This window comes from Microcoleus sp. MON1_C1, from assembly GCF_036701945.1.
Classification (GTDB): Bacteria; Cyanobacteriota; Cyanobacteriia; order Cyanobacteriales; family Microcoleaceae; genus Microcoleus.
The window spans coordinates 1-57,671 of record NZ_JAUBRO010000040.1; the positions used below are offsets into that span (position 1 = coordinate 1).

The 57,671-nt window shown below is 44.7% G+C and carries 38 protein-coding genes, 1 tRNA gene and 1 pseudogene (1 of these 40 running past the window's edge); 19 read left to right on the plus strand and 21 right to left on the minus strand.

Annotated elements, in window-relative coordinates; genetic code table 11:
* Positions 1–130: 130 nt before the first annotated feature.
* Positions 131–1,102: a DUF459 domain-containing protein gene (locus QUA62_RS21095; protein WP_333406423.1), complete on the minus strand. Its 972-nt coding sequence runs from the start codon at positions 1,100–1,102 to the stop codon at positions 131–133.
* A 5-nt stretch (positions 1,103–1,107) separates the two neighbouring features.
* Positions 1,108–2,181, minus strand: a complete 1,074-nt coding sequence (locus QUA62_RS21100) for an MBOAT family O-acyltransferase (RefSeq protein ID WP_333406425.1) — start codon at positions 2,179–2,181, stop codon at positions 1,108–1,110.
* Between the two features lie 617 nt (positions 2,182–2,798).
* On the opposite strand from QUA62_RS21100, the gene QUA62_RS21105 reads away from it, so the two are divergent.
* Entirely contained in the window at positions 2,799–5,720 is a 2,922-nt protein-coding gene (locus QUA62_RS21105; RefSeq protein WP_333406427.1) for an AAA family ATPase, read from the plus strand.
* 103 nt (positions 5,721–5,823) lie between these two features.
* On the opposite strand, the gene QUA62_RS21110 is transcribed toward QUA62_RS21105, so the two are convergent.
* Positions 5,824–6,054 (minus strand): photosystem II protein, Psb35-related, encoded by a 231-nt coding sequence (locus QUA62_RS21110; protein WP_333406429.1) that lies wholly within the window; start codon positions 6,052–6,054, stop codon positions 5,824–5,826.
* Positions 6,055–6,631: 577 nt separating this feature from the next.
* On the opposite strand from QUA62_RS21110, the gene treS reads away from it, so the two are divergent.
* On the plus strand, positions 6,632–10,000 hold the full coding sequence (treS, locus tag QUA62_RS21115; protein WP_333406431.1) for a maltose alpha-D-glucosyltransferase: 3,369 nt from the start codon (positions 6,632–6,634) through the stop codon (positions 9,998–10,000).
* 199 nt (positions 10,001–10,199) lie between these two features.
* On the opposite strand, the gene QUA62_RS21120 is transcribed toward treS, so the two are convergent.
* Positions 10,200–10,520 carry a 2Fe-2S iron-sulfur cluster-binding protein gene (locus QUA62_RS21120; protein WP_333284386.1) on the minus strand — a complete coding sequence of 107 codons (321 nt, stop codon included), beginning with the start codon at positions 10,518–10,520 and terminating at the stop codon, positions 10,200–10,202.
* Between the two features lie 174 nt (positions 10,521–10,694).
* The gene (locus QUA62_RS21125) at positions 10,695–11,342 is read right to left on the minus strand and encodes an RNA polymerase sigma factor (RefSeq protein ID WP_006634336.1); all 648 of its coding nucleotides are present in this window, start codon (positions 11,340–11,342) and stop codon (positions 10,695–10,697) included.
* A gap of 218 nt (positions 11,343–11,560) precedes the next feature.
* Here QUA62_RS21125 and QUA62_RS21130 point away from each other — a divergent pair, with 218 nt between their 5' ends.
* Positions 11,561–12,289, plus strand: a complete 729-nt coding sequence (locus tag QUA62_RS21130) for a phage Gp37/Gp68 family protein (protein ID WP_333406433.1) — start codon at positions 11,561–11,563, stop codon at positions 12,287–12,289.
* A 63-nt stretch (positions 12,290–12,352) separates the two neighbouring features.
* Here the strand turns inward: QUA62_RS21130 and tcmP are convergent, their stop codons facing one another.
* From tcmP to QUA62_RS21145, 3 genes are all read right to left on the minus strand, one after another.
* Positions 12,353–13,651: a three-Cys-motif partner protein TcmP gene (gene tcmP / locus QUA62_RS21135; RefSeq protein WP_333406435.1), complete on the minus strand. Its 1,299-nt coding sequence runs from the start codon at positions 13,649–13,651 to the stop codon at positions 12,353–12,355.
* 101 nt (positions 13,652–13,752) lie between these two features.
* Positions 13,753–17,448, minus strand: coding sequence for a hydantoinase B/oxoprolinase family protein (locus QUA62_RS21140; protein WP_333406437.1), 3,696 nt, complete (start codon positions 17,446–17,448; stop codon positions 13,753–13,755).
* Between the two features lie 145 nt (positions 17,449–17,593).
* A complete protein-coding gene (locus QUA62_RS21145) occupies positions 17,594–18,553 on the minus strand; it encodes a M28 family peptidase (RefSeq protein WP_333406439.1) in 960 nt (319 codons plus the stop codon).
* 47 nt (positions 18,554–18,600) lie between these two features.
* Between QUA62_RS21145 and QUA62_RS21150 the strand changes: the two genes are divergently transcribed.
* Positions 18,601–19,770 (plus strand): AAA family ATPase, encoded by a 1,170-nt coding sequence (locus QUA62_RS21150; protein WP_333406442.1) that lies wholly within the window; start codon positions 18,601–18,603, stop codon positions 19,768–19,770.
* A gap of 1 nt (position 19,771) precedes the next feature.
* Positions 19,772–20,452 carry a phage tail protein gene (locus QUA62_RS21155; RefSeq protein WP_333406444.1) on the plus strand — a complete coding sequence of 227 codons (681 nt, stop codon included), beginning with the start codon at positions 19,772–19,774 and terminating at the stop codon, positions 20,450–20,452.
* A 33-nt stretch (positions 20,453–20,485) separates the two neighbouring features.
* Here QUA62_RS21155 and QUA62_RS21160 read toward each other — a convergent pair whose 3' ends face one another.
* Positions 20,486–21,559: a DMT family transporter gene (locus tag QUA62_RS21160; protein ID WP_333406446.1), complete on the minus strand. Its 1,074-nt coding sequence runs from the start codon at positions 21,557–21,559 to the stop codon at positions 20,486–20,488.
* A gap of 346 nt (positions 21,560–21,905) precedes the next feature.
* Between QUA62_RS21160 and sppA the strand changes: the two genes are divergently transcribed.
* The gene (gene sppA / locus QUA62_RS21165) at positions 21,906–22,724 is read left to right on the plus strand and encodes a signal peptide peptidase SppA (RefSeq protein WP_333406448.1); all 819 of its coding nucleotides are present in this window, start codon (positions 21,906–21,908) and stop codon (positions 22,722–22,724) included.
* 253 nt (positions 22,725–22,977) lie between these two features.
* Positions 22,978–23,403: a chorismate mutase gene (gene aroH / locus QUA62_RS21170; RefSeq protein ID WP_445301696.1), complete on the plus strand. Its 426-nt coding sequence runs from the start codon at positions 22,978–22,980 to the stop codon at positions 23,401–23,403.
* A gap of 158 nt (positions 23,404–23,561) precedes the next feature.
* Here aroH and crtR read toward each other — a convergent pair whose 3' ends face one another.
* The gene (crtR, locus tag QUA62_RS21175) at positions 23,562–24,452 is read right to left on the minus strand and encodes a beta-carotene hydroxylase (RefSeq protein ID WP_333284366.1); all 891 of its coding nucleotides are present in this window, start codon (positions 24,450–24,452) and stop codon (positions 23,562–23,564) included.
* A gap of 458 nt (positions 24,453–24,910) precedes the next feature.
* Between crtR and pyk the strand changes: the two genes are divergently transcribed.
* The 3 genes from pyk (at position 24,911) to QUA62_RS21190 (ending at position 27,303) form a co-directional block, all read left to right on the plus strand.
* Positions 24,911–26,698, plus strand: coding sequence for a pyruvate kinase (pyk, locus tag QUA62_RS21180; RefSeq protein WP_333406450.1), 1,788 nt, complete (start codon positions 24,911–24,913; stop codon positions 26,696–26,698).
* 94 nt (positions 26,699–26,792) lie between these two features.
* Positions 26,793–26,864: transfer RNA gene (locus tag QUA62_RS21185), tRNA-Thr, on the plus strand.
* A gap of 187 nt (positions 26,865–27,051) precedes the next feature.
* Positions 27,052–27,303 carry a hypothetical protein gene (locus QUA62_RS21190; RefSeq protein WP_333406452.1) on the plus strand — a complete coding sequence of 84 codons (252 nt, stop codon included), beginning with the start codon at positions 27,052–27,054 and terminating at the stop codon, positions 27,301–27,303.
* A gap of 18 nt (positions 27,304–27,321) precedes the next feature.
* Here QUA62_RS21190 and QUA62_RS21195 read toward each other — a convergent pair.
* Together QUA62_RS21195 and lipB are read right to left on the minus strand one after the other, a co-directional pair.
* A pseudogene (locus QUA62_RS21195) lies at positions 27,322–27,588 on the minus strand (IS1 family transposase); the annotation flags it as partial.
* A gap of 22 nt (positions 27,589–27,610) precedes the next feature.
* Positions 27,611–28,300 carry a lipoyl(octanoyl) transferase LipB gene (gene lipB / locus QUA62_RS21200; protein WP_333406454.1) on the minus strand — a complete coding sequence of 230 codons (690 nt, stop codon included), beginning with the start codon at positions 28,298–28,300 and terminating at the stop codon, positions 27,611–27,613.
* A 151-nt stretch (positions 28,301–28,451) separates the two neighbouring features.
* Here lipB and hpf point away from each other — a divergent pair, with 151 nt between their 5' ends.
* Positions 28,452–29,105: a ribosome hibernation-promoting factor, HPF/YfiA family gene (hpf, locus tag QUA62_RS21205; protein ID WP_006634350.1), complete on the plus strand. Its 654-nt coding sequence runs from the start codon at positions 28,452–28,454 to the stop codon at positions 29,103–29,105.
* Positions 29,106–29,550: 445 nt separating this feature from the next.
* Positions 29,551–29,991 (plus strand): hypothetical protein, encoded by a 441-nt coding sequence (locus tag QUA62_RS21210; protein ID WP_138921060.1) that lies wholly within the window; start codon positions 29,551–29,553, stop codon positions 29,989–29,991.
* An 843-nt stretch (positions 29,992–30,834) separates the two neighbouring features.
* On the opposite strand, the gene QUA62_RS21215 is transcribed toward QUA62_RS21210, so the two are convergent.
* The 3 genes from QUA62_RS21215 to QUA62_RS21225 all read right to left on the minus strand — a co-directional run bounded on the left by QUA62_RS21215 (position 30,835) and on the right by QUA62_RS21225 (position 33,429).
* Positions 30,835–31,293 carry a peroxiredoxin gene (locus QUA62_RS21215; RefSeq protein ID WP_190663306.1) on the minus strand — a complete coding sequence of 153 codons (459 nt, stop codon included), beginning with the start codon at positions 31,291–31,293 and terminating at the stop codon, positions 30,835–30,837.
* Positions 31,294–31,582: 289 nt separating this feature from the next.
* On the minus strand, positions 31,583–32,479 hold the full coding sequence (locus QUA62_RS21220; RefSeq protein ID WP_333406458.1) for a metal ABC transporter permease: 897 nt from the start codon (positions 32,477–32,479) through the stop codon (positions 31,583–31,585).
* Positions 32,480–32,619: 140 nt separating this feature from the next.
* Positions 32,620–33,429: a metal ABC transporter ATP-binding protein gene (locus QUA62_RS21225; protein WP_333406460.1), complete on the minus strand. Its 810-nt coding sequence runs from the start codon at positions 33,427–33,429 to the stop codon at positions 32,620–32,622.
* 102 nt (positions 33,430–33,531) lie between these two features.
* Between QUA62_RS21225 and QUA62_RS21230 the strand changes: the two genes are divergently transcribed.
* Entirely contained in the window at positions 33,532–34,767 is a 1,236-nt protein-coding gene (locus tag QUA62_RS21230) for a metal ABC transporter substrate-binding protein (RefSeq protein ID WP_445301697.1), read from the plus strand.
* Between the two features lie 178 nt (positions 34,768–34,945).
* On the opposite strand, the gene QUA62_RS21235 is transcribed toward QUA62_RS21230, so the two are convergent.
* The 3 genes from QUA62_RS21235 to QUA62_RS21245 form a co-directional block, all read right to left on the minus strand.
* A complete protein-coding gene (locus tag QUA62_RS21235) occupies positions 34,946–38,584 on the minus strand; it encodes a helicase-related protein (protein ID WP_333406462.1) in 3,639 nt (1,212 codons plus the stop codon).
* Entirely contained in the window at positions 38,581–41,316 is a 2,736-nt protein-coding gene (locus QUA62_RS21240; RefSeq protein WP_333406464.1) for a hypothetical protein, read from the minus strand. The genes QUA62_RS21235 and QUA62_RS21240 overlap by 4 nt, the downstream gene beginning before the upstream one ends.
* A 417-nt stretch (positions 41,317–41,733) precedes the next feature.
* The gene (locus QUA62_RS21245; protein WP_333406466.1) at positions 41,734–42,003 is read right to left on the minus strand and encodes a YciI family protein; all 270 of its coding nucleotides are present in this window, start codon (positions 42,001–42,003) and stop codon (positions 41,734–41,736) included.
* A 159-nt stretch (positions 42,004–42,162) separates the two neighbouring features.
* Between QUA62_RS21245 and QUA62_RS21250 the strand changes: the two genes are divergently transcribed.
* Positions 42,163–42,732 (plus strand): Uma2 family endonuclease, encoded by a 570-nt coding sequence (locus QUA62_RS21250; protein WP_333406468.1) that lies wholly within the window; start codon positions 42,163–42,165, stop codon positions 42,730–42,732.
* 153 nt (positions 42,733–42,885) lie between these two features.
* On the opposite strand, the gene pheT is transcribed toward QUA62_RS21250, so the two are convergent.
* Positions 42,886–45,330, minus strand: a complete 2,445-nt coding sequence (gene pheT / locus QUA62_RS21255; RefSeq protein ID WP_333406470.1) for a phenylalanine--tRNA ligase subunit beta — start codon at positions 45,328–45,330, stop codon at positions 42,886–42,888.
* Between the two features lie 533 nt (positions 45,331–45,863).
* Between pheT and QUA62_RS21260 the strand changes: the two genes are divergently transcribed.
* From QUA62_RS21260 to QUA62_RS21275, 4 genes are all read left to right on the plus strand, one after another.
* Entirely contained in the window at positions 45,864–47,495 is a 1,632-nt protein-coding gene (locus QUA62_RS21260; protein WP_333406472.1) for a serine/threonine-protein kinase, read from the plus strand.
* A gap of 165 nt (positions 47,496–47,660) precedes the next feature.
* Positions 47,661–50,750, plus strand: coding sequence for an MASE1 domain-containing protein (locus QUA62_RS21265; protein ID WP_333406474.1), 3,090 nt, complete (start codon positions 47,661–47,663; stop codon positions 50,748–50,750).
* Positions 50,751–50,770: 20 nt separating this feature from the next.
* Positions 50,771–52,579: a PAS domain-containing sensor histidine kinase gene (locus tag QUA62_RS21270; RefSeq protein ID WP_333406476.1), complete on the plus strand. Its 1,809-nt coding sequence runs from the start codon at positions 50,771–50,773 to the stop codon at positions 52,577–52,579.
* A gap of 313 nt (positions 52,580–52,892) precedes the next feature.
* A complete protein-coding gene (locus QUA62_RS21275; RefSeq protein ID WP_333406477.1) occupies positions 52,893–53,390 on the plus strand; it encodes a hypothetical protein in 498 nt (165 codons plus the stop codon).
* 95 nt (positions 53,391–53,485) lie between these two features.
* On the opposite strand, the gene QUA62_RS21280 is transcribed toward QUA62_RS21275, so the two are convergent.
* The gene (locus tag QUA62_RS21280) at positions 53,486–53,980 is read right to left on the minus strand and encodes a WbuC family cupin fold metalloprotein (protein ID WP_190662213.1); all 495 of its coding nucleotides are present in this window, start codon (positions 53,978–53,980) and stop codon (positions 53,486–53,488) included.
* 76 nt (positions 53,981–54,056) lie between these two features.
* On the opposite strand from QUA62_RS21280, the gene QUA62_RS21285 reads away from it, so the two are divergent.
* Positions 54,057–55,280: a tetratricopeptide repeat protein gene (locus tag QUA62_RS21285; RefSeq protein WP_333406479.1), complete on the plus strand. Its 1,224-nt coding sequence runs from the start codon at positions 54,057–54,059 to the stop codon at positions 55,278–55,280.
* Positions 55,281–55,511: 231 nt separating this feature from the next.
* Here QUA62_RS21285 and QUA62_RS21290 read toward each other — a convergent pair whose 3' ends face one another.
* Positions 55,512–57,671 carry the 3' portion of an AAA family ATPase gene (locus QUA62_RS21290; RefSeq protein ID WP_333406481.1) on the minus strand. It continues 3,255 nt past the right edge of the window, so only the last 2,160 of its 5,415 coding nucleotides appear in the window; its start codon lies beyond the right edge, outside the window; it ends in the stop codon at positions 55,512–55,514.

Sequence of the window (57,671 nt, forward strand, 5' to 3'; positions counted from 1 at the left end):
CATATGTCCTATTTTATGACACTTTGTGTACTCTGCTTACTTTTTTCTTCTGCTACCCCTACTTATTGAGCCGATACATCGGTGAAATGTCAAAATTTTAGGTTGGGTCACGAAACCCAACCTACTATATTTATTTTTTGGTCGGAACTTTTAAGATTTTGTCGCTCACCATTTGGTCAACGATTAAGTCGCTGATAATTTGAGCCCCGTGGGAGGTAAAGTGCAAGCCGTCATTATTTTTTACATAACCTCGCTTACCCGATTTATTAGCAACTACAGGAACAAATCTTCCGCCTTTTCCAAAAGTTTCCCAGGTCGAAATATATTCAATTTTTGATGAAGATTGGCTGGCATTTTTATAAATATCGTTCATAATAGGAAAAGCTTTGATATACGAAGATTTGTTAGGTATAGATTGACCTATCCAATAGACTTTTCTCACCGAGGAGGAATCAAGTAAAGTGGCATATTTTTCAACTCTTTCTTGATAAGCTTTTTGCCATCCTTGGCTCATAACTGCCCAGGCTTTTCCTTGAAAATCAGTAATATTTTGACGGTCATTGGCTCCAAACAAAACTATCACTACATCCGGCTGGTAATTATTAAGAATTTGGCGAGTTCTGGCATACCAGTCATAATAATCTATCCGATTTAACCCCGTCGAGACTTTGTAGTCAATTTTCGTATCGGCGATATTGTATTTTTTCTTAAGAGTGTACTGGAGTTGAATTCCTAAGTCGAACAGTACGGAATCTCCAATAAATAAAAATCTGCGATAAGGTCTGGTCAGTTTAGGTTTAGCTGGGGTTGGTTTTTTAGCATTAGCGGGCATTGGGGGTTCAACGGCCGCTTTTGTTTCGGTTTTGACAGGAGGAATTTCTGCTTCTTTGGCGAGGCTATCGAAGTTAATATCTTTAATTTGGCTCCAAAAAGCTTGTTCGGATTTTCGGAAACCGTCTATTTCGATCCGGCGCGCGGCTTCTTTGATTTCTGGACTGGCGAAAGGAGTTGAAGCAAAGCTTTTGAGAAATAATGATAAGTTTGAAAATATTAAAGTGAGAATGACAGAAGTAACAATTAGCAAAAATTCCCGGTCTTTCATATTTCTTAGAAATTAAAGTAAATAAAAGGCGGAACGGTACTTGGCCCCAACATCAAGATAGTATACACGAGCAGCGAAACTAAGACAACCCGAAAGAAAATGTTTTTTAATGACAATAACGTTTGCAATAGTTTCGCGATGCGATCGCCCCACAAGTTGAGCGCGCCAATGACTGCAATTACTAAATACAATTGCCAAAAGTTAAATTGAAAACTTCCGACGGCAGGATGGACAATTCCTTCAAAAAAACTCACCGCAGTTTCCCAGTTTGGAGTGCCGAAAAATACCCAGCTACAAGTAACAAAACTAAATGTTAACAACCAACTGCAAAATTTAGCCAATCTGGGAAAGGCATAGTCTAATTTAAAGTGGATAGCTTGGGGGATATCTTTACATAAATGGTTGACAACCAATCCTAAACCGTGAATTGCTCCCCAGAAAATAAAGTTTAAACCTGCGCCGTGCCAAAATCCGCCGATCGCCATTGTTAAAAATAGATTTAGGTACTTTCTAAACTTGCCGTATTTGTTGCCGCCCAAGGAAAAGTAAAGGTAATCCCTCAGCCACTCGGAAAGACTGATGTGCCACCTTTTCCAAAATTCTTGCAGGCTCAGCGATCGGTATGGCATATTAAAGTTGGCAATGGGTTGGAAACCCAGCAAACAGGAGATGCCGTTGGCTAAATCTGAATAGCCGCTGAAATCTACGTAAATTAAACAGGAATAGGAAATTGCCGCCAGGATTAAATCGATGCTGCTGTACTGCTGGGGGACTTTGAATGGCAAGTCAGTGAAGTTAAACAAAAAGCTGGCTAAAGTATATTTTTTGAAGAGTCCCGACAAAATCAAAACTATAACTTCTTCAATTTGATAGTCGTATTTTTTCGGGGAATTTAGCTGCAAATAAAATTCGGGAGCTCGCGAGATTGGCCCGGAGGCAATTTGCGGAAAGTAGGTAATGTAGGCGGCATAGTCTATAAATTTTGGACAGGGTATTTTTTGCTGGTAGCAGTCGATTAAATGAGAAATTATTCTAAAAGTGTAGAAAGACACGCCGACGGGGGCGATTATTTGCAACACTGGAAAGCTGGCTGGAATTTGTAGGTGGTTCAGTATCTCAAATAAAGAAGTTACAAAGAAGTTGCAATATTTAAAGATGCCGAGATAGACAATGTTGAAAACTAAGCCGGAGATTAAAGCAAGTTTTTTATACTTACTGTTGCACAGAACCCGAAGAGTGATATAGTTATAGGCTGTAGAGAAAACGAGGAGCAAGAGAAAGTCGAAACTCCAAAAGGAATAAAATAACAAACTGGAAACTAACAAGACAATTTTATACAAATCGACTTGGGGTTTCACAGAGACGATCAGGCTAAAAATAATTAGGAAAAATACTAAAAATTGGTAAGTGGGAAATAGCATAAATCTCAGTCGGTAAAAAATCTTGTTTGTGGCAATATTTTTATAAGTACGGCCAGCCAACCTATCCCGAAGGATATCGCCAGAGTCGGTCTGACCGCACCAAATTTCGGGGTGGATTGCGGACTGTAAGCTTTTGTAAGAGGTCAATTAGGTCACAACTTCCCCCCTAGTTAACCGCACTCATAAATTCACAATCCTGTTTAAAGATTATGATGGTTGTGAGACGATGTATTAACGGATAACAACAGGAATCCCCTTGATTGCGAGGAACTAACGTGCAGCCAACAGACCCTAGCAAATTTACAGATCAAGCCTGGGAAGCCATTGTCAAATCCCAGGATGTAGCCCGCCGCTTTGCCAATCAGCAGCTAGAGGTTGAACATTTAGCCATCGCCCTTCTCGAACAGCAAGGTCAGGCCAACAGCATTCTCAGCAAAGCTGGAGTTGATGCCGCCCGCTTTGCCCAGCAGTTAGATGCTTTTGCCAAACGACAGCCCAGAGTTGCCAACGCTGACCAACTATACCTCGGCCGCGGCTTAGAAGTGATGTTAGATGTTGCCGAGGCCACCAGGGCGACTTGGCAAGATAATTTTATCGCCGTTGAACATTTATTAATTGGTTTAGTTGAAGACGAACGAGTCGGCCGCAGGTTGCTGACAAAAGGCGACGGCCCGCCGGGCCGCCCCGGTTACGATCGCAAACCCCCAGCCGGTACGCTCGATCGACCAAAACTCGAAGAAGCAATCAAATCAGTCCGCGCCACTACTAAAGCCCAAGAAAAAAATTCCGAAACTGGGAAAGCCAGCCGCAGCAGCGCTAAAGCCCAAGAGCAAGATGGCGAAGCTAGCTCCGACGCCCTCAGCAAGTACGGCCGCGATTTGACAGAAGCCGCCAAAGCCGGCAAACTCGACCCAGTAATCGGCCGCGACGAGGAAATCCGCCGCGTGGTACAAGTTCTTTCCCGCCGTCAAAAAAACAATCCGGTGTTAATTGGCGATCCCGGAGTTGGAAAAACTGCGATCGCCGAAGGTTTAGCCCAGCGAATTGTCAACGGCGACGTACCGGAATCTTTGAAAAATCGCCAGCTATTTAGCCTCGACATGGGCAGTTTAATTGCTGGGGCAAAATTCCGGGGCGAATTTGAAGAACGATTGCGGTCTGTTCTGCGGGAAGTCATCGATTCCGACGGGCAAATTGTCCTATTTATTGACGAATTGCACACCGTTGTCGGTACTGGCGGCGGTGGCAGTTCCGGTTCGGGGATGGATGCGGGAAATTTGTTAAAACCAATGTTGGCGAGAGGCGAATTGCGCTGCATCGGCGCTACAACTCTCGACGAATTCCGCAAGAATATTGAAAAAGATCCTGCACTAGAACGCCGCTTTCAACAAGTATTTGTCGGCGAACCCAGCGTTGAAGATACTGTTTCGATTTTGCGCGGATTGAAAGACCGTTACGAACGCCACCACGGGGTAAAAATTACAGATTCGGCCCTGGTAGCTGCTGCAACTCTGTCTTTTCGCTATATTTCCGATCGCTTTTTGCCGGACAAGGCGATCGACCTGGTAGATGAAGCGGCCGCCCACTTGAAAATGGAGATTACCTCTAAACCTGTGGAATTGGAAGGCATCGACCGCCGGGTGATGCAGTTGGAAATGGAAAAATTGTCGATCGAAGGCGAAGGAAAAGGTGCTCTCGCCCCTGGGCTCGGCTTCCGCGTCGAACGCATCACATCTGAGATTGACATTTTAAAAGTCAAGCAGGAAAAATTGTCCTCTCAGTGGTTGGGCGAAAAGCAGTTGTTGGATGCAATCAATAAATTGAAAGCAGAAGAAGACCAACTGCGAGTGCAAATCGAACAAGCAGAAAGGGCTTACGATTTGAATAAAGCCGCACAGTTAAAGTACGGCAAGTTGGAAACTGCGGTGCGCGATCGCGAAGCGAAAGAAGCGGAACTTTTGAAACAGCAAGCTCAAGGTTCTTCCCTGCTGCGCGAAAAAGTTACTGAAGGCGACATTGCGGAAATTGTCGCCAAATGGACGGGCATTCCGGTTAACCGGTTGTTAGAATCCGAACGCCAAAAATTGCTGCAATTGGAAAAACACTTGCACCAAAAAGTCATCGGTCAAGAGGAAGCTGTAACAGCCGTGGCGGCGGCAATTCGGCGCGCTCGGGCGGGCATGAAAGACCCCGGAAGGCCGATCGGCTCTTTCTTGTTTATGGGCCCCACAGGCGTCGGAAAAACTGAGTTAGCGCGGGCGTTGGCGGAGTTTTTGTTTGACAGCGATGATGCGATCGTCCGCATCGATATGTCGGAATACATGGAGAAGCACAGCGTTTCTCGGTTGGTAGGAGCTCCTCCCGGATATGTCGGTTACGATGAAGGGGGACAACTTTCCGAAGCAGTGCGGAGACATCCTTATTCGGTAGTGCTGTTTGACGAAGTGGAAAAAGCGCACCCCGACGTATTTAACATTTTGCTGCAAGTGTTGGATGACGGCAGAATTACCGATTCTCAAGGTCGAGTGGTTGACTTTAGAAATACCGTAATTGTGATGACTAGCAATATCGGCAGCGACCACATTTTAGACGTGTTTACTAAGAAGGAAAAAACCGTCAAAAAACCTGCTACTCGCAAGCAGGAAACGAAAGATTTGTCAAGCCAAAAGACAGATTATAAAGTGGCTGCCGACGGTACTGTTGAGGTGTCGGCCGAGCGAGTCGATACTGCCGAGAAGAGTGAAAATCAAAATTTATTGACTCAAGAACGGGAGACAGACCAAGAGTACGAACAGATGTTAAAACGGGTGATGACAGCCCTGCGATCGCACTTCCGGCCCGAATTTCTCAATCGGGTGGACGAGATAATTTTGTTCCACACTTTGAGCAAGACGGAACTGCGGCAAATAGTCAGTATCCAAGTGAAGCGGATCGAGCGTTTGTTGGCCGAGCAAAAAATTACTTTGGAACTGTCAGATGCGGCGAAAAACCATATCACAGATGTCGGTTACGACCCGGTTTACGGCGCTCGTCCCTTGAAACGCGCCATCCAGCGGGAGCTGGAAAACCCGCTGGCAAACAAGATTCTGGAAAATGCGTTTGTGGAGGGCGATACAATTGCGATCGACTGTGAAAATAACACTTTGCAATTTCGCAAAAAAGATTCTCGCCCAGCGCTGACAGGTAACAGTTTGTAGTTGCCGAACAGCTAGGAACAGGCAAGATGCCTGTTCCACCAACAATCAATTTTTCTTGGGGAGCAGGCATCCTGCCTGTTATTAAAAATGGTGAAATATATTATCAAGAATTAGAGATGGTGCGGCTACCATAGGCATCCATGCTGTAGGCAGGAACGCGAACGCGGTAATCAATTTCTGTTCCCGTCACTGATTTTGCTAGTTGTTCAAAAGATTCATCGTTCCAATTCCGCTCGTGGATGGGCTTTGACTGTTCCCCGAGGAAATATGCTTGAGTGCCAATTACTGAGGCCGCGACCCAACCGACGATTAAAAGAGCGATTACAATAGTCATTTTTGCTTTTTCCTTAACTTTTGTTGCTTTATGTAAACTAATGTAACGAAAATTATTAATAAACGTCAAGGTACTGTAATGTCGTGGCAACCGTCCGGCAGGTAGTAAATACCGCACCTAATCCTGAGTCTGTAGGGTGTGCTTAGTGTCAACAAGGGCTCGATCCCCCCTAGCCCCCCTTAATAAGGGGGGGACAAGAGTGTTCTCAAAGTCCCCCTTATCAAGGGGGATTTAGGGGGATATAGACTGGGCTACCAGCGAGAGATACAGAGGGGTTTCAGGCTTAAGTTGACACGCCTTGGTAGGGTGGGCACTACCGCGCATCGGTAGCTAGCACAGTACCCGGATTGTGAACTGTATCCGAAATAGCAAAACAGATTGTTGAGATTTTATAGTTAAGAAGTTATAAGTTTTGCGTTAATAAATTACGATTAAAAGTCTGCCGCTGGCAGGACGATCGCGGTCAAATTATAAGTTATGATTTATCAGTTTGGATTTGAACGAACAAATCCCAATTACCAAATTTTAAGTACAAATTCTCAATTACCAATCATCGCTAAAAATCATGCCAAACTCAATGTTAAATGACGACCCCTTGTGGTTCAAAGACGCGATTATTTACGAAGTACCAGTTCGGGCTTTTGCCGACAGCAATGCAGACGGGATAGGCGACTTTAGAGGACTGACAGAAAAACTGGATTACCTGCAAAACTTGGGAGTAACAGCAATTTGGGTACTGCCATTTTTTCCTTCGCCGCTCCGAGACGACGGCTACGATACATCTCACTATACTACCGTCAACCCGATTTACGGCACATTAGAGGACTTTAAAGACCTTTTAGAAGCAGCGCACCAGCGGGGAATTCGAGTCATTATTGAGTTAATTGTTAACCACACTTCCGACCAGCACGCTTGGTTTCAGCGAGCGCGCCGCGCCCCGAAAGGAAGTAACGAAAGAGATTTTTATGTGTGGAACGACACCCCGGAAAAATATCAAGAGGCTCGGATTATTTTCCAAGATTTTGAAACATCTAATTGGGCTTGGGATCCGGTAGCAAAAGCTTATTACTGGCACCGTTTTTATTCCCACCAACCCGATTTGAATTACGACAATCCGGCCGTCCGCCAAGCCATCTTAGATGTGGTAGATTTCTGGTTGGCATTGGGAGTAGACGGACTGCGAATGGATGCGGTGCCTTACCTGTACGAGCGCGAAGGTACTAACTGCGAAAACCTGCCCGAAACTCACGTATTCTTGAAGCAATTGCGGAAGCACGTAGATGAGAAATTCCCGAACCGGATGCTGCTTGCTGAGGCGAATCAGTGGCCGGAAGATGCGGTTGAATATTACGCGGCTGGCGATGAATGTCACATGAACTTTCATTTTCCGCTGATGCCACGTTTATTTATGGCTTTGTATATGGAAGATAGCTTCCCAATTAGCGACATTCTCCAGCAAACTCCGCAGATTCCCAATAACTGTCAGTGGGCATTATTTTTGCGGAATCACGATGAATTGACGCTGGAAATGGTGAGTGATGAAGACCGAGATTATATGTATCGGGTTTACGCTCAAGACACTCAGGCGAGAATTAATTTGGGCATCCGCCGCCGCTTGGCTCCTTTGATGGGAAATAACCGCCGCCGCATTGAGTTGATGAATGCTTTGCTGCTGTCTCTTCCGGGTACGCCGGTGCTTTACTACGGCGATGAAATTGGCATGGGAGACAATATCTATTTGGGCGATCGCAACGGGGTGAGAACTCCGATGCAGTGGAGTGGCGATCGCAATGCCGGTTTCAGCCGTGCTAACCCGCAGCGGCTGTACGCACCGCCAATTGTTGACCCTGAATATCACTACGAATCTATTAACGTGGACGCGCAGCGGGCGAATCCAAGTTCTCTGTGGTGGTGGATGAAACGCCTGATTGCAATTAGGCAGCGCTTCCAAGCATTCGGCCGTGGAACTTGCGAGTTTCTGTACCCGGAAAACCGCAAAGTTTTAGCTTTTGTACGCACTTATCAAGACGAACACATCCTCGTAGTGGCTAATTTGTCACGCTTCGTCCAGACGGCAGAATTAGACCTTGCGCCCTTTAAAGGTGCTGTTCCAGTGGAGATTTTCGGCCGCACGGAGTTTCCTCCAGTTGGCGAGTCGCCTTACTTTTTGTGCTTGAGTCCTCACACTTTTTACTGGTTTACTCTTACTGTCAAACACGAAGATTTTTCGCTGCACGGTGTTCCCACAGACTTGCCTACTTTGGCGGTGATAGGCAATTGGAAAACTGCTTTTGCTACAAGTCAGTTAAGGGATATGCTGCTTAATATTTTGCCGGGATACCTGCGGCGCAATCGCTGGTTTAGCGGTACAGATCGGGCAATTCAATCATTAGAAATAAGTGAGATTGTACCGATTGAATGTAAAGATAGTGCCGGGGAGGAATCTCAAGTTTACATTCTGTTTTTGCAGTTAAATTATACTGAAGGTATGCCGGAAACTTACGTTTTGCCTTTAGGTTGGGAAGAGATGAAAGGCGATGTAGACGAGCGGGCGATCGCGCGCCTGCACTTCCCAGAAACCAACAAGGAAATCGGGGTACTATTTGATGCTGCTGGGGAAAAAGGTTTTCTGAGCGCGCTGCTGGGGGCGATCGCCAATTCTCGCAGTTACAGAGGTACTGCTGGCCAACTACTAGGAATTGCCGACACTGCATTCAGCTCAGAAGAAGATTTATCCAACCTCGACCCTCACCTGTTCAAAAAAGAACAAAGCAATACATCCGCAGGTTACGGCGACCGCTTCGTCCTGAAAATATTGCGAAAAGTCGAGGAAGGAATCAACCCCGAATTAGAAATCGGACGCTTTTTAACAGAGCGCAACTCGATCCAACACTACGCTCCAATTGCCGGAGCCTTGGAATATCACACACCAGCAAAACAAGTCCTTACAGTCGGAATCCTACAAAAATTAATCCCCGACAGCGTAGATGCTTGGTCTTATACCTTAGACACACTGCGCGACTATTTCGAGCAAGTAATGACAGTAGAAGCAAAGCATTCCGGTGAGAATTTATCTACGGCCCCCGAAAGTTATTTACCGAACGCTTTGACCGGACAGCAGCGGCAGCAAAACTCGCTAGTAGCCGATTTATCGCTAGAAATTCCGGCATTAGCTCGCGAACTCATCGGCTCTTACTTAGCATCAGCCGAACTTTTAGGTCAGCGGACAGCCGAACTTCACCTCGCTTTAGCTGCTGACACAGAAAATCCCGCTTTTGCCCCAGAAAACTTCACTTCCTTTTACCAGCGTTCCATTTATCAATACATGAGAAATCTGGCCGGAAGAACTTTGCTGGAGCTGAAAAAACGGATGTCCAAACTGCCGCCAGAAGTACAAAAATCGGCTCAAAAGCTCCTCAACCGCGAAGAGTTGATCATGGAACGTTTCAAGTCTATTTTGAACTTGAGAATCACGGCCGATAGAATTCGCTGTCACGGGGACTTTCATTTCGGGCAAGTTCTTTATACAGGCAAAGACTTTGTAATTATTGATTTCGGAGGAGAACGGAATCGACCGTTAAGCGAGCGGCGGATGAAGAGGTCGCCCCTGCGAGATGTTGCGGGAATGCTGCAATCTATAAGTTACGCTGTTACTTTGGCACTCCGCAATGAAGTAGAAAGTGGGATGATTCGCCCGGAAAATCTCCCGGAGATGCAGCAGTGGGCGAACGTTTGGCACCGCTGGGTCAGCCTGACTTTTCTTAACAGCTATTTGGTAACAGCAGGCGATGCCAATTTCTTGCCCAAATCTATACCGGAACTACAAGTTTTGTTGGATGCTTACATTTTGGAAAAAGCGGTTGGCGAGCTAGCCTACGAACTTAATTACCGCTTGGATTGGGCGGAAATTCCGATGAAGCGGATTCTACAATTGCTGAATTTATAAGGGTGGGTTTATCTATACTCATTAGGGTGCGTGACTTTTTAGTTACTCAATTAACAGCGAGATGCTGGAGAGTCACGCACCTTACATGACGCCAAATCTGCTTTGATAACGATTTTCGGCGAATATAATTCGCTCTTCTACAAACAAATTCCGCGCCGCGCGAGGCTAGAAGAAAAAATGGTAAAAAACTGATTTCCTCTTACTTAAAATAAAGAGCGGCTTGATATAAAACTTGTTCTTGATGAGTTAACAAAGTGCAGTCAGAAAGCGGGTAAGCCACACAAGTAACAGCGTAGCCAGCTTGCACTTCTGACGGCTTCAAAAACTTTTGTTCGCTTTGGTCGATTTCACCGCTCAGCAGTTTGACAACGCAAGCAGAACACTCTCCTTGCTTGCATCCATTCGGCAAGCGGATGCCGGCATCTTCTGCGATATCTAAGATATACTGGTCGTCTGGTACTGCGATCGTGCGATCGAGCGCGAGAGCCTCATTCACCAACCGAACTTGATAAACAGCCATTTCCACCTCTTATATTTGGATTGCTGGTATTCAACTAAAATAGATGATTACAACTTACAGAAAAAATCAAAATGTAGGGTGCGGACGAAGCACATTCCGCTATACATGATAGCTAAAAAACCCAGTATTTTCAAAACACCGGGTTTTTGAGAAACCACAACCTCGATCGCTATACTAGACAAGCGCTTCTTGATAATCGAGATTTTCATCTAGATAAATAGCCCGAATATCCTCCGGCAAGTTGGATTCTAAACTTTGATATCCTTTTTGCAGCAAAGCCTTTACCTGAGCGGGCGAAATAGCTTCGCCTTCTGCTTGCAAATAAGCTGCAATGCGAGTTTCGCTCCAGCGGAAAGTCTGAGCCATCAACACCACTAAACGCGGCAGCGGCGCTAACAATTCTAAGGCTTGTTTGACGTAACACCACAGGGGAGGCGGAGCCGATTGCAAAGAGTAGTGAATCGACTCAACAGGGGGCAATTCAGCTTGATTTATGCAGACTGCGGTGACATTAATCAGCCAGTTTTGGAGACTGAGATTTCCGCCATCAGACTCTTGGATCTCGCGGCGCAAATCGAGGCCTCGCAGTTCGTGATAGATGTGCAGCCAAGTGTGGGCAAACAGGTAATCGCCTTGTACGGGCGATCGCACGGAATGGCGAATCAGGGAGTGTACAATTTGAGCGTAGCGGCAAAAAATCGCCGTGAAGAAGCGACCCTGATCGGGATGGTTTTGAAACAGAGTCAATAATTCCTGGTCGCTGTGATGGAACAGGGATTTGACCACAGGATGGTTGAGTTCTGAAAAATTAGGTGTTTGCACAATTGTTCTGGAAAGGTTTGGAGAATAAATGCGGGTGCAGCCCGATTATACAACACGATATACATTTGATGCAAGTGCTTAAAAAATATGTTGATATTTAAGTCAATTTAATTATATAATGGAATTTGTAAGTGACGCTGAATAAACCTAAATTAATAGAGTAAATTTTCTTTATTCACCCTCACATACAAAAGTTGTTTAAAGGGTAAATTATTGGTATGTCTAGCATTAATACTGGTATCGAATGGACCGACAGAACATGGAATCCAACGACTGGCTGCGATAAAATCAGTCCAGGTTGTACGCATTGTTATGCTGAAGCATTAACAAAACGGTTTCATACTAATTTCCCTAACGGGTTTACTTTAACGGAATACCCAAAGCGCTTGAACGAACCTAAAAGCTGGCGAAAGCCGAGTCGCATTTTTGTTAACTCTATGAGCGATTTGTTTCATGAAGATGTTTCTGTGGAATTTCTGAAACAAGTTTTTGAGGTAATGCGTGAAACTCCTCACCACATTTATCAAATTCTTACGAAGCGAGATAAACGTTTAGTAGAGTTAGCCCCTCAACTTGAATGGTCTGATAATATTTGGATGGGCGTGTCTGTTGAGAATCAAAATTATGTTCATCGTGTGGATTCTTTGCGACAAGTCAATGCAAAGGTACGCTTTTTATCCTGTGAACCACTTTTAGGGTCGTTACAGCTTGATTTAACCGGAATTCACTGGGTAATAGTTGGTGGAGAGTCGGGACAAAAACACCGTCCAATGCAAGCAGAATGGGCACAAAGTATTCGGGATCAGTGTCAGGATGCTGAAGTCGCGTTTTTCTTCAAGCAATGGGGAGGTAGAACACCTAAAGCTGCTGGGAGACTTCTCGATGATAAAATTTGGGATGAGATGCCAAAAGCTGAGAATAAACAGAGACAAAAATTGCTTCGGTGATCGAAGATGAATAAATGCTAGTAACAGAGGCTAAATTATTACAACTAAAATTTAATAATCATATTATTCTACTATTTTTAGCAAACTATTTAGTGTGTAAGGCTTTTTAGAACCAGGTTTTTGTATCTCTAACATCCCTTCTTGATACAGTGAACCGAGAATATCGTTGTAATGCTGAGTTCTTTTTAAACAACCCAAATCATTCAATTTTAAAATAATATGAGTAATTACATCTTCAAAAGATTTCCATTCAGATTTGAGTTCACGCAAGATTTGGAGAGATTGTGTTTTAATTATAGCGATGCGTCTTTTCTGTTCTGCTTCCCATTCTTTATCAAGAAATTTTTCAATTCCTTGATAATTATCTTGAAAAAACAATAATTTATCTTCATCACAAACAAAATCATTCAGAAAATGACCAAATGCTTTTTCTGGATGATTGCTGCCGACTACAATACTGTATTGAGGTCTGACATCATTATAAGTTTCCTTAATTTCAAAGCTAGTTACACCTCTAAAACCTCCTTCTTTTCTCATTCTTTCCTTGAAGTATTCCAGCGCCCACCTTTCAAATTTTTGAGGCTCATTTTTTAGTTCCAGCCACTTTGGTTTCCACTCTATATCAGAATTAACACCTAGAAGCGTAGTCAAATTTTTCATATAACTCTCGGCAGTTTTTTGTTCTTTAGAATCAGCATAGGTAGTTTTGTACTGCCCAGCATTACGAGCTACTTGTATATTGTGAAAAAGCAAAAATACTTCGCCCTTATACTGACTTACATAATTTCCTATCTCACATATATTATCGAAATTCATTCCTTTAACAGCAAAGGTATCAAGAAAAAATAAGGTAGGATAGTTTTCTAAGTCTGTCATTAGCTCAGGAAAAGCAACCTCAAATGTTTGAGGTTTATATATTTTATATGACAATCCCTCACCTACAGTTTCACAATTTTTACGGAGCTTTTTATTGAAATCACGCTTAGATTCTATAAAGAAACATTTTAAATTTACCCGCTTCTCTTCTCGGAAGAGTTTAGCGCATTTAAGAGCTATTAAGGGTGAACCATCAGTATTTTCAAAATCATGTTCATACTTACTTGACCAAAATTTTGAATTGTTTACAAAATCTTCAATGCCTATTCCTTCTGTATATTTTCCTATTCCTGCGAACCCATCGACATAATTTAAAGACTCTGATTGATAAGCTTTATTACCGCCCAGATTGTAACAATAAGACTGAATATACCTCAGCATAATCCGATGTTTAGCTGCTGACCATGACCGTTTTCGAGTAAAGTAATTTTCTGGGTTATTTGGTTCTTCAGGAAACAGAGAAAATGATAATTGTACACCTTCCATTTTCACCCCCGCGCTATTATAGACTGTAGTTGAATTTATTTTCTAAACACAGTGTAGCCGAAAAACCGAGAGAGGTCAACATTTGAAAACGTAAACCCCTCTTAACTTTTTATACAACAACCATATCCTCCGCCCCCAGGAGTCTCAATTACAAACACATCCCCCGGCTGCATTTCCACAGTCGCCGTACTCCCCAAATCCTCAACTTTACCATCAACCTGTTCAACATAATTCCGCCCAACTTTCCCCGCTTCACCGCCATTCAAACCGCAAGGAGAAATCACCCGCCGCCCCGATAAAATTCCCGCCGTCATCGCCTCCCGAAAGCGCACTCGCCGCACAACTCCATTCCCCCCACGATGAGATCCATTACCGCCGCTATGAGCTCGAATTGCAAAACTTTCCAACAACACCGGAAACCGCCATTCTAATACTTCGGGATCGGTTAAACGCGAATTAGTCATGTGAGTTTGCACCGCATCAGTACCGTCAAAATCTGCACCAGCGCCCGAACCGCCGCAAATTGTTTCATAATATTGATAGCGCTGATTCCCAAAGGTAAAATTATTCATAGTTCCTTGAGAAGCAGCCATCACTCCCAACGCGCAATACAAAGCATCGGTAATATTCTGTGATGTTTCCACATTACCTGCTACCACCGCCGCCGGATAGCGAGGATTCAGCATACAGCCTTCGGGATTGATGATTTCGAGAGGTTTCAAACAGCCCGCATTTAGAGGAATATCGTCATCTACTAAGGTGCGGAAAACATACAAAACAGCCGCTTTGCACACCGCAGCGGGAGCATTAAAATTGTTGGCTTGTTGACCTGAAGTGCCAGTAAAATCTATTTTTGCACTGCGCGCAGATTTATCAATTGTAATCGCTACCTTAATTTGTCCGCCACTATCCATCGGATAAGTAAATTCGCCATCACTCAAAACCTCAATTACCCGCCGCACCGACTCTTCCGCATTGTCTTGTACGAAGCCCATATAAGCTTGCACAGTCTCTAATCCATAATGTTCTACCATCTTGAGCAGCTCTTCTGCGCCGCGCTTGTTAGCAGCAATTTGTGCTTGCAAATCGGCTATATTTTGAGGGGAATTGCGAACCGGAAAATTTCCCCCTGTCAGAAGTTCTAGTAATTCTTTTTCTCGAAAATTGCCCTCGCTTACTAACAGGAAATTGTCAAGCAATACACCTTCTTCGGTTACTGTTGTACTGTTAGGAGGCATGGAACCGGGAGTGATGCCGCCGATGTCAGCGTGGTGTCCCCGCGAGGCCACATAAAACAAAGGAAGGGAGGAATCACGATCGAATACTGGAGTAATAACGGTGATATCTGGTAAATGCGTGCCGCCGTTGTAGGGATTGTTAGAAACATAAACATCGCCCGGTTGAATCGCATTGCCTTGTGCTAAAATTAAAGCTTCAACGCTTTCGCTCATCGAGCCTAGATGCACGGGAATGTGCGGCGCGTTGGCAACTAATTGCCCGTTTTTGTCGAAAATTGCACAGGAAAAGTCGAGACGTTCTTTGATGTTGACTGACGAACTTGTGTTTTGCAATGTGACGCCCATTTGTTCGGCGATCGCCCGAAACAAATTATTAAAAATTTCCAGCAAAACCGGATCGGATTTAACCGCAGATAAACCCGAATGAACGCGGATATTATCTGCCTCCATCGGCGTGCATCGGCGGTTCAAAATTAGATCGTTTCTCTCGGTTAATTCCGCTTCCCAGCCCGGTTCAATAACATTAGTTCCCGTAGCTTCAACAATCATAGCAGGGCCTTCTATGCAGTCGCCCGATCGCAAATCGTCTCTGTGATAAACAGGCGTTGCCCGCCACCCGCCACCCACATACATTGGCACCGTTGAGATTGGTTGCACAGGCAAGATGTCCGTCCCACCAGAGGGGGAAATTGTGGATGCTTCCGGCACATCCATTCTTTCTACAACTTCCACCGAAACCGCTTCCACAATCAGCGGTTTTTCTGGCATAATAAAACTGTAACGCTGTCGGTGTGCTGCTTCAAATTCAGCCTGCATGACCTCAATATTGTCAGCAAAATCAACCGCCAAAACTGAGTCACTTCCCTGATATTTTAAGCGCAGCTTCCTAATAACTAAAACCTCTGACTCATTCTCTGCGTTCTCTGCGCCTCTGCGGTTCAATTCCCTCTTTCCCTCAGCCTCCAATGCAGTTAAAATATGATGCAAATCAGCTAATAATTCTGCATTTAAGTGTTGCTCGATCGCCCTTTCGCGAATAGCCCGCACATCAGCCAAACCCATACCGTAAGCTGACAACACACCCGCATAAGGGTGAATAAATACCCGTTTCATCCCCAAAGCATCCGCGATCGCACAAGCGTGTTGGCCGCCCGCACCGCCGAAACAGCACAATGTATACTCCGAAACATCGTAACCGCGCTGAAGCGAGATTTTTTTGACAGCATTTGCCATCTTTTCCACGGCGATCGCCAAAAACCCCTCCGCCACCTGTTCCGCCGTCCTATCGCCCCCAATTTCCCCCGCTAATTGCCCAAATTTTTGCTTTAGTACCTCAGGGGCGATCGGCAAATCTCCATTCAATCCAAATACTTTCGGGAAAAAATCCGGTTGAATTTTGCCCAACATTACATTGCAATCAGTAACCGTCAAAGGGCCGCCTTTGCGATAACAAGCAGGCCCAGGATTGGCCCCCGCAGACTCCGGCCCGACGCGGTAGCGAGCCCCGTCAAAAAAGACAATTGAACCGCCGCCGGCTGCTACAGTGTGAATTGCCATCACGGGCGATCGCAATCTCACCCCAGCAATTTCCGTCTCAAATTCGCGTTCGTATTCGCCGTTAAAATGGGCAACATCTGTCGAAGTTCCGCCCATATCAAAGGTAATAATTTTATCAAAACCTGCCTTTTTGCTCGTTTGAACTGCACCGACAATTCCCCCAGCAGGCCCCGATAAAATACTGTTTTTTCCTTGAAATTGTGCCGCGTCCACTAAGCCGCCGTTTGACTGCATAAACATTAATTTAGGGGGCGGACACGGGGAGGGCGGGCACGGGGACACCGCCCCTACAGGAGATAACTGACTGGTTACTTGTTCGACGTATCGACGTAAAATCGGAGATAAATAAGCATCGACAACCGCAGTATCTCCCCGCGAAACCAGTTTCATCAGCGGGCTAACTTCGTGAGATACTGAAATTTGAGTAAAGCCAATTTCTCTCGCTATTTTAGCAACTTGTTTTTCATGTTCCGAGTAGCGGTAGCCGTGCATGAATACGATCGCACAACTGCGAATTCCCTCATCGTATGCTTGCTGCAAAGACGGGATAAACTCGGGATTGACAGCAGTTAACTCCTCACCTTGAGCGCTGTAGCGTTCTGCAACTTCAATAACTCGATCGTACAGCATCTGGGGCAAAACAATGTGACGCGCGAAAATATTCGGGCGGTTTTGATAGCCAATTCTCAGCGCATCGCGGAAACCTTTAGTAATTAACAGAATTGTGCGATCGCCCTTTCGTTCCAGCAAAGCATTTGTCGCCACCGTCGTCCCCATTTTAATCGCTTCAATTTCGGTGGCGGGTATCGCTGCGTCGGCGGGAATTCTCAAAATATCGCGAATTCCTTGGACTGCGGCGTCGGTGTAGCGTTCCGGGTTTTCCGACAGCAGCTTGTGAATGACTAATTTACCGTCGGGGCGCTGGGCGACAATATCGGTAAAAGTACCGCCGCGATCGATCCAAAATTGCCAGCGAGTGTGATCGGGATAAGTAGGATTCATATCTCTTTTTTTTGATATTTTTGCTTGATTAATTTACAATTATTGACCCAAATTCTGTTCGAGTCAATTCATAAAACTCATAACTTTGGCTCATAAAACTCATAATTTATGGTCGCTCAAACTAGCAGGCGATCGCTCGCGTTAATTATAGATGTCGAATGCCCTTGACTAACCCCTGACAAACACCAGCCAGAAAATCCAAATCCAAAGTCTCAATCCTATCACTTTCTCGATGATAATGCGGATTTCGCATATTAGCAGTATCAGTCACCATGATAGCCGGATAACCATTATCCCAAAAAGGAACATGATCGCTGCGGCGAGTATCCGGCACAATTAAACCTCGATTCGGCACCGGCAGCCACTCGCAGGGCTGACCCGATTTGCGAATTTGGCCACTCAAATTTATCAAATCTGGAACCGTCCGCAAAGTGCCAATTAAAGCAATAAAATTACCACTATTAGGATAAAAATATTTTAAGCCAGCGGGGTAGCTTTGAGAATTAGGATTATGGTTGCAATAACCCAACATTTCCAAAGAAATCATTAACCGGATTGACTCTTGCTGTTGCTTGTATTTAGCTGCATGATGACTGCTTCCCAAATAACCGTATTCTTCCATATCGAAAGCGACTAATTGCACTGGATATTTGAGCGGCCCAGATGCGATATCCCTTGCGAGTTCCAGCAAAACAGCAACACCAGTAGCATTATCATCCGCCCCAGGTGATCCGGGTACAGTATCGTAATGAGCACCAATTACGATCGGTGGCAACCGCTTCTTAATCTGCTTTTCAATACCCAGATTGTCTTGCTTCCCCCCGTTAGCAAGGGGTGATTCTTCTTGCTTCCCCCCGTTAGCAAGGGGTGATTCTTCTTGCTTCCCCCCCTTAGCAAGGGGGGGACTGAGGGGGGGTAAATCCAAAATCAAATTGTGATGAATTCGCCCGCGAACCGCAAAATCGTCAATTTCTACAGTTCCCCACTGTGCCAACTGTTCGCGGATGTATTGCTGAGCATAAAAATGCCCTTGGGATGCGAGGTATGGGTTGCGATCGCGTACAATTTGAATCAGATGGCTGTGCAGGCGTTCCTTGAGATCCATGCGATCGGAAATACAATGAGTACATTAAGATTATATGGGATTAAATTATGATTGGAGAAGTCAGAATCGAAAATTATAAGTCCATTCAAAAGCTGAAGCTAGAATTAGGACGAGTAACTGTTTTGATCGGTGAAAATGGCTGCGGCAAGAGCAATATCCTAGAGGCGATCGCCCTTGCTTCTGCGGCGGCTGATGACAAGCTGGATAACGAGTTTTTAGCTTCTCGGGGCATCAGAGTTACAGAACCTCAATTTATGCGATCGGCTTTTGAAATTGACAATTTGATTAAAGATATCAAAATTGAGTTAAGAGGGAATGAGGTACAACCATTCAGTTGTATTTTACAAAATGATAATTCTCCCTATTCTCAGTGGGTTAGGAAAAATTTTTTGGGTGATATTGAAACCTTTCTAAAAACTGCTGTTAAGAGTGTTGTTGACAAATACGGTGGGGAAGAAAAACTCCGCTCTATTTTATTACAAGAAGAAAAAATTTTTTCACAACAAGAACTCTCAAGATTGGCAAAAGAGTTGCAATCATTTTCGCTGATAATTTCCCTCAATAAATTTATAATTTATTCTCCTGAAAACCAAGCCTTAAGAACTTTTGAAAAAGAAGGTCAAATTCAACCATTAGGCATAAATGGAGAAGGTTTGTTTAAAATTTTAAAATTTTTGAGTTCAGATAACCAGCAGCAGCTTAATGAAATTAAAAAAAAGCTGCAACTGATAGATTGGTTTCAAGATTTTGAAGCTCCTCCAAATTTATCAAATATTCAAATGTCTCTCCAATTTAAAGATAAATACTTAGACCAAGATTTAACTTACTTTGACCAAAGAAGTTCTAATGAAGGCTTTTTATTTTTGCTTTTTTACTTCGCTTTATTTATTAGCGATATCACACCTAAATTTTTTGCAATTGATAACATTGACGCTTCCCTCAACCCCAGATTATGTCGCAGATTAATGCAAGAATTAGTCGAATTAGCAAAAAAACACGACAAACAAGTTATATTCACAACCCACAACCCGGCTGTTTTGGACGGTTTAGATTTAGATGATGAGGAACAGCGGCTGTTTGTGATCTACCGCAACCAATTAGGGCATACTAAAGCTAGACGCATTCTCAAACCTGAACCTCTAGAGGGACAAGAACCTGTAAAATTATCCGAGGCTTTTTTGAGGGGCTATATCGGAGGGCTTCCTAAGAATTTTTAATATGATTAGTTTTGGATTAATTACTGAGGGATTGACTGACCAGATTGTGATTGAAAATATTTTAGCAGGATATTTCAATAATCCCGATCTAGATATTAGACCGCTTCAACCAGAAAGAGATAAAAAAGATGAAAACAAATTTAAAGGTTATGGTAGTTGGAGTCAAGTTTTTGCTTATTGCCGTTTAAAAGATTTTCAAGAAGCGTTTCAATTTAATGACTATATAATTATCCAAATAGATACTGATGTTTCAGAAGAGCATGGTTATGATATCCCACAGCGAGATGAAAATGGCGAATTCACTCCTAAAGAGTTGATTGAAAAAGTTATCGAAAAGTTTAAAGAGGAAATAATTGGCGAATATTTCTACAGTCAATGTCAACAGCGAATCATATGGGCTATATCAGTACACTCTATTGAGTGTTGGTTGCTGCCACTGTATTATAAAGACAACAAAAAGTCTAAATTCAAAAAGTGTTTAGAAACCTTAAATAAGGAGCTTGTAAAGAAACATGATTTTACAATTGACGCCAAAAAGCCTGAATATTATCGGGAGATTTCCAAACAATATAGCAAGCATAAGGATTTGATGGCTTGTTACCAACACAATCCCAGTTTGACAAGTTTTGTAGTAGAGATTGAAAGCAAGAAAATTGTTATTCCTTTAGAAGACGAGTGGTAAATTTAGGCAATTTTGCCTAAACTTTTCCACCTGCTACACTTCTGATTCCAATTCGCTAACCCGCAACTGCACGGGTAACTCTACAGAATTCAACTCAGATGACTCTAACAATCCTGTTGCTTCACCTTCTGCACTCGCTTCGCCGTGCCGCACTTTTCGCAATTTCTCACCCAAAGTATCCCGCTGATTAATCAAATAAATACTAACCAAAGTCAGCCCAACTCCCATAGATTGCAGCGGATTGAGGACTTCGCCCAAGAACAAATTGCCGAATAGCAAAGCAAATACGGGCGTAAGAAAGGTAAGAGAACTTAAACTGGTTAGACTGCCGGTAGAAGCAAAATAAAAGAATAAACCGTAGGCGATCGCACTTCCGAACACAGTAGAATAACCTAACGCCATCCAGCCGGAAAAATCGATATTCACAAACTGTTCGGACTCAGTTGCAGCCGAAATTGCCAACAGCGGCAAACCGCCCAAAATCATGTGCCAACCAGTCGCCACCACCGGGTCAACATAGCGGCAAACCCAGCGCACCAAAACCGTACCCACAGCCATCGACAAAGCAGCCAACAGCATCAACCATTCTCCACCCTGAAACAACTGTTCGATACCCCCAGAAACCTGCCTGTTTTCAGGATGAAAAAGCCCCAAAATCCAGCCATCGGGCAACCCGATCAAACTGATGCCCGCAACGCCAATAACTAATCCCAACCAGCCCCAAAAACCAATTTTTTCTTGAAACAGCCACAAACACAAAATCGCCACAGCTAGCGGCTGAGAATCAATCATCACCGAACCCAAGCCGGCACCGGTTCTCGCCAAACCTTCGGCTAAAAAGCCTTGAAATAAAGTAGCGTCAACCAAAGCAAACAGGGAAATCCACAGCCAAGCTTTCCAACCCTGCGGCTGCGGTTTTCCCATGAATGCGGCCGCCAGCAGCACCAACGCACCGGCAGGTATCAAACGCACGACAGCCACAAACAGCGGCGTTGTGTGCGGCATCACCCCCTTCATCGCTACCATCGCGGTTCCCCACAGGAAAAACGGCGCAATTAGCAACAACGGGGCAAAAGGCAATTTTGAATCGGTAAGTTTTAACTGCATGGCGGAGACTCCAAATAATTGATGAGAGTGGCTCTCAGGAGAATGATGTAGATTTGTTAAGCAATTTTTACAATTATATATCGCTGTTGAGTTAAATGCGATCGCACCAACCTCGGCAATTATGAACAGGCAAGATGCCTGTTCCACAACAAAATCAAGGTGCAACAGGCATCCGGCCTGTTGTGGCAATTATGAACAGGCAAGATGCCTGTTCCACAATCAAGAATTTTCTTGTGCAACACGCACCTTGCCTGTTGCGAACACAAGCACAGCATCTACCCCGATGAATAAGGCACACTATAAGAAGTTAGCTACAAAAATCCGTAACATTGTCTGTACACTGCCCATGATTTGGCCATTCAAGCCCCGCTACCGCAAACAAATCGCCCGTATCGAAATCACCGGAGCCATTGCCGGAGAAACCCGTAAACGAGTGCTAGAAGCTCTCAAAACCGTTGAAGAACGTAAATTTCCCGCCTTGCTGCTGCGGATAGACAGCCCCGGCGGCACTGTGGGCGATTCTCAGGAAATTTACAGCGCGCTCAAGCGTTTGCGCGAAAAAGTCAAAATAGTCGCCAGTTTCGGCAATATTTCAGCTTCTGGCGGAGTTTACATCGGCATGGGAGCCGAGCATATCATTGCTAATCCCGGTACAATTACCGGTAGCATTGGCGTGATTATCCGGGGTAACAATCTAGAACGGCTGTTAGAAAAAGTAGGCGTTTCTTTTCAGGTGATTAAATCGGGGCCGTATAAAGATATCTTGGCATTCGATCGAGAATTGACCGATCCTGAACAGCAAATTCTGCAAGACTTGATCGACACCAGCTACCAGCAATTCGTGGAAACCGTTGCTGAAGCCCGGAACTTGGCTGTTGAGAAAGTGAAAAGTTTTGCCGACGGTCGGGTTTTCACCGGGCAGCAAGCCTTAGAATTGGGTTTGGTCGATCGACTGGGAACAGAAGAGGACGCTCGCCGCCTTGCCGCCGAACTCGCAGGCCTCGACCCGGAAAAAACCGAGTCTTGCACGCTAGAAAAACAAAAACCTTTCCTAAATCGCGTCTTGGGGAGTAGTCTGGATATATCTAGGCTTTCAGCTTACAATAATTTGCTGGAATTCGAGCTTTCTACTAGCGGTTTGCCGCTGTGGATGTATCGCCCGTGATTAAATAAATTAGTCATTGGTCAGGAGTCAGTAGTCATTAGTTACCCCCTGGATGATTGGGCGATTGAAATGTGTTGACCTCAAACTCCAATGTGGCGCTTCGCCCGTCATAAGCGCTTCGCGCTGGCTTCGCCTACGAGTTCGAGGTCAAACTACACAAACCAAGTCCACTCAAGCGGGGACTAAGAAATAAAGTGGGTATTTAAACCTAATTTAGTATGACTGATGACTAATAACAAATGACTAATGACTAATGACTAATAACAAAAATATGGAGGAAATTTGCGTGGAGTGGCAAGTGCGGGGTATTCGTGGGGCAACTACTGCTAGCGAGAATTCGGTGGCAGCAATTCGAGAAGCGGTGAGAGAATTGTTAGATGAATTAGAAGCAAAAAATGATATTAATCCAGAATTAATTATTAGTGCTACGTTTTCTGCTACTCGCGATTTAGATGCTGTGTTTCCGGCCGCGATCGCCCGCGAACGTCCTCACTGGTCTAATGTTCCTTTGTTGGACGTACAGCAAATGCACGTTGAGGGTGCTTTGGAACGCTGCATTCGGTTTTTAATTCACGTCAATTGGCCGGCACATACTGAAATTTATCATCCTTATTTGCGGGGAGCTCAAAATTTGCGCCCCGATAGGAATTTAGCGGTGGCGGTGGCTGGGGAAAAATAATAGATTCACTTTGGGCTTGATTTAAAAGTTAACTCACCATTACAGGTGGGTTTATTTTTTACGGGACTTGATACAGTTCAAAACCTGCCCTGGGGATATATGGTTAAAAGCTTTTATTATAAAAAAAACCCGGTTTCTTTGAGAAGCCGGGTTTTTTGTCAATTAGACGCTTTCTTGTGATGCAGCCTAATCCCTAAAAAGATGTCATATATAAAATTCCAAAAGTCCTTTTTCCCTTCCAATATTCCCAAACTTTGAGGGGAACCTTTCTCATCCAACAGCGGCTTCACAGCCTCATAAGCAGGCTTGTAATTGTACCAAGGAATGGAAGGCCACAAGTGATGGATCAGATGATAATTCTGCCCCAAAATCAAGATATTTAGAATAGGACTAGGATATACTCTGGCATTTTTCCAACGATCGCGATCGTGAAACGGACGGTGCGGCAAATAATCAAAAAATAACCCCAACGCCAATCCCACCACCATAGCCGGAGAAAACCAAAAATTCAGCACGTAACCTAAATGGTCGTACTGAATCGAGATATACACGATCGCGATCACAAACAAACGGCTGAGAAACCATTCCAATAATTCGTATTTCCGCCACAGTTTGCGCTTAAAAAAGAAAATCTCGTGGTAAAAAAACCTCGCAGCAATCAACCACAAAGGCCCGCCGGTCGAAACATAATGGTCTGGATCGTTATCTGGGTCATTAACGTGGGCGTGATGCTGCATATGTACCCGCGTAAACACCGGGAAAGCAAAACCCAACATCAGCGCGCTACCGTGTCCCAAAATAGCGTTAACTGTGCGATCGCGATGGGCCGCATTGTGAGACGCATCGTGAATCACAGTTCCAGCCATGTGCAAAGCCAACACGTTCAGCGTAAAACAGCACCACTGCGGCCATCCCCAACACCAGAAACCCAAGTTAGAAATCACGAGAATCGCTACTGCACTCAAAAATAGCAGCAGTGTCGGATTGAAGTCACCGGGAGGACTCAGAAACTCTTTCGGCACTGTCAGCGGCCGTCCTGCCTCCGACATCTTTGTTAAGACTCCTTAATATTTCACACTTGCGTAGTATAAGATACAAGCCAGACAATAGTAAAGTTTTGTCAGGAACCTCAGCCTAAAGGCATGAAAGAACAGAGTCCGATCGCCAGACACTAGCGTCTGCACAAACAGCAAAGTATTGCTGTTGTACAAGGATACCAGTCCTAAATTAGCCAAAAGATCTCAGCAGAAGAAACAAAATCAATGGGTATATCTGTATGTATGTCAAGCCTGAGAGCGGAAAAATTTGCAAAAAAGGGCGATCCCCAAGAAAAAATTACCGATCGGTAAAAAGTCAGATATTCTATATATTGTTCAATACCTGCTTTTTTTTTGACGACTATCAAAATTTTTAAGACTTGAGACTAGCGTCATTGCTTGTAGTGCAAAGATGAAACGTTAGCCGAAATTTAAACAAGAAATCCACCTGCCTCCCGAGAACACCGCTGATGCAATTGCCAAAAGCCCTACGCCGGACTAAAATCGTCGCCACCATTGGCCCAGCAACTTCGGACCCACAAGTGCTGCGCCAGCTCATAGAAGCCGGTGCCACAACTTTGCGACTCAACTTTTCCCACGGAACAGAAGAAGACCACCAGCGCAGCATTCGCTTAATCCGGCAAACATCCTTTGAACTCAACCAGCCGGTTGCCATCCTCCAAGACCTCCAAGGCCCGAAGATTCGTTTAGGGCGCTTTGAGACAGGCTCTATAGTTGTCAAAAACGGCGATCCTTTCATTCTCACCAGCCGTCAGGTTCCAGGTACCGAACTCATTTCTTCCGTCACCTACGACCCCCTAGCAGACGAAGTTCCAGAAGGAGCAGTGATTCTGCTCGACGACGGCAAAGTGGAAATGCTGGTCGAAAAAGTAGACCGCGCTGCGCGGGAATTATACTGCCGCGTCGTCGTCGGGGGGCCGCTTTCCAACAACAAAGGCGTGAATTTTCCGGGAGTTTACCTCTCAATTAAAGCGCTGACTGATAAAGACCGCAAAGATTTAATGTTCGGCCTCGACCAAGGTGTCGATTGGGTAGCCCTGAGCTTTGTGCGAAATCCCCAAGATGTGCTCGAAATTAAAGAGCTGATTGCCAGTGCGGGCAAGCAAGTACCGGTGATTGCCAAGATCGAAAAGCACGAGGCGATCGAACAAATGGAGGAAATTCTCACCCTTTGCAACGGCGTGATGGTCGCCCGCGGCGATTTGGGAGTGGAACTGCCCGCCGAAGACGTGCCGATTTTGCAAAAGCGGCTGATTGCTACCTCCAACCGCCTGGGTATTCCGGTAATTACCGCTACCCAGATGCTCGACAGCATGGTCAACAATCCCCGTCCCACCCGCGCCGAGATTTCCGACGTGGCCAACGCGATTCTTGACGGAACTGATGCCGTGATGCTCTCGAATGAAACTGCTGTCGGCAAGTTCCCCGTCGAAGCGGTGGCGACGATGGCGAGAATTGCGGTGCGGATGGAGAAGGAAGGAATTAAGCGGAATATTAGGAATGTAGAAGATATTGGTCGATCGATCCCCAACGGAATCAGCCAAGCAGTCAGCCAAATCTCCGAACAATTGAACGCGGCAGCCATCATGACGCTAACCAAAACCGGCGCCACAGCCCGAAATGTCTCGAAGTTCCGACCCAAAACTCCGATTTTGGCAGTTACTCCTCACGTAGACGTAGCCAGACAACTGCAATTAGTATGGGGAGTAAAACCCTTGCTGGTGCTGGATTTGCCCTCCACCGGCCAGACATTTCACTCTGCCATGACTGTCGCCCAGGAAAAAGAGTTAGTGTGCGACGGAGATTTAGTGGTGATGACCGCCGGTACTCTGCAAGGGGTTGCCGGATCGACGGATTTGATCAAAGTTGAGGTAGTGACAGCAGTTTTAGGCAAAGGCACCGGTGTCGGTTTGGGATCGGTGAGTGGCATGGCCAGAGTTGCTCGCACTGCTGCGGATGTAGGCAATTTCCACCCGGGAGAAATTTTGGTAGTGGAACACACCAGCGTCGCTTTTGTGGAGATGATTCGGAAAGCAGCAGGTGTGGTGACGGAGGAGGACAGTTTGACTTCTCACGCGGCGATTATCGGTTTGCGCTTGGGCGTGCCGGTGATGGTGGGCGTAAAGAATGCCACGCGGGTAATTCGGGACGGAACTATGCTGACGCTCGATATGCAGCGGGGTTTGGTTTATTCCGGGGCCAGAGGCGGCTCAACTGACGCGGAAGTGACCGTTTAACTGTTGGTGACCTAGGAGTTGTGGAGTTTTGAATTAAATTCTACAACTCCTTGCTTTTTTCGCTTAGGTTGTGCTAAAATTCAAAATTGTCTGTGCCGATGTAGCTCAGGGGTAGAGTATTCGATTCGTAATCGAACGGTCGTGGGTTCAAATCCCACCATCGGCTTTGGGTTTCAGCGATTTTTGTCTATGCTTTAGTCTACAACTGAGCTCAAAACGCAGTTTAACTGCTCAAAAATGCTCTCGGCAAAGTAGCCGAGAGCATTTTTATTTGCCCTAAATCCTTGTGTGGTAGATAGGGTGAATTTTTTAAATCAACAGTTAAACCTGAGTTCGTGAAAATGGCGATCGTCATGAACCGAGTTAATCACCTGGCAGTAACAAGTTCGAGCCACAAAATGCGTGAATGGCGATCGCGTGCATCAGCCAATCATGGCGCCAAAAATAGGGTAAAATTGCGATCGAAGCGTCACACTCTTTTGAACATTCAGCAGCCCATGCAAAAAGCATCTGAGATGAGAGTAGAAAACTTAGATTATCTCGGCTTAGTAGCAAGTCTAATTGATCGCCTAGGAATCTTCCCAAAAATCGGTAGTCCTGCATAGTCAGTATAATTAGGGGTTTTATTTTATAGATAAACTGGCGTTATACTCATGAATAAAATACCAAATATATCCAATGTGATTGGAGAGTATTTTAGAGAATTAAAGACTTTTTTTGACCCTACGAGATATTCTTTGTCTCATCGTATTATTAAATCTTTCTACAGAGTTTTTCAGACCCGTATCCTTTTCTACTAATCTGTGTCTTTTTTGAGGAAAAAGTATCCCATAAGCACGCCAAAAGTCTGTAGAACTTACAGCGTATTGACTATAGACTGCAAGCAATGCTGTGTCCTTACGGGAAGCTTTTTTAGATTGGTATTAGTTCCGATCGCACAATTTCCACTGCAAAAACGCGAGCAAACTCAGCGACAAGGATCGATCGCACTCGATCGACCTCAATTCCCGGGATAAACTGCTCTAAACTCCCAACAGGTCGATCGGGAATCCCGCAAGGTACAATTTGCCCAAAACCTGCGATATCCGGACAAACATTTAAGGCAAAACCGTGCATCGTAATCCAGCGGCTGACTTTAATGCCGATCGCACCTACTTTGCACCCATCTACCCAAACCCCAGTCATACCGGGAACCCGCGAACCCTTCAACCCGCAAACTTCCAGCACCCTCAGCAGCACTTCCTCCAACTGCCGCAAATACCAGTGCAAATCTTGTTGGTGGCGCCGCAAATTTAAAATCGGATAGCCCACCAATTGGCCCGGACAGTGGTAAGTCACCTCGCCGCCCCGCTCAACTCGGTGCAGTTCCGCGCCAGTTTGACTTGGGTCAAATTTCAGAAATTCCAACTTTGCTCCCATTCCCAAAGTGTAAACCGGCGGATGTTCCAGCAAAATCAGGACATCTGGCAAATCAGGCGTGTCGCGGCGTTCTTGCACGAGTTTTTGCTGGATTTCCCAAGCTTGGGAGTAGGACACAAGTCCCCAATCGAGGAGCAAGCAGGGTTGTGCATTTAGCTGTTGAGGGGTGAGAGGGGAAATCATGCAAAAAATCAATAGTGTTTTGACGGAATATTGGCGCAGTTTAAATCAAGAATTGTCAACATATAATAAAAGATTTGGAAGATAAGTGTTTTCCAGAATACATAGTGCTACTGTATAAAATATACCCACGTTACAGAAGGGAGGGAGCTCTATGAAGCTTGTTATCCAGGGTAAGAATATAGAAATCACCGATGCGATTCGCGAGTACGTCAATCAAAAGCTTGAAAAGGCAGTTAGCCATTTTCAAACTTTGACTACGGAAGTGGACATACATCTATCGGTGGCTCGTAACCCCAGGATCAATCCTAAGCAGACTGCTGAGGTGACAATTTATGCTAACGGCAGCGTGATTCGGGCTGAAGAAAGCACGGAAAGCCTTTATGCTAGCATCGATTTGGTTGCCGACAAGATAGCTCGTCAACTGCGGAAATTTAAGGAAAAACGCCACGACAACAAGACCCAAAGTAGTGCCAAAACGGTTACGGTAGTTGATGAACATCCTGTAGTAGCGGATCTGATTGGCGATCGAACTCCCGAACTTCCTGCTGAGGTGGTGCGAACTAAGTATTTTGCCATGCCTCCAATGACTGTGCAAGAAGCTTTGGAACAATTGCAGATTATCGATCACGATTTCTATATGTTCCGTAATGCGGAAACAGGCGAAATTAACGTGCTCTACGAACGCAAGAGTCACAGCGGCTATGGAGTTATCCAACCCCGCCACAGCAACGGTAACGGCAATAGCAAAAATGGCAAAACTGCCGAAAGCGCTACATCTGAAAAATCGAGTGTTGCGAAAAGCTAGATAATTGCTGAGTGCTAATTGTTAATGGCTGCAAGCCGTTAGCAAAAAAGGACTAAAGTCCTTACTACGAACCACGAGTTTTTAGTAAGGACTTTAGTCCTTTCTTGGTTTTTTAGAGAATCAGGACTGAGGTGTTCACTACGAACAAGTGGTAAAATCTGTCTTTACCAGCTAGCTGTATCTCGCGACTAAATCTTTCGCTGCTTGTCGGTGTTTTTCTACCAAACTCGGCGGGGAAAGCACTTGGGGGCTATCAATATATCTTTGCACCCACAGACTGAATTTGTTCAGGGAGCGATGGGGCAAATCTATCTGATAATTAACATACAGCAGCTTGCCAAAACTGTCCCTGGGCCCTTCCTTAATTTTTTGTCGCGGGTGTCGCCGATCTCCCTCTAGACTCCTTGCGCTGTCTGGGGTGTAGAATGGAGGTGAAACTAATTGAATGGAATGTATGCGGAAGTTAGTTTTCTCAGATACAGAAATGTTTTATCGTGAGCTAAAGACAGCCTTGGAGCAAAGTGAGCAAGTTGAAGTTATTACAGACTACGAGCGATATTCAGACCTTCCAGAGAAGTTAAAAACCATTTTTGAGTTACACAAGAACAAATCGGGAGAGTGGGTAAATATAGCTACAGGCGCATTCATCCCTTATTCTGCTGGGGTTACTACAATTAACTACTCTGCCCTCTATATTTTTGCTGGTGCTGGTGCAGGTGCTATTCTGGGATTTATAGTTGGTGGCCCTGTTGGAGCAGCAGTTGGCGGTGGTATCGGAGCCATAGTTGGAACTGTTGCTGTTGTGACATCAAGCGGAAGGCATCATGTAGATATAGAAATTGATGCGAATCGTAAACTCCGGCTTAAGATTAGCCCAATCCATTGAACAATGCGACACTCCCCACTCGCTGGGGAAACTAATTGAATGGGAAGTTTGTTAACTCTGGGGTCAAGTTTGATAATCTGTCTTGGTGCTCCCCACTCGCTGGGGAAACTAATTGAATGGAAACTGACCTGCATCGGCGCAAGGGTCGCACCAAATTTGTTGGCCCAACTCCCCACTCGCTGGCGAAACTAATTGAATGGAAACGCGCCGCCTGCACGACGAACTGCACATCACCAGCCTCCCCACTCGCTGGCGAAACTAATTGAATGGAAACTTAAAAAAGCAGCCAAGGTTTCCATCTTGACTGCTTTCAATTTTCCCATTCACTAGAAAAATACATGACTTACACACTCATACTAAAGAAACCGGGTTTTTTACCTAATAGGTGGGTTCCCAGCAAGGATTTTCGTAAAAAAACCCGGTTTCTGACTTCCCCTGCATCCTGGACTAAACTAATTGAACAGACACTCCCTACAAAAGCAAATCCAACAGCAATATAAACCCTGTCAATATATACTTTTTTTTGACTTTTGCTACAAACATTAACCTAACTCCTGGCCGGGCACGGCAATGCCACTTCCCTACGGATGAGAACCTCTAATTTCTATGTATCAATATTTTTCATAATTAGTATAATTTTTTCTCCTGTCAATCAAGCATCCCAGTCTCAGTCCAATATTCTTCAATAGACTTGAGCTAAAAAAGGGCGATTTATCAAACCATGTAAACAATAGATTGCGACTTCCGCGCCAATATCGAAGAAACCGGGTTTTTTAGCTAATCTGCTAGATACAGCAAATCATTTTCGTAAAAAAACCCGGTTTCTGGCCACCCGCGCGCCATCTAAATTTTGATGGTGTCTAAAGTTTTGAGTGCTTCTGCAACGTGTGCTTTGAAGTCTAACATGGAGTCAAAAATATGCTTGACAACGCCTTCTTTGTCAATGACATAAGTTACTCTACCGGGCATAATCCACAGTGTAGCTGGAACTCCGTATAATTGCCGCACTTTGTTGCCAGTATCGCTCAGCAGTGTAAAGGGTAGCTGATACTTGGAGGCAAATTTTTGGTGCGATTGTTGCGAATCTTCGCTAATTCCTATGACTTCTGCACCTGCGTCTTTGAAAACTTCATAACTATCTCGAAAAGCGCAAGCTTGGGTGGTGCATCCGGGTGTGTCATCTTTGGGATAAAAGTAGACTATGACGTTTTTTTTACCTTTAAAATCTTTGAGGCTGACTGATGTGCCCGTTTGAGATGGTAAGGTAAAATCGGGTGCGGTGTCTCCTACTTTGACTGTCATGTTTTTTTAACTGAGTAGCTCTGTTTGCGGGAAATTTTAACTTATGTTATTGTACAGTTTTTTTGAGCAATAGTTCGCAGTTGCGATCGGGCAATTCGACAGACTCCGATTTTTCCTGTCTGGCACTCCTAAGAAAAACCCTTTTTACAAAATTGGAATGCTGTTAGCGATTCACAGTTACGCGGATTAATTCGAGAGGCTTTTTTGAACGGCACATCCACGGGGATTAACGAAGATTCTTATTAAGAATGAGAGGGGCGACGCTGAAGCGTTACTACAAACTTCTTTGTTATCGGCCTTTAGTTAAATTTTTTAATTCTCGCCATATTGGGGGAATTTGACCAGAGTGTGTGCGGGGCTGAGTGAGGATTCCTTGAGTGGGACTGAACAGCAATGATAACACAAAGAATCCCGATGCAACTAAAACTATTGCGGGCCCGGATGGTAAGTTATAAAAGTAGCTGAGATACATTCCGCTAATGCTGGAAATAACTCCGATTATTGCGCCTAAAATCATTACTTGGTGCAGGCGAGTGACTAGGAGATAGGCGGTACTTGCAGGTGTAATTAATAGGGACAAAACTAGCACTACGCCAACGGCTTTGAGGCTGGCAACTATTGTGAGGGCGATGAGTACCATCAGTCCGAAGTTTAGCAGGTTTACTGGCAAACCTGTTGCTTGTGCTCCTAATGGATCGAAGGTGTAAAATAGCAGTTCTTTGTAAAAGACTACTACAACTAATAAGACTACGGCGACAATGACGGCTGTGTCGATCGCATCTTGGGGGGTAACGCCGAGGATGTTGCCGAAAAGAAAGTGGTTGAGGTCGATTTTGTTGTCTTTTTGGACGATCGTAATTAGGGTGATGCCGAGGGCGAAGAAGGCTGAAAATACGATGCCCATTGCGGCGTCTTCTTTAATTGTCGATCGAGCTTTGATCCAAGCTATGATTACTGTACTCAAAACTCCGGCAATGAACGCGCCGATAAATATGTTTGCTCCGAGGATAAATGCGATCGCCAATCCGGGCAAAACCGAGTGGCTGATGGCGTCTCCGAGCAAGGCCAGCCGCTGTACCATTAGGTAGCTGCCGACGATCGCGCAGACAATGCCGACGAGAATGGCAATTATGAGCGATCGCTGCATGAATCCGTACTGCAACGGCTCAATTAAGGTTTGTATCATAAAATTATAAAATTACAGTTAACTAATGACTAACAATCAAAGCAACCCGGTTTAACCGGAGATTTATCGTTGCCAAACCCAATATTATCCAAGAAACTGGGTTCAAAAGCGTAACTCATAGATTAATGACTGCTGGCTAATTAAGCTGCTTGTCCGGCAAAGAACATTACTTGTCCGCCGTAGGCGCGGTAAAGGTTTTCTTGTGTTAGCACTTCTTGACGGGGACCAGCGGCAATCACTTCTGTATTTAGCAAAATTAAATCGTCAAAATTGGTGATTGATTCGCCTAAGTCGTGGTTTACTACTAAGACGATTTTCCCGGCATTTGCTAGCTGGTGGAAGATGTCAAAAATGATATTTTGAGTTTTTTGGTCAACGCCGACAAACGGCTCGTCAAAGCAGAAAATAGCGGCTTCTTGGGCTAATGCTCTAGCTAGAAATACTCGCTGTTGCTGTCCGCCGGAAAGTTGTCCGATCGGTCTGTCTTTGTAAGCACTCATCCCTACTCTTTCTAAGGCATCGGCAGCGGTGCGGCGGCTAGCTGCGGAGAAGCGGCGAAACCATCCGGCTTTTCTGACTCTTCCCATCATCACGACATCCCAAACGGTGGCGGGATAGTTCCAGTCAATTTGCGATCGCTGGGGCACGTAGGCTACTGTTTCGAGTCGATCGGCGATCGCTTCTTCGCCCCAGGTAACAGTGCCGCGAGCTGCCGGAATTAAGCCCAACATTGCTTTGATCAGCGTGCTTTTGCCGGCACCGTTGGGCCCAATAATACCTGTCAGCCTTCCCGGTTTCACGGAAAGACTGATATCTTTGAGTGCCTCTACCGTGCGGTAGTTTACTGCTAAGTGCTTAACAGTGATAATTTCAGTGTCGGTAGCGCTGTCTTTGAGGTGGCAAACCATTTGAGACCAAGGATTCTCGTTGGGGAAGGCGGCGGTATTCATTGCGGTGACTCTATCTCCTTTTTATTAAGTTTACTGTAAAAATGAAAAGAATATGAAATCATCGGTAAATAGGAATAATCGGGAACGCACCAGAGGTAGATAATGCGACAGTCCAAGCTGGAAACCCCTCAAACCATAGGTTTTGTGGCGAAAATCTCAAGTAGGTTAAAACTTATATCTTCCACCATTCTCAACGATCGCGATCTGGGCGGGCTATTCGCCCATCCCACCAGAATATTCAATCATTGTGAAACAGTCATCTTGCCTGTGGTGGAGAAGAGTGCAAAATGTGAGTTAAAACCAACGACAATTGTGAAGCAATCCTATCCAGGGGAGTTTAGCGGTGAGTCGGGGATTGAAACCGCCCGCCCTGGATTGGACAAGTCCAAGGTATTTTGGATTAGAAGTATTGCCTGCGGCATTTTGACTTTGGGTTTATTTAGTTGCGCTCAAACTCAGGGCGATCGCCTCTCTCCAGAGGCAGATGCTAAACCCAAGGTAGTTGCTACCAGCACAATTATTGAGGATTTGACCGATCGACTAGCGGGTGGCGAAGTTCAGCTAACAGGAATTTTGCAGCCTGGAACCGATCCTCACGTTTACGAACCGGTGCCAAAAGATTCTCAAGCTTTAGAACAAGCTAACTTAATTTTGTATAACGGTTACAATTTGGAACCGGGATTAATTAGAATAATGAATGCCGCCGGAATTAAGGCGCGGAAATTAGCAGTGGGGGAAGTTGTCAAGCCTTTGCTACTGAATAAAGAAGGCAATACCGTACCCGATCCGCACGTTTGGGGAAATGTGGAAAATGTAGTTCAAATGGTGGAAGCAATTCGGGATGCACTAATCGAAGTGTCGCCGGAAGATCGGGAGAAGTTTACGCAGAATGCTGTGAAACTTACTGAAGAGTTAAAACGTTTGGATAGTTGGATCGAACAAGAGATTAAAACTATCCCCGAAAATCAGCGCAAATTAGTCACAAGTCACGATGCTTTTCAATATTACAGCCGCGCCTACGGATTGGGAGATGCTAACAGTTTGATCGGGATTAGTACCGAGGAACAGCCGAGCGCTCAAACGGTGCAAAAGTTAGTAGAATCGGTGAAAGCTGCGGGAGTTCCTGCTATTTTTGCGGAGACTACAATTAACCCGCAACTGATTAGAACAGTGGCGGAGGAAGCGGGGGTAAAATTGGCGGCGCAGCAACTTTATTCGGATTCGATTGGAACGGCGGGAAGCGAGGGCGATTCTTATGTGAAAATGATGTCGGCTAATACTCGCGCCATCGTCGAAGCTTTGGGGGGGAAATACACGCCGTTTGAAGTTAGCAAGTAGCAAGTAGGGTGCGTCTGAAGAGTTTTCTTTTATGTGCGGATAGGGTGACAGCTAACTGATAGCAGTTTCAAACAAGAATGCAACTGTAGGCAATATCCAAACCCCGATAGTCATGCTTGATTCCCAATCTAAAATCTAAAATCTAAAATCTAAAATTGTATGACGCACTCTACAAGTTTCAGTTTACCTGCTTCGACAAAATTAAATTAAGCACGTTCAACTCGTTGGAACTTAAAAGATATTTATCTGTAAATATTTTTCCCCTCATCTGCTCTAAACTGTAACTTCTAAACACAACAAACGGGAAATTTTGATACTTATCTCCTATAGGCAGAACATTACCAACAGGATATAGTGCCCGGACATATGCAGTCAAGATATCTCGAAAATGTTGGTATTTCGGTTCTTCCGGGTTGGTGGCAAAATATTTGCTGAATACTTCACCAGCAATAAATACAAACAATGGCAAGGCATAATACTGGTCATTACGCTGGCTGCTTTGCTCAAATCTCTGTGTTTTATTAACAGGCTCCATCAGTTTTTTCACTAACTCTATAGCATCCTTAATCGCAAATTGCAAACTCTCTGGATACGCACTGCTACGGCTAATTTCCTGCATATTTTGCCAAAGTTGACCGTTAGCATGGGTGGCGATATTGACGAGCGACATCGTGTAGGTTTCCTCTAAGATTTTGGAGGAAATAGGCACCACTAACAAACCACCACTAATATAGCCGAGTTCGAGGTTGCTAAGGCTCAATAACTGCTCGAAACCTTTACTTACTAACTGGGAAAACTCACTGTTAAAAAAATCGCGCTGTGAAAGATACGAAGTCTGAGATTTACCGCTGGAGTCAACATTATCTCTCAATTCAAAATCAGCTTGACCCAGCAAATCTTCTAGACTGCTATAGACTTGTTGTAAACGCCGATCGCTCCTGTGACTCCTGTGTTCGCTCTTCAACTGATCGATTAACTTTTTCATTTGGGATGAGAATGTTTCACCAGCCGCTAACACAGACTTGCCACCGATCGGTATTATAATAAATTTATCTTGACCGATTTGCCCGCAACCATAAATTCGTGTCGTTATAGATGCTTTCAAAATCAACAGGATATTTAAAAGACTCAATTTGCTTTCCTGTATAGATATCTCCTGGTTGTCTTCAAAATAAACTGAACGCTCGCCCAAATAGAAAATTAATTCTTTGTCCTGATTATCAATCTCATCATCCCCGCGACCCCTATAAATCACCTGAATCACTTCCATCAGGTTTTTTTCTATTTCAAACCGGGGAATTTCAACCAAAATGTGTTTAGCCTTGGGAAAAGATAGCCCCCGACTACCTGAAGCAGTCATAAACACTACTTTCACCTTTTTTTTGCATTTTTGGATTAACTCTTTTTCCTCCTCACCAATGTTAACGTGTATTTCTATATAATCTGTTCCTTTTTGAAACCGACCTCGATGCTCTCTAATTTTATCTATTAATTTTCCCAATCTTTGTTTGTCCTGAATATAGACTATCAGTTGCTCAACATCAGAGCGTTTTAAGAGAGCTTCTATATCCTCTAAGATTTCATCTTGCATTTTGTTTACTAAATTATTATCTCGCTCTACCAAAGCGTCTTCAATAAACTTACAAGAATCGACAAAAACTTTATAGGTGATACCTAAACTTTTGGCAGGATACGAGTTAGCGTTGATAACAGTTGCGTCAGTACCTTTAAACTTAAAATGCTCCTCGGACAGAGGAAAAGCAGGATTTGAAGCCCTGCGAAAATAGATTTTATCAGGTTCAGCCGAGGGATCGTCCAAGTGTTGGTTGATTACAGCAGGATCAACTATAGAAGCATCTGCAACAATCACTTTTGTGTTAAACCCGTGTTCCGAATTATCCCTCAATCCATACCTGTTTAGGATATCGTCGATGCCGTTTAAAAACTCTACTCCTCCCTCATCCCCTGTAATTTCATCTATCATGATAAACAAATGCTTAAGGCGACTCGATATATCTTTCATGCGATCTGGAAGAACTAAATTTTCGCTTTCGATGTAAGCATTCCTAAAAATTTTCTCAAAATGTTTTAACGTGTCGCCTGCATCAGTTTTCTTTAAAGATTGGATGGAAACAGTAGCGACAATGTTGTTTGAATGTTCACCATTTATCAGGGTAGAGATGGCTTCACAAATGCTGTTGAGTACGCCCTTAGTTTTCACTCCAGTATCTTTAATAACATTTTCTGTTTGTCTGTTGAGTCGGTTCTCTCGCCTACCTTGACGCTCATTTTGTCTGCTATCTTCAAACTGAACGGCTTGCCATCTAAAATTTTCTTGATGCTGATTTGAGAGATACTGCACAGTATATTGACCGCCGCTATCTTTAATTAGGTCGCTATGAGTATTGATTGCGAATAGTTTGTCATCGCACAAACAGTCTGTACCTGCTTTTTTAAACTTGTCGATGATATCTAGATTTACCTGCTTCCGGGGACTGACATAAAAGAAGAGAAATCCATCGTCCATGTGATTTTTGAGAAAATTGGCGATCGCAGTTGTCTTGCCAATACCGGGATTGCCAGTCAAAAATATATAAGTAGCGGCAGATTCTAGAGCTTTTTCTATGAGTTGAGCATGAGCATCCCGCAGTTTCACAGTGCCGCTCAATCCTAACTGCTGCCTCAATTCATCCGGTACAATTCCCACCGAGTTAAAAAAATCCTCAAGTCGCTCTCTATGACGCACAACATTTATTTGGTCTGCTGAAATTGCTAACAGATCGTCAACAAACTCTTGACCGCGAGCGAAACTGTGGTAAGCACTCCGCTTGATTTTATTTAGAACTTTCCTGCGAGCATCGTTTATCTCTTCATCCTTTAAATCATGCTGGTAAATCAGACGACAAGTTTTCAAAACATCTAAATTTTCTGGACGGACAGACATAGCACTAATTCCGCGATCTGTATATCCCACCGCATTAAATATCACCTGCGAATCGTCAGCAAGTATCCCCGTCTCTCGGAGAAATTCATAAAAACTATGAGCGTAGCCGCCAGCCTGAATTAACTTAGCACTCTCCTTGTCATCATACTTAAAAGCAGTAAAGTAAGTCTTCAAGCCTTCTGAAAACTCGACTTTACAACTTTCAGTATCTATGCGAAGTTGAGAAAACACGCTTTTCGATCGCAAGTAATTCATATCTCGTCCCAACGAACGCCTGATAATCTCTAAATAGTCCAGATTTGTAACATCCTCAGATGTCCTAATCGAAAACACAGACAAGTCTACACAAAGAATCCTAAAGTGCTTCTGGCGATATCGCAGCAATATTAGAGTATCCGCTCTCAGAAACTCGCCTTTCTGTTTGTAACGTCCAATATACTGAGAAATATTTTCAATCGGGTCAAATGGAGATAAGACTTCTCCAAACCACTGTTCCTCACCTTTAGTGTAAGTGCCAATACTGCTCTCATCGCAAAAACAGCACTGGTAATACAAAATTTCCAGATGTCGCAGTTTGTTTGGCTCGTTCCAACCTGTAGATTCCAGGTACTCTCTAAAAAAGTTTAAACCTGATATAAAACCTTTTTGTAGGAAAAATACGCTCCACTTTTCAGCCATCTTCCTTTCCAAGGGACTGATTATTTTATCGGTAATTTTTCTCAGCATCTTCGGAAAGCTTAACTGCTGCAATTCCTGAAGGTATAAGTTTTCAAAATTATACTTAATTTTCTTCTCTTTAATGCAGGCAAGAATCCCAATATTAAACCCTAGTTCAAACAAACGCCCTAAATCTTCTGCTATCTTAGATTTCATGAATGCGTGCCTCCTTCCGGTGTATTTAAGACTTCTTTAACTTTGGTTAAAAACGCCAAGGCATTAAACTCCGCAGTTCCTCCCATATGCTTGTACAAAGATAGCTTGCCTACTGATTGATCTCCAATCAGGTTTTCGTAAGGGTCTAGTTTAAAACTGATTTTACCAGTTCTACCACTTTCTTTTTCGTATCTCGAAAAGTGGAACAAAGTCAAATACTGCAAAATGTCATTTTTGATTGGAGTATTAGAAATTAATCCCTGATGAATATGTTCATCATCTAGTATATCTTTATAGATATTTAACAAAGTAGCATAGGAAATTACACCCCTATAGTTGCGTTCTGTCTCTGAACCTACTATCAGTCCGTTAAACAGGTTAAAAAATACAACTGAGCGCTTGCTAGGGTCTTTGACTAGAGCTGTCAATTCCAGCGTATCCTGAATGTACAAAGAATTTACTCCCAATGTTTCTGATAGCTTGACTGCATAGTATTTATCAAAAAACATCGGATAAATTTTGATATCGTTATAGTTTTCCTTAAAATATTTAATCACATCTTTCGACATGAAGAATAAAGCATCTTCTTTTTGAGTCATGTGCAAGGTACTAGAATAGGGAGCTTTGGCAATATAAAGAAAGTGCCTGAATCCCATTTCGTAAACTTCCCCTATTTTATCCCGCACAACTGTAGGTTCTTTAAACATCTGTTCGTGTTCGTAGGTTTCAGAGAATGTTTTGAGCAACTGTAGCCTCACCGAACCATCATTTTGACGCCTCGCTCCCACAATTTCTCCCTGCAAATTCGACAGCTTTTGCTCGCTATTCCACTTAGCATCGCTTTCCCGACTGGAAACTATAACTATAGCGAGTTTATCCAGTTCTTTTGGAGAGTCTGACTCGTTGTCAAAGGTAAACTTTTTAGGCAGCACAGAATACAGAGAACTCATCACATTGGCAGCTTTGTATTCTATATTCCTGATATCAACACCCTGAGAATTCGAACGATGTTCCTCATTTAGTAAATGCGACAACCTTTTAGATAAAGAACGCATGAACTCTTCTACGGGCGAATCAGATTGTTGGTTACTAAGTTGTAGCCGCAGTATGGGAATGAATAATCTACTCTGCTTTTCCAAAAGTAGCTTCAGGGAAGTATATGCAAGTAAATCGAAAGTAAACCGATACACAAAACTTTTTTTATCCTCCCATTTATTGCTAGCTAGGCTGTAGGGAAAAGCAACTAATTTTCGTTTTTTAAACAGATTATCATATGTTTTTCGGGACAAGTCCTCTTTTGGCATTAGCAGCACTGGTAGAGCTTTAACACCTGTGATATCATACTCCATACTGAAGCTTTGTAAGTCATCAGTAGAAAAATAATGAACATCACTAATTTCAATTTGAGCTGTCAGAGTACACAGGGAATTTTGAGCAGCATTTGCTTTACCAATAGCTATATATTTTAATGCTTTTTTGTGTTTGCTTCCGAAAACCGGCTGAAAAAATGTAGAGTTTGTAGAAATCTTGTCAATACTCTGCTCTAAAATGCTGCTTTTTACCGAAATGTGGAGCGGAAATTCTTTCGGTAAATTCTTTTGTTTTAGTAGTTTTTGCAGGAGATTTTTGAGCGTGTCTATTTTAGAGGCAATGTTATATTGTTCAAAATATTTTTTGATGTCTTGTAAAACTATTTTTTTCGCTGACTCATCAGACCCGTTAAAAGTTTTTAGTACGTTTTCTTCAAATTCTGGAATAGGATTGTATTCTAAGTCCGAGTTAACTGTATAACCCTCTGATGAGGGGTCTTTTCCGGCAAAAACGAAGTAGTACAAAAATACTAACTTCAATAGCTTTCTAGCAAAAATTTCTTTTCTAGCAGGCTTATCAAGTTCGGCTTTGTGTTCCTCACTTTCAGGGTCAAGCAGATTGAGATAATACTCAAAGACTGTTTTGCCACCATAGGCTTGAACTGGGTTATTAAACTTGAGCTTTAGTCCAAAAACAAACTGAATATCTCCCTTATTTTCGTCTTTGGTTTCTCCTAAATATCCTTCTATTTTGGGAATAATCGGCAGCATATCGAATGCTTCAGCACGAGCAAAAGCATCTCGGTAATTCAAGTCGGTGTCCGCATAGTTGACCGAGTAATCACCGTCGCCTTTTTCGAGATTGCTGATATATTTATCAATGAGCTTGAGACGCCGGATTAGGTCTTCTAAATAGATTACCCCCTCATTATTTGACGCGCTATTGCTTGTGCTAACGTTGTCTTGGAGAAATTCTAAATAACATATCTGTGCCTGTTTTTTTAGTTTGCCGATACTTTCGGTATCTACAATTTCTTTGAGTTTGTAAAAATCTGATTTAGAGTCTTCCTCTAAGTCTCTAAGAATATAATCCAAGTCTTCGCGCTGGCTGTCATTAGCACTAGCAAACTGAGATTTGATATAATTTTGTAAGCCTTGCTTTAGCTCGGCGTTGAACTTCTCAGTGTTTCCAACGGTGATAGTTAGTTTGTGAAATTTTAGCAGTTCTTTGCTGCTACCATTTTTTTTGATACTCAATCGCTGCTTTTGCAACCCTGAATATTTTCCAAATGGATAGCTAAAGTCTAACTTGGCATAGGGACTCTTTAGTTTGGGCAAATCTGTAATTAAGCTAGCCACAAACTGTTTGATATCAAGCTGTTGATTATGTTGCTTAATTGCCGAATCCAGCAAAGCTTGCAAACTATTTTTAATCTGTGTAATTTGACCGGGAAAACGTTCTTTGAAACCTGGAGTAAAATTGACTGTGGCAGTACGAACACTCCGCTCGGAAGCACCTAAAGGATTTTCTATCGGCAAACCTGCGACTTCTTCGGCTATGGTGTCAATGTCGATGAGCAGGCGATCGCCATTACCATGTATGCTAAAAGGGTTCTGAGTCTGCCGCTTCTCTAAAACTTCTAGAATCTTTTCCAATAAGTCGCCACAGTCAACCCCAACTAAATCCCCCTCTACCGTTCTTAGGGTATTCACTCTGCAACCTCCTCGCACCGCTTGACAACTTATGCAATTCAGCTATGATAGCAGACATTGATTTATTAGTCAAGTGGAGTACGTTCTGTGCCGACTTACCAAATAATTCCTAAGTTCTATATCCCTTCAAAAAGCTTGAATCCATTCTTTCACATCGTACTCAGTCCAAACCCCATTTATCCAATAAGGATCGGCTTCAACTAATTGTCGAACAGCCGCCTCATCTTCCGCTTCGTAAATTGCAAAAACTTTAGTTAAATCTTTTGTAGGCCCGATCGTAATTAACACGCCCGATTCCTTTTGCTTAGCCAATCCTGCCAAATGAGCGTCCCGAAACGGAGCGCGTTTTTCGATAACGTCTTCGCAGTAACTTCCCCACATCACATATTTGGTCACGGTTTTGAGCCTTCGATCAATTTGTTTAAAAGTTATTGTACAATAAGAGTAACAGGATTTAACAAAAGTTTTTAAGAGAAGATTAGTGAACCGCAGAGCGCACCGAGAGCGCAGAGGGAGAGGGGAAGAGTTGGGATTGTTAGATAGGAGGAGAAAACTATGACTTTATTAGACATTCGTCTGCTGACAGTTCAAGAATATGACCGGATGACGGAAATTGGTATTTTTGACGAAGATGAACGGGTGGAATTACTAGCAGGACAGATAGTAAAGATGGCAGCAAAGGGAACAGCTCACGGTGCGGCAATTGCGCGCACGAAAATATTACTGGATAACCGTTTAGGAGAACAGATTTTTGTGCGGCTGCAAGACCCGGTTCGGATGAATAATTACTCGCAACCTGAACCGGATATTTCTGTAGTTATACCAGATCCACTTTACTATGAAGACCACCATCCAATTCCTTCGGAAATTTATCTGATTATTGAAGTTGCGGATACTACGCTGAGAACGGATTGCGGGATTAAAGCTAAAATTTATGCTGAGTCGGGAATTACTGATTATTGGGTTTTGGATGTGAATAATCGGCAACTCCACGTTTTTCGAGAACCGAGTCAGGATGGTTATCAAAGTAGGGTGATTCTTGCGGATGGTGATAGTATTTCTCTTTTGCGGTTTCCTGATTGTTCTTTTTTTGTGCGGGAGATGTTGCGGCCGTTAAGTTATTAACTTGTTCAACAAATTTAGGACTCGCTTGGCCGCAGAAACCGGGTTTCTTTGTTAATAGTTGGTTGATGGCGGTACATCTTGGAAGAAACCCGGTTTCTCAGTCTTTGCGTGTAAGTCGAGAGAGGGCGAGCACTTTTAGCACCGCCCCTACAATTAGCTTCTCAAACTAACGCCGAATTTTTCAACTAAAACATCGCGAACTTTTTGCTGTGCCGGTTCGACATCGGTTTCGCTCAAAGTTCGATCGCCCGCGCGGTAAATTAACCGAAAAGCCAAACTCCGCTGTCCCGCCGGCACGTTGTCGCCTCGATATTCGTCAAACAGTTCCACCGAATCCAGCAAACTACCCGCCGCCTTTTTCATCGCACTCTGCATCTCTACAACCGGAACTTCCACCGGTGCGAAAAAAGCAATGTCTCTGTCGGAAGCGGGGAAACTCGAATAACCAGCGAATTTGCGAGTTAAGTTGTTCGATCGCCCTAATTGACTTAACAGCACCGCTAAATCTAATTGAAACACGTAAACCTGCTCAGGCAAATCCTTTTGTTGCTGCAATTGCGGGTGCAACTGTCCGAAAACTCCTAAATGTTTTCCGTTTAACGATAACGCAGCGGTGCGGCCCGGATGCAAGCGTGTATTCGAGGAATCGCTTTGATATTCTACTGACAAACCCAACTCTTGAAACGCGCTTTCCAAGATACCTTTTGCCTCAAACCAAGTCAAAGGTCGATCGCGCCCTCCCTGCTGCCATTTCCACACAGTCGGATCGCCGCCAATAATCCCCGCAACTGCATCGGCTTCCTTCATTGCATCCCCATCTTTCCAGAAAATGCGGCCGACTTCAAAACCGTTTAGTGCCCCATTTCCCTGTTCCAAATTGTACTGGAAAGCATCAATCAAACCCGACAGCATTTCTGTCCGCAAAGCCGAATACTCCACAAACAGGGGATTCGCCAGTACAACCTGATTGTCTCCCTCAGTTTTCACCAAAGAATAGTGCATCAACTCGGTCAAACCGGCCGCCCGAAAAGCCGATCGCACATTCCGAATTGCGGCATATTCCGGTGACAAATAACCGGGTTCCGTTTTGCTGGGCAAAGTATCGCAGAAATTGTCATAACCGTGGAGTCTGGCAACTTCTTCAATTAAATCAATTTCCCTTTCTAAATCCCGGTAGCGGTAAGGCGGCACAGTCACATTCCAAACCCGCTCTTTTTCCGTCGGAACAACTTCGCATCCCAAAGCTGTGAGAATATTTTTTACCTCTTCCGGTTCCAGATATTTAGAACCGCCGGTTTCTCCTCTTTTCAACTGCCCTAAAACCCGATTTACTCGGTCTAAACGCAATTCGAGCGATCGCGAAAAACTCAAATCCTCCCCCGAACTCGCCGTTTTCTGCACCGTCGCAGTGCCTCCAGCCAACTCCAAAATTAGGGCGACAGCGCGGTTGCAAGCCGTCGCCAAGGCGGCCTGATTCACCCCCCGTTCGTAGCGGATCGATGCTTCGCTCCGCAGGCCTTGAGCGCGCGCAGAACGGCGAATCGTTGCCTGGTCAAAAATCGCCGCTTCCAACACTAAATTTTGCGTGCCTTCGTGAACTTCCGTATCTTCGCCGCCCATTACCCCAGCCAAAGCTACAGGTTTGTCGCTAGCAGTAATTAACAGATTTTGAGCTTGCAAATTGCGGTTTTGCCCGTCCAAAGTTTTGAAGGATTCCCCTGATGAAGCAAAGCGGACGCCGATGCTGATATCTTGAGTACCGGTGAAAGATTGCAGGCGATCGCGATCGAAAGCGTGCAGCGGTTGTCCCCATTCCAATAAAATGTAATTAGTTACGTCCACCACATTATTAATCGGCCGCACTCCCGCCGCCTGCAACCGCTGCTGCAACCAAGCTGGAGAAGCACCAATTTTCACACCTTCAATTGCCGTGCCGATGTAAATCGGGCAGCCTTGCGGTTCTGATATTTCTACTGCCAAACCAGGACTTTCTTTGCCCTCAATCGCCACATCATTCGCTGCGGGAATTCTCAAACTCGCCCCAGTCAGCGCCGCCACTTCTCGCGCTACACCCACCATGCTCAAAGCGTCAGCACGGTTGGCAGTTGCTGTCAAATCTAAAATTACGTCATCTAAACCCAAAAGCGGGCGAATATCGCTGCCCAATTCGGGATTTTCTAACTCAAAAATGTGAATCCCGGCTGATTCTTTCGCCAGTCCCAATTCCGCCAGAGAGCAAATCATTCCTTCGGAAGGAACGCCGCGCAATTTAGCCGGTTTAATCTTTAAATCAATAGTCGATAAATAAGTGCCGACAACAGCGACAGGCACGTAAATGTCTGCCCTAGCGTTCGGTGCGCCGCAAACAATATTCAAAGCTTCTGAGGAACCCACATCCACTTGACAAACTCTCAATTTGTCTGCATTCGGATGCTGTTCGCAGGCGATTATTTTGCCCAAAACTACGCCGCTTGCCCACGGGCGGCGGTCTTCGATTTCTTCCACTTCAAACCCAGCCATTGTCAGGGTTTCGGCTAATTCTTCCGGGGATATCGCCACATCCACTAATTCCCGGAGCCACTTTAGAGATATACGCATAATTTAGTCAGTAGTTAGTTGTCAGTGCTCGGTAGTTATTAGTCAAAAGTCGGCGCCGACAGGCTACGACTTTTGAGTCCCAGAATTTATTCGGGAAAGCTTTTCATAGCATAGTAATTCAATTCTGTCAATACTCTTATGGTACACATCAGCAAAAAGGAGGAATATGCCCAAAGGTCGATGTCTACTGGGGGATGAGTAGCATTCTCCTTCAGAGAATGAGGTATGCTAGAGACATCTAAAAATGTAAAAAGCATCTAAGTTTAGAAAGACTTTACACAAAAAAGGACAACTTTAGCAAGTCTTTAAACTATCTTCAAGGATAATCAACCGAAAAAACTCAGACCAGCGAGATAATCAAAATAGGGAAAAGATATCGGCATAAAAGACTTAGGTGCAATTCCAATTCGCCATCGAAGGCACGGCCAGCCGACAACTGATAGATTAGTATTTCTACCAGAAGCAGGAACAGGCAATTTGTGCAGTCGAGCGACGCTGACAAGATCAGAACAACATAGGCAAACTCAATCAATATGAGCTACTGCGTAAATCCGGGCTGTCCCCATCCTCAAAACCCTGCTGACTCTATTCTCCAGTGTCAGACGTGCGGTGCGCGGTTATTGCTGCGCGCTCGCTACCGAGTCATTGAACCGTTAGGCCAAGGAGGTTTTGGAGCTACATTTCTGGCAAAAGACATCTCATTGCCAGGTCAACCGAGTTGTGTAGTCAAGCAACTGCGACCCAGTAGTTCGTCGCCGCGAGTTTTAGAAATGGCGCGGGAATTATTCAAGCGAGAGGCAAAAACCCTCGGCCAACTGGGCGACCACCCGCAAGTACCGAGGCTGCTAGACTATTTTGAAACGGAACAGCAATTTTACTTAGTTCAAGAGTATGTTAAAGGCTCGACTTTGAAACAAGAAGTCAAGCACTCAGGCCGTTTCAACGAATCCGACGTTAAAAATTTTCTATTAGAAATTCTGCCAGTAGTGCAATATATCCACAGCCAAGGAGTAATTCACCGAGACATCAAACCCGCAAATATTATTCGCCGAGTTCAAGACGGCCACTTAGTTCTGATTGACTTCGGAGCGGTAAAAGACCAAGTGAGCCAAACAATATTATTAGACCCCGCCGACCAAAGCGCCAACACGAAATTTTCAGTTGGCACATTTAGTTTTGCCCCCCCGGAACAAATGGCGCTGCGGCCGATATTTGCCAGCGACATCTACGCGGTGGGCATGACTTGCTTGTACTTGCTGACAGGAAAATCGCCCAAGGATTTAGATTTTGATGGAGTAACCGGCGAAATTGTTTGGCAGCCCCACGTTCAGGTGAGTGCAAATTTTGCGCGGATTCTCGAAAAAATGCTGAAGCCGATGGTTGGGCACCGCTTCCAATCCGCAGCAGATGTCCTCAGAGCTCTCTCGGGCCAATTTGAAGACCCAAGTCTTATGGATGGCTTGGCAACTCAATTCAACGGCTCTTCTCGTACAGTTGAAGAACCGACAATATTTAATGACGAGGGTTCTTCGTGGTCACCGCCTCAGAGCAAAATCAATCCAGATGTACGATCGAATCAAAGCCGCATTGGTAGAACTTCCTTCACGCAATCCGGGAACACGGGGATGCAGCCGAGAGTTTCCCGAAGTCTGGCTGAGTCCGGCAGAACTTTCGGAACCGTTGGACCTTCTAGCGACAATTTAGCAGCGTCAAAGGTATCGAAAGTTGCTCCTAAGTGGGACACCAACAGCGTGCGAGCAGCATATTTTAAAGGCAAGCGCGATTTTGCTGACTGCGAACTGTCTGGCCTGCAACTGCAAAAAGCCCAGTTAGCGGGGGGGAATTTTTATCAGGCTAGGTTGGTGAAGACAAATTTGCAAGCAGCGGATTTGTCGGGGGCAAATTTGGGTCACGCGAGGTTAATTCAGGCGAATTTGCGAGATGCTAACTTGACTGAGGCTTATTGCAGCACTGCCAATTTTGAAGGCGCGGATTTCCGAGGTGCTGACTTGACGGGGGCTTATTTGACTAAGGCGAATTTGCGGGGAGCAAATTTGTGCGGGGCAAATCTTACGAACGCTACAGTTTCTGAGGAACAACTGGCAATGGCAAAGACCAATTGGCTTACTGTTAAGCCGGATGGCAAGCGGAGTTTTGGATTTTAATAGAAGGAAGAAGGAAGAAGGAAGAAGGAAGAAGGAAGAAGAAAAAATGCTCCTACTCTCCCACTCTCCCAGTCGTCCACTCTCCCCACTCCCCACTCCCCCAGTCAGGTGAGTCGTCAGGAGGAAGTTCGATCGCCCCAATGCCGCCTAAATTAAAAACTAGGAATGGAGGATTCGATCGCACTCAACATGAAACTGCTCAACCCCCGCACTCGAATGCTTCTGTACACCGGCATCCTGGCCCTTGCCTACTTTGTTACCGGAAAACTCGCAGTGTCGATGCTGGGACTGGTGAAAGCCGAACCCTCCCCCGTGTGGCCGCCCGCCGGTATTGCTCTAGCGGCACTGCTACTGCAAGGACGACGGATGTGGCCGGGAATTGTCCTCGGTTCGGTGCTGTTAAACTCTACCGGCGGTATACCGTCGGCTGTAATTGTCACATCGGCCTTTAGCGTCACCCTGCAAGCGCTGGCTGGAGAGGCTTTGCTGAGGGAGAGCGGATTTTCTACCAAACTCGATCGATTGCGAGATGTTCTGGCTTTAGTGGCGGGCGCTGTCATCGGGTCTACTTTCCTCGGCTCTATCCTCGGCAACTTGGGAACGTGCATTTTTGGTTGGGCTCAGTGGAGCAATTTCTCTCGCAACTGGTGGACTACGTGGCTCGGAGACGGCATGGGAATTTTGCTCGTGACGCCAGTGCTGCTGACTTTAAACCACGCCGTTAATAGTTTTAAATTTCCATTAAACTCCCCCATTATTTCAAGTTTTATCGCACTTTTTAAAAGACAAAATAATCAATTATCAATTACTAATTTTCCAGTAAGAATTTCTAATCGCAAACACACCTTTACTGCAACTGAAAACCGTTATAATCTTATATTTTTAATTATTAATTATTCAGAAATAACGCTCTGGCTGACTCTGTTGCTGAGCGTTAGCTGGTTGTTTTTTTGCTCGAAAACACAGGCGGCGATCGCTCAGTATCCGCTGGAGTATCTGCCTTTTCCTCTGATAGTTTGGGCCGCCCTGCGGTTTCAACCGCCGGGAGCGATTTTTGCTTATTCGATCGTGTCTTACATCGCGATTTTGGGAGCAGTCCAGGGAGGCGGCCCGTTTTTCGCCAAAAGCGATAATCTCAAACAAGCGGTGTTATTTTTACAAGCTTTTACCGGTACGATCGCCCTTGTGGCTCTGATGTTGGCGGCCGCCGTAGCAGAACGCCAGCAAGCGCTTTTTGAGGTGCGCCGCACGGCGGCGGCGCTGCGATCGCGCGAAGCTAGTCTGGCGAACGCTCAGCGCATCGCTCAGTTGGGCAATTGGGATTTAAATTGCACCGCCGTCGCAGCAACTGAGAACTTTCAGGAATCGTCAGAACACTGTACACCCAACAGCGAATTGCGGTGGTCGGACGAACTTTACCGCCTCTTGGGTTTTGCTCCGGGAACTGTCAAACCGACACCAGAAGTTTTTTTGCAGGCCGTACATCCAGAAGACCGAAAATTGGTGGCGCGATCGCAGCGCCAAGCTATGTTTGAGCACAAACCTTATTGCATTAACTACCGAATTGTGCTGGCAGACGGCTCCGAACGCACTGTCTGCGAACAGTCGGCCATTCAGTCAGGGGCGATCGCCGCCACAGTCCAAGACGTTACCGAACGCCACCGCGCGGAAACCGCTTTGCGGGCGTCCTCCGATCGCGATCGCTTGCTCTCAGAAATCGCCCTGCGAATTCGCAACTCCCTCGACCTCGAAGAAATTCTCAACACTACTGTTGCCGAAGTCCGGCAATTTTTCAAGGCAGACCGCGCTTTCATCGGTATTGTTGACGCGCACGGGGTACATCTTCCTAGCCCGGTGTACGGTAAGGTTGTGGCTGAGTCTGTGGGAAGCCAATGCCGTTCTATTCTCGGGTGGGTGCTCGCTGATGAGAATCAGCTCGAAAACTTGAGAACGTTTTATGCCACCAACCGTGTCCGATCTATCTCCGATACTGCTAGCGTTCAACTCAGCAGTGCAGTTGCCCAAATATACAGCGACTATCAAATTAGAGCGACGTTAAATGTGCCGATCGTCCTGGGGGATGAATTGTTCGGGATCTTGGCCGTCAACCAGTGCTCCGGGTCCCGCCAGTGGCAGGAATTTGAAATTGATTTGTTAGAAAAACTCGCTACCCAAGTGGCGATCGCTCTCCAGCAAGCCCAACTTTTGCAGCAGGTAAAAGCTCTCAATGCCAACTTGGAATCTCAAGTGGAGGAACGCACCCGCCAACTACAGCAAAAAATGCACGAACTGCAAGAAAGCAACCGCCTCAAAGACCTATTTTTGCACGCAGTTTCTCACAATCTCCGCACTCCAGTTATGGGAATGTTAATACTGCTGAAAAATTTGCTAAACAAATCGGCCTCTGATTCTCTACAAGATGTTCCGGTTTCTCGATCGATTTTGGAGCGGATCGTTCAAGCCAGCGAACACCAATTGACTATGGTTAATGCCCTGCTCGACGCTCACGCTAGCGAGGTCAAAGGTATTGTTCTCAATACTGTACCGCTGCACTTAAAGTCTTTAACTTCAGAAATTGTTGGCGATTTAGAACCGATACTGGCCAAAAACCAAGCAACTTTGACTCAGGAAATACCGACGGATTTGCCGAGAGTCTATGGCGACAGCAAACACTTGCAGCGAGTGTTGGAAAATCTGTTGACTAATGCTATCAAACACAATCATCCGGGAGTCAATATCGCTTTTAAAGCCGAAGTAATAGAAGTTGAAAAAACGCTAAGTTTTGAAGGAAATTCACAGGTTTTAACATCTCAAAATACTCAGCTCGCCGGTTGTATCGCTAACCGGATATCTTCTGGGGGCGATCGTCCTAGGATAGGCGAGACCACCCAGAAAAATCAGGAAACCCTGACCAAATTTAACCTCGACGGCAGTGGCAAAATGCCTCGCTATCAGGGGCAAATTGGCAATATCGGCAGCAAATTGCCCGGAGTCACCGTAAAAATGGTTCGCTGTACTGTAACAGATAATGGAGTGGGAATCAGCGCCAAACAGCGGGAATCTCTATTTGAACTTTACGTTCACGACCCTAATAGCCGACAATTAACAGGGCTGGGTTTGGGCTTGTACCTCTCCAAGCAAATTATCAAAGCTCACGGCGGCGAAATCGGCGTCGAAAGCACTCCCGGAGGTGGATCGACTTTCTGGTTTTCGCTACCTGCTGTCAACTCGGACGATCGCTCTTTGCCAGTCTAAAATTTAAAATCTAAAATGGTATGAGCTATTTGGGCAACGCAAAATCAGTTCAGGGGTTAACGGTTTATGAGGTGTGGCGCGATCGCTTCCTCCGAGATCGGCTGCGCCCTGCTGTGGGAATTGCCATCTTTTTTGCCTTCACAATAACTGTTTATTTTCTGGGCGAAAGATTCTTCGCTCGCCAGGAGTTTAAAAGTGTTTATTTGTACACGAGCGCTGCTGTAGAATTGGGTTTGTTGACCTGTTTTGTGTTGCAAAAAACCTCCTTCGGACAGCGCTATCCCGGTTTGCTATTTTTGGGGTTTTCGTGGTCGCTGACGGTGATTGTACAGCTTGGGTTAGCTGTCGCACAAGCCGGGGAATTACCAATTTTTACCTGGAGTTTAGCGTTTCTGATCCAAGCTACGCTGATGCCCGTCCGCTGGCGCCTCCATTTGATTTCTCAACTCGGCGTTTTGTGTTGCCACGTCGGCATAAATTTGGTTTTAAATCTAAGTTTTGCTAAGTATACTCCTTTTAAGTTGACCGGGTTTTACTTATATTTGTTTTGGTTTTGTTTGATTTGCGATTTGTCGGTTTATTGGTACGAATGTCTGCAACGGAAAGAGTTTAGTACCAGGCGTGAGTTGGAATCTGCTTACCAGCAGTTGGAGGTGGCAGAAGCGAAGTACCGCAGCATTTTTGAGAATGCCGGCGAGGGAATTTTTCAAAGCACTCCCGACGGCCGCTACATTACTGCGAACCCAGCTTTAGCGCGGATTTACGGCTGCGATTCTCCCGAAGAAGTGACGGCAAAGTTTACTGATATCGAGCGACAGTTGTATGTCGATCCGGCTCGCAGAAATGAGTTTTTGCGAGCGATCGAGAAAAGCGGCACAGTATCGGATTTTGAATCTAAAATTTACCGCTCAGACGGCAGTATTGTCTGGATTTCTGAGAAGGCGCGGGCGGTACGCGACAGCAGCGGCGCCGTGCTTTATTATGAGGGTTTAATTGAGGATATCACGCAGCGAAAACAGGCACAAGAATCGCTGCGGCTGTTTATCCACGCTCTTTCTCACGACTTGCGAAACCCGGTGGCGGGAATGTTAATGGTGCTGAAAAATTGGCAGACGAAACCTGGGGATTCGATCGCAATTCCCCGTTCTGTTTTGGAGCGAATGATTCAAGGTAGCGAGCAGCAATTGCGCTTGATAAATTCGCTGTTGGAAGTTCACGCCGGGGAATTGCGCGGTTTGGTTCTGCACTGCGATGCCGTTGATTTGAGGGCGGTAGTTGAAGCTGCTGCGACAGATTTGGAGCCTTTAATGAATGAGGGTAAAGCTACTTTTAAAAATTTGGTGCCGGATAATTTGCCAGCCGTGAATGCTGACAAAACTCAGTTGTGGCGTGTATTCTCTAATTTAATTGCTAATGCTTTGAAACACAATCTGCCGGGACTAAATTTAACAGTTTCGGCTCAAGTAATCAAGGCGGGGAAATTAATTATAAATCAAAGCACAGCAAAACAAGACATCCACAAATTACCGATTACCAATCCACAATCCCCCATTACCAATCCCCAATCCCCAATCCCCAATCCCGGAAGTAGGATGATTTACTGTACTGTGGAAGATGACGGGGCGGGAATATTGCCGGAACAGTGCGAACATCTTTTTGACCTTTACGTTAGGGGCGATCGATCGCGACACTCCGTCGGTTTGGGTTTGGGTCTATATCTTTGTCGGCAAATTATTGGTGCTCACGGCGGCCAAATTGGGGTAATTAGCACTCCCGGTGCTGGGGCAAGTTTTTGGTTTACTTTGCCGCTGGCTGAGAATTTTCGGTAATTTTTTTGTATTTTTAATTACATTTTATCTAGCAATCGTGCCAGATATTTAGAACGTTATTAATTGCTGAAACCCTTGCGAAATATGCTTCTTCCTTCTGCCTGCGGCTATACTTTTGTTGTGCGTCGCAGGTGCTTTTTGTGTGGTTCAAGCCAAGTCTGTCGAGCGGACTATTTCGATCGGACTATTGATATTAATTTAAAACCGTGGTATAGTTCCCCAAAGTTTTTAAAGGAAAAATAAAGTTTCGATCTTCACATTTTCTTTAGAAACATCATTTAATCTAGAAAATCTCTAAAACTAGATAAAAAATATGCAATTTATGTTTATCGAGCAAGGCTCAGAAAATACAGCTAAAGACAATGCAGCTAAGTACGACTCAGCTAAATATAACGAGCGGTCGTTCTCAACTTTAATGCGGGCGCTCCGTCTTTCCCAAGGTTACTTTTCTTTCGTTTTAGTCAACTGCAACTCGCTAACTTTGCGGCAGCAAATAGTCGATCGGCTGCAAGTAAATTGTCCCGTGAAACCGCAGCAACTGTTTTTGTCCGAATCGGCGACAACTCTCTACACGACAATTGCAGCAGAAATAGACGGCGAAAAGCCTCCAGCTTTAATGCTCCTCGGTTTGGAATCAGTGGAGGCGATCGATAGATTGCTCGTTTCTACCAACCTACTATGCAGCGAATTCAGCAAAGCATTTTCGTTTCCCCTCGTCTTTTGGGTGACTGATGAGCTCCTGAGAAAAATCATTCGCACCGCCCCGGATTTATACAATCGGATGACGACAATTAGATTCATCAGTAATTAGTAATCAGCCCATCGATTTTAGATTTGAGATTTGAGATTTGAGATTTTTAACAGTCAACAGTCAACAGTCAACAGTCAACAGTCATCAGTCCTTAGTCAAGTGTTAAATTCCGCTTCCCAAATCAGGACTAATTCTCGCGCCGCCGCCGTTTCCTCAGCAGGAAAACCTGCCAAAAAGCCTTTATCTGCCGCCACGTCATAAGGCCCTTCCTTGAACTCCAAAATCACAGTATCCGGTGCCAAAGCTACTAACGTGTGAATAGTACCCTCTGGAAGTTCGACAGCGCGAGTCGGGCCGGCAGCGCTGACTCGCAAGGAGCGCAGGATTTGACCGTTTTCGTTCAAAATAACAATACCGACTTCTCCTTGAATCACGGCAAAAAACTCAAAACCGTTAATTGCAGGCGGGCGCAGGTGTTGGTGAGGGCGGACGTAAGTGCCCGGTTGCAACACGTTGACAAACCGCTGCACTTTTTCAGACAAATCGTCGTGGAAATTGTAGTTTTGTCGCTGTCGGGGACTGCGGCGGGAGGAAGCGGCAACTTCGTCTAGCAATTCTTGCGTCAGCAATTTGATCGGAGGGGACTGCACAACAGATATCCTGTATTTAATAGTTTTTGAACAAATGGGCTAGTCTGGGATCATCGTTATCAGCATCTCTTGACACATGGAAATCGCAACTCAGGTGCGTATCACTAAGGCAATGCGTTTGTCAAGTATATTTAGAAAAAGTATTAGCCCGATCGCCCTTTCGACTATTCTAGTCTGCGCCAGTAGCGTTTCTGCCTCTGAACCGAGGCCGGCACTGTTAATTCAGCAGGAATTCCCACAGCAGCAAGTTAAAGAAGAAATTCGCGATCGAGTTCAAGAAGAAGTTGACATTGCTTTCGGGCGCACGGCGGTACTGCTGAACGGGCTGATAATTGCCCTAACTTTGTTTCCCACAGCAGCCGGAGTCGGGGTTTGGTTTCTGTTGAGCAAATTGTCCAAGCAGACAACAATGGCCCGCCAAGAAATTGAAAGTCTCCATTACGATACAATCTCTCAATTAAAACTATTAATTTCGGACGCTGAAACTATTTTAGGCGAAATTCAACAGCAAAGTCATCCGGCAGAGGCAGAAACAGACCTTTTATTCCCCGATGCCCAAATTCAAGAATTTGCTCCGGTTAACTATGGGAATTACCAAAAGTTATTGACGGCCGGCGACTATGCTAAACAGGGAGATGCTTGTTTCTTTGAAAACCGTTATCAAGATGCGATCGCAGCTTACGATCAGGCCCTGCAAATTCAGCCGGATTTAGCCGATACTTGGAATAACCGAGGAGTAGTGCTCACGAGAATGCAGCGGTATCCAGAGGCGATCGCCTCTTACGAACAAGCTACTACAATTCGTCCGAATTATCCCGATGCTTGGAACAATCGAGGCGTGGTATTGTTGGAGTTGCAGAAGTACCAAGAGGCGATCGGCTGTTACGAACAGGCAATTCAAGCCAAACCCGATTATGCCGATGCTTGGAACAACCGAGGCGTTGCTTTTTCCAAAATGCAGGAGTACGAACAAGCAGTAATTTCTTACAATCAAGCCCTACAAATTAAAAATGATTATACTGATGCTTGGAACAATCGAGGCGTTGCACTCTCCAAATTGCAAAAATACGAAGCTGCGATTGATTCCTACGACAATGCTGCTAAAATCCGGCCGGATTTTTACAGAATTTGGTATAATAAAGCCCGATGTTATGCCCTACAAGGTAAAATTGAATTAGCAATTGAAAATTTAAAGCGCGCCCTTAATCTCAATCCGAATGTGTGTAAAGAGTTGGCAAAAAGTGAAGCTGATTTAGAAAAAATTCGCGAACATGAGGCATTCAAGCAGTTGATTAATTGAGCGGAACTAAGTAGATGAGTGGGAAAATACATACAGCCTATTCCAGGTTTATGAAGTGTAGGGACAAAGGTTTTCGCCTTTTCCCTACGGGGATAGAACGATAGGCGGGGGTACTTCATAAACATAGAATCTGCTTTAAGTAGTCAAAAGCGAGTGAAACGAAGCTATTGGCTTTCGGTTCTGGCAGTTGTACATTCGGTTATACCGCAAGGTTTATTTGTGCCTACCTACTTACTTCTGTTTGATTACTACCAAAGTAATGTCATCAAATACTTTTTGCTCCCCCATGTATCGCCGCACGTCGTCAATAACAGCTTGCTTGATTTCTGTTGCTGACTGTTCCCTGTTAAGGACAACAACTTCAATCAAGGGCTCGATACCGTATTGATCTTTCTTCATATCAAAAGCTTCGGTAATTCCATCACTATAGAGTACGACAACATCCCCCGAATTCAATTGTATTTCAGTAGTAGCAATGAAATCAGCAATATCTGGTTCCAAGGCGATGGGAAAGCCTAACTCCATGGTATCAATCCGCTCTACTTCGCCGCTGGAACGCACGACAATCACCTCTTCGTGCTGTCCGCTCAAACGCAGGATGTTGTCCCCCCGATATTCCAGCAAAGAAAGGCTCATACTTTTACCACAATTCATGCGCTCTACGTTGTCAAAAAGCGTTTGGTTGACTGTCTGCAATAATTTAACTGGGTCGGTTTCATTGTGGATCAACAAAGTGCGAATTGCTGTTTGCGCCATAATCATTAACACGCCGCTTTCTAAACCGTGTCCTGTCACGTCGCCGATGCCAATTGTGGCTTTACCGCCGTGATTTAGTACGTCGTAGTAGTCACCGCCAACTTCATCAGCCGGTTCCATGAATGCAGCAATTTCTAGCCCTGCAATTGACTCTAATTCCTGCTGTTGAGGCAAAATCATTTGTTGCAGGCGGCGGGTTACGTCTAGTTCGGCACTCATGCGAAGGTTTTCTACTTTTAGCCGTTCGTTCAAAAGCAATATTTCTCTATTAGCTTGGGCTAATTGTGCGGTGCGTTCTTCTACTTTTTGTTCTAGGGTTTGATAAAGTTGGGCATTTTCTAGGGAAATAGCAGCTTGGGCAGAAATTATGCTCAATACTGCTAATCTGTCTGCTGTAAAAGCGCCAGTTGCGAGATTGTTTTCTAGATACAAAATGCCGATGAGTTTGCCTTGATTGATGATGGGGGCGCACAAGACTGATTTGGGTTGATTAATTGCAATATAAGGCTCTGCGGTAAAGGTTCCTTCGCGGACGGCATCGTTTAAAACTACATCTGACTGAGTTCTTGCGACATAATTGATAATAGATGTCGGGAGATTCTGACTCTTATTAACAGCAAGAGATTGCAAGACTTGGACGGAACCGTCAACGTCTCCGGCAGCTTCAATTCTGAGTTGGCCCCTGCTGTTTAGCAAGATGAGAAAACCTTTTTGAGCTCCGGCATTTTCAATGGTAAGTTTAATTAAGTTTGACAGTAAGGATGCTAATACTACTTCGCCGGATATTGCTTGCGATGCTTTGATTACTGTGGTAAAATCCAGCATAAACGAGCTGCTGCTGCCTGTCGAGGTTGGCGGAAGGGATGTGCTGGTTATGCCAGAAAGGTTTGTACCTGTTGATGTTTGTCTCAGCCATAGCTGAGGGTAGCGCTTTTCTAAGTCTTTAACTTTGGCGGCTGCACCCCAGCGGAGATAGTAAGAGCGGGCATTTTGCAGGTAGGTATTGGCAATCAATGTCTTATTTTTAGATAAGTAAAATTTGGCAGCTAGTTCGTAGGAGAGGGCTTCTTCGTTGATGTATTCGTTTTCTGCAGCGGTGGCGATCGCGCGATCGTACCAGTCCATTGCTTCAAAGTTTTCCCCTTTAATGCGGCACAATTCTGCTTCTATTAGTTCTACTTTCTGCAAGTAATTCATCGGTGCGTGAGTTGCCAATACTTTCAGTTTATCCAGATTGGCGGTTACTTGTTCTAACATTTGTTCGCGATCGCTATGGCTGACATCAAAGTAAACCGCAAGTCGCACGAGAGAATCGTAGAAATAAAAGAGAGGAGCGAGAAGCGAACCAACTACTCCGGCTAAGTCTTTTGCTGCTAAATCAGCATATTTTACAGCTTCAGCAAATTCTCCAAAGAGATAGCAGAGAATGGTTTTTTGCAAGTAAATAATGTAAACCGCACTGCGATTTTTGGCTTGCACCATCATTGGCAACTGGATGTCTTCGTTATAAGCTTCACCGATTAATTTACAGGGATTTTCGGCGCCATCTATTAAATTTAGAACTGCCTGCCGATAGATTTCATTAAAATTCAAATCTGCTTCTTGCTTTAGTTGGCGCATCATGTCGCTGTAGGC

What these genes read in the sequence shown, in the direction of transcription:
- QUA62_RS21150 (WP_333406442.1), top strand. Translation starts at nt 18,601, where the DNA reads ATGATTGGAGAAGTCAGAATCGAAAATTATAAGTCCATTCAAAAGCTG.
- QUA62_RS21210 (WP_138921060.1), top strand. Translation starts at nt 29,551, where the DNA reads ATGGAATGTATGCGGAAGTTAGTTTTCTCAGATACAGAAATGTTTTAT.
- treS (WP_333406431.1), top strand. Translation starts at nt 6,632, where the DNA reads ATGTTAAATGACGACCCCTTGTGGTTCAAAGACGCGATTATTTACGAA.
- QUA62_RS21130 (WP_333406433.1), top strand. Translation starts at nt 11,561, where the DNA reads ATGTCTAGCATTAATACTGGTATCGAATGGACCGACAGAACATGGAAT.
- QUA62_RS21215 (WP_190663306.1), bottom strand. Translation starts at nt 31,293, where the DNA reads ATGACAGTCAAAGTAGGAGACACCGCACCCGATTTTACCTTACCATCT.
- QUA62_RS21225 (WP_333406460.1), bottom strand. Translation starts at nt 33,429, where the DNA reads ATGAATACCGCCGCCTTCCCCAACGAGAATCCTTGGTCTCAAATGGTT.
- QUA62_RS21095 (WP_333406423.1), bottom strand. Translation starts at nt 1,102, where the DNA reads ATGAAAGACCGGGAATTTTTGCTAATTGTTACTTCTGTCATTCTCACT.
- QUA62_RS21270 (WP_333406476.1), top strand. Translation starts at nt 50,771, where the DNA reads ATGAGCTATTTGGGCAACGCAAAATCAGTTCAGGGGTTAACGGTTTAT.
- QUA62_RS21120 (WP_333284386.1), bottom strand. Translation starts at nt 10,520, where the DNA reads ATGGCTGTTTATCAAGTTCGGTTGGTGAATGAGGCTCTCGCGCTCGAT.
- pheT (WP_333406470.1), bottom strand. Translation starts at nt 45,330, where the DNA reads ATGCGTATATCTCTAAAGTGGCTCCGGGAATTAGTGGATGTGGCGATA.
- QUA62_RS21265 (WP_333406474.1), top strand. Translation starts at nt 47,661, where the DNA reads ATGGAGGATTCGATCGCACTCAACATGAAACTGCTCAACCCCCGCACT.
- QUA62_RS21220 (WP_333406458.1), bottom strand. Translation starts at nt 32,479, where the DNA reads ATGATACAAACCTTAATTGAGCCGTTGCAGTACGGATTCATGCAGCGA.
- tcmP (WP_333406435.1), bottom strand. Translation starts at nt 13,651, where the DNA reads ATGGAAGGTGTACAATTATCATTTTCTCTGTTTCCTGAAGAACCAAAT.
- QUA62_RS21275 (WP_333406477.1), top strand. Translation starts at nt 52,893, where the DNA reads ATGCAATTTATGTTTATCGAGCAAGGCTCAGAAAATACAGCTAAAGAC.
- QUA62_RS21140 (WP_333406437.1), bottom strand. Translation starts at nt 17,448, where the DNA reads ATGAATCCTACTTATCCCGATCACACTCGCTGGCAATTTTGGATCGAT.
- QUA62_RS21190 (WP_333406452.1), top strand. Translation starts at nt 27,052, where the DNA reads ATGAACCGAGTTAATCACCTGGCAGTAACAAGTTCGAGCCACAAAATG.
- QUA62_RS21230 (WP_445301697.1), top strand. Translation starts at nt 33,532, where the DNA reads ATGCGACAGTCCAAGCTGGAAACCCCTCAAACCATAGGTTTTGTGGCG.
- QUA62_RS21160 (WP_333406446.1), bottom strand. Translation starts at nt 21,559, where the DNA reads ATGCAGTTAAAACTTACCGATTCAAAATTGCCTTTTGCCCCGTTGTTG.
- aroH (WP_445301696.1), top strand. Translation starts at nt 22,978, where the DNA reads ATGACTAATAACAAAAATATGGAGGAAATTTGCGTGGAGTGGCAAGTG.
- QUA62_RS21110 (WP_333406429.1), bottom strand. Translation starts at nt 6,054, where the DNA reads ATGACTATTGTAATCGCTCTTTTAATCGTCGGTTGGGTCGCGGCCTCA.
- sppA (WP_333406448.1), top strand. Translation starts at nt 21,906, where the DNA reads ATGATTTGGCCATTCAAGCCCCGCTACCGCAAACAAATCGCCCGTATC.
- QUA62_RS21235 (WP_333406462.1), bottom strand. Translation starts at nt 38,584, where the DNA reads ATGAAATCTAAGATAGCAGAAGATTTAGGGCGTTTGTTTGAACTAGGG.
- QUA62_RS21250 (WP_333406468.1), top strand. Translation starts at nt 42,163, where the DNA reads ATGACTTTATTAGACATTCGTCTGCTGACAGTTCAAGAATATGACCGG.
- hpf (WP_006634350.1), top strand. Translation starts at nt 28,452, where the DNA reads ATGAAGCTTGTTATCCAGGGTAAGAATATAGAAATCACCGATGCGATT.
- QUA62_RS21155 (WP_333406444.1), top strand. Translation starts at nt 19,772, where the DNA reads ATGATTAGTTTTGGATTAATTACTGAGGGATTGACTGACCAGATTGTG.
- QUA62_RS21285 (WP_333406479.1), top strand. Translation starts at nt 54,057, where the DNA reads ATGGAAATCGCAACTCAGGTGCGTATCACTAAGGCAATGCGTTTGTCA.
- crtR (WP_333284366.1), bottom strand. Translation starts at nt 24,452, where the DNA reads ATGTCGGAGGCAGGACGGCCGCTGACAGTGCCGAAAGAGTTTCTGAGT.
- lipB (WP_333406454.1), bottom strand. Translation starts at nt 28,300, where the DNA reads ATGATTTCCCCTCTCACCCCTCAACAGCTAAATGCACAACCCTGCTTG.
- pyk (WP_333406450.1), top strand. Translation starts at nt 24,911, where the DNA reads ATGCAATTGCCAAAAGCCCTACGCCGGACTAAAATCGTCGCCACCATT.
- QUA62_RS21145 (WP_333406439.1), bottom strand. Translation starts at nt 18,553, where the DNA reads ATGGATCTCAAGGAACGCCTGCACAGCCATCTGATTCAAATTGTACGC.
- QUA62_RS21260 (WP_333406472.1), top strand. Translation starts at nt 45,864, where the DNA reads ATGAGCTACTGCGTAAATCCGGGCTGTCCCCATCCTCAAAACCCTGCT.